This is a genomic window from Buttiauxella agrestis, from assembly GCF_900446255.1.
GTDB lineage: Bacteria > Pseudomonadota > Gammaproteobacteria > Enterobacterales > Enterobacteriaceae > Buttiauxella > Buttiauxella agrestis.
The window spans coordinates 4,079,729-4,137,399 of record NZ_UIGI01000001.1; the positions used below are offsets into that span (position 1 = coordinate 4,079,729).

Consider the following 57,671-nt stretch of genomic DNA (forward strand, 5'->3'; position numbering starts at 1 on the left):
GGGCTATCAAAGGCACGCCGGTGATGTTGAGTAAGCCCGAGCTGGACTGGGAATGCAGAGGATTTCTGGTTAATGAAGGTCCGGCTGTTGTGGTTCACGGCGATAAACTGTTTGTCAGCTATTCAGCCAGCGCCACCGACGAAAATTACTGTATTGGCCTGTTGTGGATAGACCTGAAAGCTGACCCGACTCAGGCTGAAAACTGGCATAAATCACCGCAGCCAGTGTTTGTCACCAGCTACGAAAACAAGCAGTTTGGGCCGGGCCATAACAGCTTTACCCAAACCAAAGACGGGAAAGATGTGCTGGTGTATCACGCCCGGAATTACACCGAGATTGAAGGCGATCCGCTGTATGACCCGAATCGCCATACGCGCCTGAAAACAATCGAATGGGATGAAAACGGTATGCCAGTGTTTGGCATACCGCCTGCTGATAATCGCTAACTTACGCGGCGCTCTGGGCTATACCAGAGTGCCGTAAATAGTCAGCAAGGCCACCACCACCAAAATCACCAATGACGTTTTCTTCGCCATCGAAACTGCGGCTTTCGGCGTTTTGATTTTATCGAGATGCGGTTCGCGGGCGAGTGAATACTGAGCCAGTTGCGTTAATACCTGATACTGCGAGGTATGCCTGTCCGCCAGTGAAGCAAACCATGCGGGTAGCGCTCTTTCACCGTGGCCAAGTAACGCATACGCAACGCCAAACAGGCGTACCGGGATCCAGTCCAGAATATGCAAAATGGCATCAATCCCTGAGTGCAAACGTTCTTGCGGGGAATGGTGGCGAGCAAGCCAGGTTTGCCACGCGCGTAAGAAAGCATAGCCCGCCAGCGTGACCGGCCCCCACACACCGCCGACAATAAACCAAAAAAGCGGAGCCAGATAAAAACGGAAGTTAATCCACAGCAGCGCGTTTTGCAGTTCCTTCAGATATTCACGTTCGTCGCAATCTGGTGGGATCCCGTGAATAAGCGTCAGTTCGCTCGCCATCGCGTCGCGTGCGTGGCTGTCGTCATGACTCGCTGCCTGCAAATAAGCATGGTAATGCAGACGTACCTGGCCTGCGCCAATACACAATACGCCAAGCGCAATCCAGAAAACTAACAACGGGACATTAAAGAACAGGCCCTGAAGCGCACGGATGCACAGGAAAACCACCAGCATACACACAGCGGTCATCAGGATTGTGCGCATCAACGAAAAGTGTTTTACCCGCCGAAAAAGCGCTTCCAGACGGTGATCTAACTGCCAGTGTTCGCCAAGCTTGAACAGCCGCTCCCAAATCATCACCAGCAGCAATGTAAACAGCGTCATTTCATCTCCTTATTTGACGTTACCTCGACCGAATGGCGAAAACGCGCCCAGTCAAATGCAGGACCAGGGTCAGTTTTACGCTCCGGTGCAATATCACAATGTCCCGTCATATGATCAGCAATTGCCGGCCAGGCGTGAACCAGGGTATCAGCAATCGCGGTAAGCTGTTGATATTGTTTATCAGTATAGGGCAGCGTATCGGTGCCCTCCAGCTCAATACCAATGGAAAAATCGTTGCAGCGCTCGCGCCCCTGGTACAAAGAAACACCAGCATGCCAAGCTCGCTTATCGAAAGGAACATACTGCACGATTTCACCATCACGGCGAATAAGACAATGCGCTGAAACTCGCAGATGTGCGATACCCGCGAAGTACGGATGAGCTTCAGCGTCCAGTGTTCCGGTAAACAACGCATCAATCCATGGCCCACCAAATTCACCAGGTGGCAGACTGATGTTATGCACCACCAGCAGCGAAGGTGTTTCATCCTCCGGTCGGCAATCGAAATGTGGGGAAGGAACGTGCTTTACACCCACCAGCCAGCCGTTTTTTAGCTGCATTCGCGGTCTCCTTAGAGTGGTACTTGAGGTCGCATCAATGTAGCATGTTTCGACATTAACTAAGCCATTTCGGAGTTTTATCATGCCACCTCGCCGTTACAACCCTGACCGCCGACGTGACGAGCTTCTCGAGCGTATTAACCTTGATATTCCAGAAGCCGTTTCCCAGGCACTGCGCGAAGATCTTGGTGGTGATGTTGACCCCAATAACGATATAACCGCGCAATTGCTGGATGCTGAACATCGTTCTCATGCCGTGGTAATCACCCGTGAAGATGGCGTTTTCTGCGGTAAGCGCTGGGTTGAAGAGGTCTTTACTCAGTTAGGAGGCGACGTAAAAGTTGTCTGGCACGTGGAAGATGGCCAGACAGTGACTGCCGATCAGCCACTTTTTGAATTGACCGGCCCGTCACGCGTGCTGTTAACCGGCGAGCGTACTGCATTGAATTTCGTGCAAACACTTTCGGGCGTTGCCAGTGAAGTACGCACTTATGTCGACTTGCTGGCAGGAACCCAAACGCAATTACTTGATACCCGAAAAACACTGCCGGGGCTGCGTACTGCATTGAAATACGCCGTATTGTGCGGTGGCGGAAGCAACCACCGCCTCGGGCTATCAGATGCATTCCTGATTAAAGAAAACCACATCATCTCTTCCGGCTCTATACGCCAGGCAGTAGAAAAGGCTTTCTGGTTCCATCCAGATGTTCCTGTGGAAGTCGAAGTTGAATCGCTGGAGGAGCTGGAACAAGCGCTGCACGCCGGGGCTGACATTATCATGCTCGATAACTTCACCGTTCAGGATATGCGCCAGGCTGTTGCTATCACTCAAGGTAAAGCGCAACTGGAAGTTTCCGGTAACGTCACCAAAGAAACTATCCGTAAATTTGCCGAAACTGGCGTCGACTTTATCTCGGTTGGCGCGCTGACCAAGCATATCCGCGCACTCGATCTCTCCATGCGTTTCCGCTAATTCCTGATAGGCAGAGGACGAAAAAAACCTCTGCCTTTTTCTTCTTCTTTCGTCACTGCTCGCATTTTCTTTGTGACTTTCTGCAAACCCATTAAAACCCCTGGAACCCTGCTTCCTGATACCTGAAATCGCCCTCGCCTGAGTGTTTTAAACGGAGCAAAGTGCCGCCATCTCAACCAGGAGCGGCACATGAACAAACAACAAGGATTCACACTTATTGAGCTGATGGTCGTCATCGGCATTATTGCGATTCTTAGCGCCATCGGTATTCCTGCTTATCAGGGTTACTTACGCAAAGCTGCGCTCACCGACATGTTGCAAACCTTTGTCCCTTATCGCACCGCGGTAGAGCTTTGTGCGATTGAACGAGGGGGAATCAGTGAATGCGATGCGGGCAGCAATGGTATTCCCTCGCCGAAAACCACGCGCTACGTGAGCGGTATGAGCATTGAACAAGGCGTTATCACACTTACAGGACAAGAAAGCCTGAACGGGCTAACCGTTTCGCTAACTCCCCGCTGGAGTGATGCGGAAGGTGTGGAGGGTTGGTCACGAACATGTGCTGCAACCAACGGTGGTTCCCTCCAACAATCATGCGAAGAAGTGTTCCGCTTTGATAACAATCAGGCGGTAAATTAAGCCATGATCAATCAACAGATCCTCGCACTCTGTAACCAGTATCAGGCGTTATTGCTTGCAGAAGATCCCGCGCTGCATATCGCTATTGCCCCGAACCCACCGGCTCAGTTCTTTGAGGCTTTACGTTTCATCTGCGATAAACCGGTCAACGTCGAATACTGGCCGACTGAGCAACTCGAAAAAGCCCGACATTCACGACTGCCAACCAGCCCGGATGAACCGCAAGAAAACACGGCTCCAGTGGTACAACTGCTACAGGAAACGCTGCTAAAAGCGATACAACTGAGAGCATCAGATATTCACTTTGAACCCATGGAGCAAGGGTATCAGATTCGTTTTCGTGTCGATGGCGTGTTGCAATTACAGCCCCTGCTGCCCACGCATCTGGCTGCACCGCTAACCGCACGGCTAAAGGTTTTAGGTAATCTTGATATCGCGGAGCGTCGACTTCCGCAGGACGGGCAAATGACGATAGAAATTGAGCAACATAAATGTTCATTTCGCATCGCAACCTTGCCGGTCTATCACGGCGAAAAAGTCGTCTTACGTTTAATGTCGCAGACAGAACAAACTTTCGAGTTAACGCAATTGGGCATGTCGCCTGATGATTGCGCCCGATTTCAGCGCGCACTCGCCAATCCACAAGGAATGATTCTGGTCACTGGTCCCACAGGAAGTGGAAAAACCATCACGCTTTACAGCGCTTTAAAAATCCTCAACCAAATATCGAGCAATGTGTGTAGCGTTGAAGACCCGATAGAAATCCCTATGCATGGGCTTAATCAAACGCAAATTAACAGTAAAGCGGGACTGAGTTTTCAGAGCGTATTACGCGCATTACTGCGCCAGGACCCGGATATCATCATGGTGGGTGAAATCCGGGATGGCGATACAGCAGAGATAGCTATCAAAGCCGCACAAACCGGGCATCTGGTGCTTTCAACGTTGCATACCAATTCCACGGCTGAAACTGTCGTGCGGCTTGAACAAATGGGCGTAGAGCGCTGGATGCTGGCTTCTGCGTTAAACATCGTGGTGGCGCAACGCTTAGTACGTAAACTCTGTCCTCACTGCAAGCAGCAACTCCCTGATGACATCATTCTTCCCTCAACACTTTGGGGAAAAGCTCTGCCCCATTGGCGGGCGGTTGGCTGTAAAAGGTGTTATTGCGGTTTCTACGGTCGAAGCGCTTTGTTTGAAATACTCCTTGTCGACCCTTCTCTACAATCAGCGATCGCTCAGGGCATTTCTGCAACTGAGATTGAGACCCTGGCACGCCAACTTGGTATGAAAACCCTTTTCGAAAGTGGCTGCGAGGCTGTGGAACAAGGGCTCACGACCCTAGAGGAACTGTACCGGGTACTTGGTGTTCCCCATGGCTAAGTTTGTCCTCTGGCGCTGGAAAGCCGTCGATCAGCATGGCCAGATGCAACAAGGCGCTTTGCTGGCTGATGATGCGGTCTCCGTTAGTGATCAATTGCTTAATGCCAATCTTCAACTTTTTCAGTTGCGAAAAATATCCAGTGTTCGCCGCGGTTGCTGGCATATCCAGCAAAAAATCCAGGTTTTTCGCCAACTCGCCACACTGCTTCAGGCGGGAATATCATTATCTGACGGGCTGCTGCTCATAGCCCAGCAACATCCATTCGATGAATGGCGAGCGCTGCTGAAAGACCTGGAACAACGCGTATCCAACGGTATTCCCTTTTCCTCAGCATTACAGCAATGGCCGGGCATTTTCCCCGCACTCTTTATTGCTCTTATTCATATTGGTGAGTTAACAGGGAAGCTGGATGAGTGCTGTAAACGGCTGGTTGACCAGCAAGAAAAGCTCTACCGGCTGCGCAAGAAAGTGATGAAAGCACTGCGATACCCACTGTTTATTATGGTAGTCGCGTTGGTAGTGACGGTCGGAATGATGGGTTTTGTACTGCCTGAGTTTGCCAATATCTACCGCTCATTCAATGCTCCATTACCGGCAATTACACTGGCTGTAATGGCTGTTTCGCATTGGGTAACGACGCAAGGCGTATGGTGGTTGCTGGCAGGTAGTGCTCTCGTTTCTAGTAGTTATTTCATACGAAAGAAAAAGCCACACTGGCAAGAATATGAACAGAAACTGTTGCTGCGTATTCCCCTGGTTGCCCCCCTTTGGCGAGGGCAAATTCTAAGTCAAATCTACACCACATTATCCTTGGCTCAACAGGCAGGGATCCCGCTATTACAAGGCCTCGAAGCGGTTGAAAACACCCTCACGCAATTGATGTGGAAAAAGGTTATCTCGCAGATAAGCGTCAAAGTGACTGAGGGTATCCCGTTTTGGCATGCGCTCTCACAGAGTGGAAGCTTTACATCTTTGTGCTGCCAGCTTGTGCGTATTGGGGAGGAATCAGGTGCTTTAGATTTGATGCTGGAAAAACTCGCAACCTGGCATCATAGCCATACCGAAGAACTGGCAGATAACCTTGCCGCTGCTCTTGAGCCAATAATGATGTTAGTTGTGGGAGTGATCATTGGAACGCTGGTCATCGCGATGTATCTGCCGATTTTCCAGTTAGGAGATGCGATGAGTACAGGATGACGGCGTGGGCAAAGCCACGCCGTATATCGTCAATAGCTTAGAGGCTATTGAAAACGCGGTTTTCCTGCTCATTCACACGAATGAACGTGGTGCGTTTGGTCAGCTCTTTCAAACGAGAGGCACCCACATAAGTACATGCAGAACGCAGGCCGCCCAAAATGTCACGAGCGGTGTTTTCTACAGGGCCACGCAATGGCAGCTTAACGGTTTTGCCTTCAGCAGCACGGTATTTTGCAACACCACCCACGTGGCGAGTCATTGCAGACTCGGAACTCATACCGTAGAACAGCATGAATTTCTCACCGTTTTCTTCGACGATTGTGCCGCCGCTTTCGTCATGACCTGCCAGCATACCGCCCAGCATCACGAAATCTGCGCCGCCACCGAAGGCTTTAGCCACATCGCCTGGCATAGTACAACCGCCGTCGCTAACAATCTGACCGCCAAGGCCATGCGCTGCATCAGCACATTCAATAACAGCGGAAAGTTGTGGATAGCCAACACCAGTTTTGACACGAGTGGTACAAACGGAACCCGGACCGATACCGACTTTGACGATGTCCGCGCCGGAAAGAACCAGCTCTTCGCACATTTCACCCGTCACAACGTTACCTGCACAGATAACTTTATTTGGCCATGCATCACGCGCTTTGGAAACAAACTGAGTGAAGTGCTCAGAATAACCATTTGCCACATCGATGCAGATAAATTGCAGCGCTGGGTTAAGGTTCAGAATTTGTTTGGTTTTCTCGAAATCAGCGTCTGATGTACCCGTTGAAACCATGACAAATTTCAGGATGCTTTCTGGAGTGGATTTCACGAAGTCGCTCCACTCTTCAAAAGAGTAGTGCTTATGAACGGCGGTGAGGATATCAAACGAAGCCAGAGCCTTGGCCATGCCGAATGTACCAACGGTGTCCATGTTAGCAGCAATGATCGGAACACCTGACCATGCAATACCGGAGTGTTTGAAAGTGAACTGGCGCTCAAGCTCTACATCAGAGCGGCTTTTCAGAGTGGAACGTTTTGGACGAATAAGAACGTCTTTAAAACCTAACTTCAAATCTTCTTCAATACGCATGTTGCAGATTCCTGGGTCGAATGGCGAAGGACGCGTGAACGCAATTGGCGATTTGGACACCAATTCCAGTGACGCTATCATACGCACTATTAATACCGCTGCAAGACTGCGAAAACAGTCTTTTTTACGCTACAATCGTTAAAATTTACCTAAGAAATGTGTAATCGCTTTAGGGTCTGGTTTTTATGGTTTATACGGTGGCATTAACGGGTGGGATTGGCAGCGGAAAAAGCACTGTCGCTGATAACTTTTCCCGATTAGGTATTACCGTTGTCGACGCGGATATCATTGCGCGCCAGGTCGTTGAACCAGGACAGCCCGCCCTTAACATTATTTATGAACATTTCGGTCCAGAGATCCTCCTTCCGGATGGCACTCTGAATCGCCGGGTTCTTCGCGAAAGAATCTTTTCTTCTCCAGCGGAAAAGCAGTGGCTTAATGCTTTACTGCACCCGCTTATTCATCAGCGCACCCAAACTGAAATCAGCCAGGCACTTTCTCCTTATGTACTATGGGTTGTTCCGTTATTAGTCGAGAATAATCTGCAACAAAAGGCCGATCGCGTTTTGGTCGTTGATGTGTCGCCAGAAGTACAAATCGCACGTACTATTGCGCGCGATAAAGTCAGTCGTGAACATGCGCAACAAATTATTGCTGCACAAGCGACACGCGAGGCACGTTTGAACGCTGCCGATGATGTAATTAATAATGATGGTGCCCCCGAAAAGGTGGCCGCACATGTTGACCGTCTGCACCGCCAGTACCTGGAACTAGCGTCGCAGGCCGCACAGCAGGAAAATGAATAATGAGCACCCAGATTCTTTTTGAGCACCCATTGAATGAAAAAATGCGTACCTGGCTGCGTATCGAGTTCTTAATTCAACAACTCGAAAGTTCATTACCGGTAGAAAACACTTCCAAAGCACTACACTTCTTCCGCAACGTCGGCGATCTGCTGGATGTCTTTGAACGCGGTGAAATTCGTACCGATATTCTTAAAGAACTTGAGCGCCAGCAGCGCAAATTACTGAGTTGGGCGGAAGTTCCGGGTGTAGATATGCAGCGAATCGACTCACTGCGTAGCCAACTTAAAGAACATGGCAGCCTGTTAATGGCGGCCCCACGTTTAGGGCAGGCTTTGCGCGAAGACCGTCTGATTGCACTGGTTCGTCAGCGTCTTAGCATCCCTGGAGGATGCTGTAGCTTTGATTTACCGACATTGCATATCTGGCTGTATTCTCCGCAAACACAGCGTGACGCGCAGATTAATCAGTGGTTGGCGAGCTTGCAGCCGTTAAAACAATCTCTGGATCTGCTGTTGGATATTATTCGTAATTCTGCACCATTCCGTAAGCAAACTAGCTTGAATGGTTTTTATCAGGATAACGGCGATGACGCCGATTTGTTGCGTTTAAAGCTGGATTTGTCTTGTCAGCTGTACCCGCAGGTATCCGGACATAAAAGCCGTTTTGCGATCCGTTTCTTACCACTTGATAGCGAAAATGGGGTTATCCCTGAACGACTTGATTTCGAACTTGCATGCTGCTGAGGAGCTAACGTGTCTGAATCCATTAGTGTAAATTGCCCTGGCTGCGGTAAAACAGTTATCTGGAATGAAACCAGCCCGTACCGACCATTTTGTAGCAAACGCTGCCAGCTGATTGATTTAGGTGAATGGGCCGCTGAGGAAAAAAGAATTCCGAGCAGCGGCGATTTGTCAGACAGCGACGGCTGGAGTGAAGAAGACCTGCGTTAACGTTGCTGTCGTTCGTCAATGACTAGTTTGGTAATAACCGGTTCATTGGCTGGTGGAAAATCTGCAGCCACCAGCGCATTTTGCGCAATCCATTGACCCGGTTGCCCTTCTTTACCCCACGGCTCGCCTTCCCAACTTTCCACCAGGAAAAACCACAACGAGATATGCCTGTCCGGGAACTGATAGGCTAGTTTCTCAAACAGTGTAAATTCAGTCGCTGTAATACCTGTTTCTTCCTGAAGTTCACGGACTAACGCCTGCTCTGGCGTTTCACCCGCTTCGATTTTCCCACCGGGAAATTCAAGCTTATTCGCCATATGAGCATCAGCGGCTCGCTGGGTAATAAAAATTTCGCTCTTAGGGTTACGAATAATGCCCACGGCGATTTCTAATTGTTTCATTTTTGTGCAGGTGCTCCATATAAAAAAGGCGCAGCAAGCTGCGCCTTCATCGACAATCAAGTGTTTAGCTTAAACGACCATGACACTGTTTGTATTTTTTACCGGAACCACATGGGCATGGGTCGTTACGGCCCACTTTGCGTTCACCCGTTTCTGAAGCCAACTCTTGTGCGGCGATCGTCTCGTCATCCTGGTGGCTCAGCTGTTGCATCTGTGCTAAACGCTCAGCTTCTTCACGACGTTGTTGTTCCATCGCTTCTACTTCTTCAGGCATACGAACCTGTACTTTGCTCAGCGTACTGATCACTTCATATTTCAGTGATTCAAGCATTGCGGCAAACATAGAGAAGGATTCACGTTTGTATTCTTGCTTAGGATCTTTTTGCGCGTAACCACGTAAGTGAATACCCTGACGCAGATAATCCATTGCCGCCAAATGCTCTTTCCAAAGTGAATCAAGAGTTTGCAGCATGACGCCTTTTTCGAAGTGACGCATCATTTCAATGCCAACCACTTCTTCTTTACGCTTATACACTTCGATAGCGTTTTCCAAAATACGCTCGCGCAGTGTTTCTTCGTGCAGTTCAGGCTCTTTATCCAGCCACTCTTTAATTGGCAGTTCAAGATCGAAATCGTTTTTCAGACGCTCTTCCAGACCTTCAACATCCCACATTTCTTCCAGGGATTGTGGCGGAATATGCGCATCAATAGTCACTTTGAACACATCTTCACGAATGCTGTTGATGGTTTCACTTACGTCGCTCACATCCAGTAATTCGTTACGCTGGGTGTAGATGGCACGACGCTGATCGTTCGCCACATCATCGTATTCAAGAAGTTGTTTACGAATATCAAAGTTACGGCTTTCAACTTTACGCTGTGCGTTAGCAATCGCTTTAGTGACCCATGGGTGTTCAATCGCTTCACCCGGTTTCATACCCAGTTTACGCATCATGCCGGAGACACGATCCGATGCGAAAATACGCATCAGTGAATCTTCCATCGACAGATAGAAACGAGATGAACCCGCATCACCCTGACGACCAGAACGGCCACGCAGCTGGTTATCGATACGACGAGATTCGTGACGTTCAGTACCGATGATATGCAGGCCGCCAGATGCCAGAACCGCATCATGACGAATCTGCCAGTCAGCTTTAATTTGTGCAATTTGCTCTGGGGTTGGGTTTTCAAGCTCAGCCACTTCTGACTGCCAGCTGCCGCCCAACACGATATCCGTACCACGACCCGCCATGTTCGTTGCGATAGTTACCGCAGCAGGATAACCCGCCTGAGCAACGATACCGGCTTCGTTGGCGTGGAACTTAGCGTTCAGAACATTGTGTTTAATGCCCGCTTTGGTCAGCTCAGCAGAAACCACTTCGGATTTCTCGATAGAAATCGTACCTACGAGCACGGGCTGGCCGTTAATGGTACGTTCTTTAATGTCTTCGATGATCGCCGCAATTTTATCCATTTCAGTCATGTAGACCAAATCTGGCATGTCTTTACGAATCATTGGGCGGTTAGTTGGCACAACGATGGTATCGAGTTTATAGATAGAGCTGAATTCGAAGGCTTCGGTATCCGCAGTACCGGTCATACCTGCCAGTTTTTCATACAGACGGAAGTAGTTCTGGAAGGTAATAGAGGCCAGAGTCTGGTTTTCGTTCTGGATATCCACACCTTCTTTGGCTTCAACAGCCTGGTGCAGGCCATCAGACCAACGGCGACCTTGCATGGTACGGCCTGTGTGCTCATCAACGATGATGACTTCGCCATCTTTTACGATGTAGTCAACGTCACGGGTGAACAGTACATGTGCGCGCAGAGCTGCAGTCACATGGTGCATCAGCATAATGTTAGTTGGGGAGTACAATGACTCGCCTTCTTCCATGATGCCTTCGCGTACCAGTAGCTCTTCAACCAGTACCAGACCGCGTTCAGTAATGTTTACCTGACGAGATTTTTCGTCAACGGAGAAGTGACCTTCGCCCTGGAAAGTATCGGAGTCTTCTTTTTCCTGACGGATCAGGCTTGGGATGATTTCGTTTACTTTGCGGTACATCTCAGAGCTATCTTCCGCCGGGCCGGAGATGATCAGCGGAGTACGTGCTTCATCGATAAGGATTGAGTCAACCTCATCCACCAACGCATAGTGCAGTTTACGTTGTACGCGTTCTTCAGGGCTGAACGCCATGTTGTCACGCAGGTAGTCAAAACCGTATTCGTTGTTGGTGCCGTAAGTGATGTCAGCTGCATAGGCTTCGCGTTTTGCAGGCGCTGGCATGCCAGGTAAGTTAATGCCGACACTCAGGCCAAGGTACTCGAACAACGGACGGTTGTTTTCGGCATCACGCTGGGCCAGATAGTCGTTCACAGTCACAACGTGAACACCACGACCGCTTAATGCGTTCAGGTATGCAGGCAGAGTTGCCGTCAGGGTTTTACCTTCACCTGTACGCATTTCCGCGATACAGCGATCGTTCAGTACCATACCGCCAAGCAGCTGTACGTCGAAGTGACGCATGCCGAACACACGCTTACTTGCTTCACGGACCACAGCAAAAGCTTCTGGGATCAGGTTTTCCAGCACTTCGCCTTTTTCAAGACGCGCACGGAATTCACCGGTTTTTGCTTTTAATTCGTCATCGGAAAGTTTTTCAATTTCCGGTTCCATGCTGTTGATAAGAGTCACAACTTTACGCATACGACGCAGAGTACGGTCGTTACGGCTACCGAAAACTTTAGTTAATAATTTGATTAGCATAATAAATTCTCAAACGCCTACCGTCAGGGTAGAGCTAAAATAACGTTATAATTAAAGGGAATGGTTTTAGCTGAGGCGTAGTGGACCGGCGCGGATACCGTGAACCTGGCTAATCCAGATGGCAGGACTAAAAGTCTCGACAGCTGGCGGTTGCCAAAGCGCAATGTGGCGCACAATTACGGGCTGTTTGCTTTCCTGGGTGAGTAACGCGGTGAGCGTATCCAGTAAAGCGAGTTTATGTGCCTGAAGTGGCAAGCTCTCTTCTGCGACCGGGAGCGTTTGAGGCACCATAGCAAAAGAAAGGTGGCGTATTACTGTACGAATCGCATGTTGATGCCAGTAATCGACACTAAATGATGGTCGTCGGGTACTTTCCTGTAATAATGCCAGACTATTGAAGCTGACTTTGTTCAGGTAGTCGTGACTGCTGGTAGAGGTTTCTGCCGGGGCTGTAGGCTCGGTATTTTGGCTGAGCGCAGGCATGCCAAAACTCGCCGCGACCATCCCCAATAAGAGATGCGGCCAGAAGTAACGTCTGCCAAACTGTCGCCAACGATTTAGAATACCAATCACTTTTTCCGCCGGAGCATTATGTATGCGTGATAGTCGCCCACAATCTTTAGATCATTTGTTCGATGATGCTGGTGCCGAAAGCGTGCTGCAAAACGTGCAACAACGTGCCACTGCGCTACTTCGGCTCAACAGGGCGGTGAAAGGAATATTACCCGCTCAACTGCATCCCTGGTGCCGGGTCGCAAATTTTCGACAAGGCATTCTCGTACTTGAAACTGCAAATGCTAGCTGGCTGATGCGCTTACGCTATGAACAAGCCACACTATTAAGTGCATTACGTGCGCAAATATTACCATCATTGACATCAATCGACATCAGGATTAATCCATCACTGGCTGCAATTGGGCAAGAATCAGTACAAGAAAACAGCATTCAGACAGTGAAAGGTAAAACTGAAGGGGTTAACAGAGTGTTGAGCCAGCAAAGTGCTGAGGCATTAAGAATGGTGGCTGAAGGTAGCCCTGAGAAATTGAAGGCAATAATAGAACGACTGGCATCATTGGCCGGAGAGAGTACCAATGAAACCAGTCGCAATAAATAATTCTGGTGTTATGCCAGAACCATTTTTGGTGCTTTGAACGCTAACGGAAGTTCGGCATCGTCTTCGAAGGTTGCCCATTCCCAGGCTTCCTGCTTCGCCAGAACCGCCTGAAGCAATTTGTTATTCAGTGCATGACCTGACTTATAGGCGGTAAACGCGCCGATAATGTTATGGCCGCACATGAACAAGTCACCAATCGCATCAAGCATTTTGTGACGAACGAATTCATCTTCAAAACGCAGACCGTCTTCGTTCAGTACGCGATAATCGTCAACAACGATGGCACAATCGAAGCTGCCGCCCAGGCACAAACCACGGGACTGCAGATATTCGATATCACGCATGAAACCGAAAGTACGAGCACGACTAATCTGGCGCATAAATGCATCTGCAGAGAAGTTCATGCTGTAGCGTTGAGTACTGGCATCAATCGCCGGGTGGTTAAAGTCGATGGTGAAATCCAACGAGAAACCATTGTACGGCTTGAATTCAGCCCATTTGTCGCCGTCTTCAACGCGAACCGTTTCTTTGACGCGTACAAATTTCTTCGCACAGTTTAATTCGTCAATCCCGGCATCAAGCAGCAGGTAAACGAATGGCGCTGCACTACCGTCCATAATTGGGATTTCTGGGGCATTGACTTCAATAACGATGTTATCAATACCTAACCCAGCCAGGGCGGCGTTCAGGTGCTCAACGGTAGAAATCCGCACATCGTGCTCGTTCACCAGGCAAGTACAGAGCATGGTATCACGCACAGATTTGGCATCTGCCGGAAAATCTACCGGAGGATTCAAGTCGGTGCGACGATAGATGACCCCGGTATTTGCCGGCGCAGGGCGCAACGTCAGTGTGACTTTCTTGCCGGTATGTAAACCGACGCCAGTCGCCTGAACGATACGTTTTAATGTCCTTTGTTTGATCATCGTATAATCTCGCCAAATTACCTATCCAACCGAAGTGTATATCACAATCGGTGGACCAGTTTAGCACAAAGAGCGGAGATCCCCAACTTCCGGTTTATTCTTAATCAGCTTGCTTGCGCAAAAACGCTGGAATATCCAGATAATCAGGCTCTTTCGTCGTTTGTGGCGTGTTGTCGTTAACTACTTTGGCAACAGGTTTTTGCTCTTGCTGAAGCGGAGCCATCCCGTGCTGCTGGTAGCGATCCATGACAGGTTGCTGAGTTTGTTTGTTGGTCACCAGGGTGATTTCTGGACGCTTGTCCATACCAATACCGGTTGCAACAACAGTAACACGCAGTTCGTCGTTCATCTCTGGGTCCAGAGAAGTACCGATAACCACAGTGGCGTTATCAGATGCGAACGCACGGATGGTGTTACCGACAGTTTCAAACTCGTCCAGACGCAGGTCAAAGCCAGCAGTAATGTTGACCAAAACACCACGTGCGCCAGAAAGATCGATATCTTCCAACAGCGGGCTGGAAATTGCCATTTCAGCAGCTTCTTCTGCACGGTCTTCACCACTTGCAACACCAGAGCCCATCATGGCATAACCCATTTCGGACATTACGGTGCGCACGTCAGCGAAGTCGACGTTCATCAGACCCGGACGGGTAATCAACTCTGCGATACCCTGCACAGCGCCTTTCAGTACATCGTTTGCTGCGCCAAAAGCGTCAAGCAAAGAGATACCGCGACCCAGTACTTTCAGTAATTTGTCGTTAGGAATGGTGATCAAGGAGTCAACATGCTTAGACAGCTCGGCAATACCCTGCTCCGCGAAAGCCATGCGCTTCTTGCCTTCAAAGTTGAAAGGTTTGGTCACAACGGCAACGGTCAGAATGCCTAAGTCTTTAGCGACTTCAGCCACGACAGGTGCTGCACCTGTACCAGTACCGCCACCCATACCTGCGGCGATAAATACCATGTCTGCGCCTTCAAGGGCTGCACGTAACGCATCGCGGTCTTCTTCCGCAGCGGTACGACCCACTTCTGGGTTTGCTCCAGCCCCCAGACCTTTGGTAATTCCATTACCAATCTGGATTGTCTGGCCTACAGCAGTTTTGCGTAACGCCTGAGCGTCGGTATTCACTGCAAAGAATTCAACACCCTCGATGCGCTCACGCACCATGTGTTCAACGGCATTGCCGCCGCCACCACCGACGCCGATGACTTTAATCACCGCGTCGTTGGTCAGTTCCATAGGTTCAAACATAGTTTCTCTCCGTTTTGTGCCTGTCGCCTGAGACCACTAATTTTGTCTGGTCTCTTATAAAAATTAAAACTCTTTTCTCAGCCAGCTGTTGATTCGCTTAATCCATGAGCCGACAGAGGAGCGTTTTTCCACTTCTGCTTCACCACTGAGATGTGTTTCTTTCCCGTAGTGCAGCAAGCCGACTGCTGTGGAGTAATAAGACTCCTGGGCATAATCAGTCAGGCCTGTAATATTTAACGGTTGTCCAATACGAACTTGCGTATGGAACACACGTTGCGCACAGGCTGCCAGCCCTTCAATCTGCGCCGCGCCGCCCGTGAGTACAATCCCCGCCGCCAGGTGGTGCTTCACACCTTGCTGGCGAAGTTGTTCTTGTAATTGCAAAATCTCTTCGTTTACCAGATTCAGAAGTTCGGTATAACGTGGCTCGATAACTTCTGCGAGTGTCTGACGTTGCAGGCTACGCGGCGGACGTCCGCCTACGCTTGGCACTTCAACGTTTTCGTCTTTACCTACAATCGAACCCAGAGCGCAGCCATGGCGCACTTTAATGGCTTCTGCATCACTCGGCGGTGTGCCGAAGGCATAGGCGATATCACTGGTCACCACGTTCCCTGCGTAAGGAATCACTTTGGTGTGACGCAATGCGCCGCCAGTGTAGACCGCAATATCCATTGTACCACCACCGACATCGACTACGCAGACCCCTAATTCACGCTCATCTTCAGTCAAAACTGCATAGCTTGCTGCTAGTCCTGCAAAGATCAGTTGGTCAACTTTCAGGCCACATCGTTCAACAGCTTTGACGATGTTTTTAGCCATGTCGTTATGGCAGGTAATCAAGTGCACTTTAGCCTGCATGCGCACACCAGATAAACCTACAGGATTTTTGATGCCTTCCTGGTAGTCAATTGCATATTCTTGCGGGATTACGTGCAAAACACGATGCTCGTCACGTACGCGTACTGATTTCGCGGTGTGAACAACGTTCTCAACGTCTTCCTGCGTCACTTCTTCTTCAGAAATTGGCACCATGCCAATCTCGTTTTGACAGCTAATATGTTTACCTGACAGCGCAAGGTAGACCGAAGATATCTGGCAATCCGCCATTAATTCGGCCTGATCAATCGCGCGCTGAACGCATTTTACGACTGATTCGAGATCGTTTACGCCACCTTTGTCCATACCACGCGATGGGCAACTACCCACGCCAATAATATTGACCATACCGTCAGGCAGAACTTCCCCTACTAAAGCGGCAACCTTTGCGGTACCGATCTCCAGTCCTACTACCAGTTTTCTGTCCGTCGCCTTGATCATTGTTATTCTGCCTGTGCCTGATTCTGTTGCTGATTAGGAGTAGATTCCTCTACGGGAGCGGGCTGCCAGCCTACCGCCGCGCCGGAGTCATAACGCAGGTCGACATAACTAATCCTTTTATTGTCGGCTTGCTCTTGCTGCTGCAGAACCGGGTAAAGTTCTACAAAACGACTCAGGCGTTTCATTGTTTCGCCCCGACCTAAATTAAGTTTGATGCCATTATTTAGCGTCAATTGCCAGGAGCGCCGAGCGGTCATTGCCGCTTCTTTCAATGTAAATTTATCCTTTGCCAGCACGTCGCCCATTGCGCGATAACCTTGCAATACTTCACCTTCACTGCCTTCTGGCCCGGATAACATAGGTAAAGTCTGCTTTGTTGCACGTTCTGCTGGAACACTGAACGCATTTCCTTGCGCATCAATCATATGTTGATCATTCCAGCGCGCTATAGGCACGTATTCAACCAGATGAATCTTCAATTCGTCCGGCCATTGCTTTCTCACGCTCGCCTGCTTGATCCATGGCAAACGTTCAATTTGCTGCTGGATGATATTCACATCCTGGGTCATAAAGGTGCCCGGTGGCCCCAGAGCCAGAATTGACTGGCGAATATCATCGTTACGGGTGTAATGCCGTTCACCAGTAACCACTAACTTAGACAATGGCAGCCGCTGTGCATCTTCCATCCAGCCAACCACAATCCAGCCGCCGATAAATACCGTAAACAGTACTGCGCTCAGGAAAATAATCCCGGCCAGTCGCCCACCGTTACTGCGACGAGAACTGGTTTCTTCTTCTTCCTGGCGATTACGCGTATTCAGAGCTGCTTGCGACATATCAGTCTGCCAACTCCAGAATCCGCACTACCAGTTGAGAGAATGTCATCCCAGCCTGACGTGCCGCCATTGGCACCAGACTGTGGCTGGTCATGCCCGGAGAAGTGTTCACTTCCAGTAAATAAAACTGGCCGTCACTATCCAGCATGACGTCTACGCGCCCCCAACCGCTGCACCCCAAAACTTGCCAGGCTTGCAGCACTAATGCCTGTAATTCTTGCTCGCGTTGTTCGATTAAACCGCCTGGGCAGAAATATTGTGTCTCATCAGAGAGATACTTCGCCTCATAATCATAGAAAATTCCAGCGGGTTGGATACGAATTGACGGTAATATTTCTTCGCCAACAATCGCAACCGTGTACTCAGGGCCACTGAGCCACTTCTCGATCAGAATTTCTTCGTCATGTTCAAAGGCCAATTCAAGCGCTGCAGGCAGGGCTGAAACATTATCAACCTTAGACATACCCACGCTTGAGCCTTCACGGCTTGGCTTAACGATGACTGGCATCCCTAAGCCTGCAATCTGTTCAACTGTGGTTGCAGAAATACCGGCTTCGACATCACGGCGCGTGAGTGCAACCCACGGAGCGACAGGTAAATCTGCACCTTTCCACAATAATTTGGTGCGCAGTTTATCCATCGTGACGGCTGATGCCATGACGCCACTACCGGTATAAGGCAGTTTCAGAAATTCGAGTAACCCTTGCAGGGTTCCGTCTTCCCCACCGCGACCGTGTAAGGCAATGAATACTTTGTCAAAACCCTGCGCTTTCAGCTCTGTGACGGGTGTGTCTTTCGGGTCAACTTCGTGCGCATCAATTCCAGCTTCACGCAGGCCAGCGAGTACCGCAGCACCTGATTGCAATGACACCTCACGCTCAGCGGAAGTCCCGCCCAGCAGAACAGCGATTTTCTCAGCCATGTTGGTCTCCCTCCTTAGTGTGGGACTGCAATTTGCATTCAGCCAGGTTTCTGGCAACTTTCCCGACATTTCCTGCACCTTGCACCAGGATCAAATCATTTCCCGACAAGATCGGAGACAACATATCAGCGATCTGGTTCGCATCCGGCACCAGAATAGGATCAACTTTTCCGCGACCACGGATAGTACGGCACAATGAACGGCTGTCAGCGCCAGGAATAGCCGCTTCACCCGCAGCATAAACATCCAGCATCAACAATGAATCCACTTGTGACAACACGTTAGCAAAGTCGTCGTACAGATCACGAGTACGCGTGAAACGGTGCGGCTGGAAGATCATCACCAAATTTTTATCCGGCCAACCTGCACGAGCGGCTTTAATCGTGGCATCCACTTCTGTCGGATGGTGACCGTAGTCATCCACCAGCATGGCGCTGCCTTCTTTACCATTTACTGGCGCTAACGGATATTCACCGAGGAAATCAAAGCGACGCCCGGTTCCCTGGAAGCTCTCCAGCGCACGCAGAATGTCCTCGTCATCAATGCCTTCTTCTGTCGCAACAGAGACCGCTGCCGCCGCGTTTAACGCGTTGTGGCGACCCGGCGCATTCAGCGTCACATGCAGAGCAGGTTTATCCTGACGCACAATCGTGAAATACCCTTGCGGCCCTTTCTGTTGGTAGTTTTCAATGCGCACATCCGCATCTTCGCTAAAACCGTAAGTGGTGATCTTGCGGCCGACACGAGGCAGCAATTCACGAATAACTGGATCGTCTACGCACATCACAGCCAGACCATAAAAAGGCAGGTTGTGCAGGAAGTTAATAAACGTCTGCTTTAAATTCTCGAAGTCGCCCTGGTAGGTATCCATGTGGTCAGCTTCGATATTCGTTACCACAGAAACCATCGGTTGCAGATGAAGGAATGACGCATCACTTTCATCTGCTTCAGCAATCAGGTAACGGCTGTGACCCAGGCGAGCATGGGTTCCAGCGGCTTTAACCAGGCCACCGTTCACAAAAGTAGGATCAAGCCCTGCTTCTGCATAAATACTGGAAACCATCGCCGTGGTGGTTGTTTTGCCGTGCGTACCAGCAATAGCGATGCCGTGACGAAAACGCATCAACTCGGCCAGCATTTCAGCACGACGAATAACCGGGATACGCGCTTCATGAGCAGCAACAATTTCCGGGTTATCCATTGAGATTGCGGTGGATACCACCACAACACTCGCATCCAACACATTTTCAGGGCGATGGTTGAAATAAATCGTGGCGCCCAGCGCCGACAACTGCTGAGTGACCGGGTTCGGTGCCAAATCAGACCCACTGATTTGATAACCTTCGTTAGCTAAAACTTCAGCAATACCGCCCATACCGGCGCCGCCGATGCCAACAAAGTGAATGTGCCGGACGCGACGCATCTCGGGCACGATAGAACGCAGTTTCGCCAGTTGTTGTGTATTCATTCTCTAACCTGCAGCGTCAAACGCCATGACTTCAAATATTCATGGGCAACAGTCCGCCCACAATGATTACGCCAGTGCTGCGGCGCTCACTTCTTTTGCTACCCGCTCTGTGGCATCAGGAATGGATGCAGCACGCGCACGCTCGGCCATTGCCAGTAACGTCGCTCTGTCCCACCCGGCGAGAGTTTGGGTAACGGCATCCACGGTAAACTGCGGTTGCTCCAGTATTTTTGCCGCTCCAGCCTTTTCCAACGGCAGCGCATTCCAGTATTGCTGCCGATCTTTGTGCTGGAAGGGAACAAACAATGCAGGTAAACCTGCGGCCGCGACTTCGCTGACGGTTAATGCACCGGAGCGACACACCACGACATCAGCCCACGCATATGCGCCAGCCATATCATCAATAAATTCGGTCACTTTATGCTGAGGCTGCCCGGCTTCGGCATAGCCTTGCTTAACAAACTCTTCGCCACCTTTACCTGACTGGTGCCAGATAGTAATGGCATCGCCCAAACGACCCGCCACTTGCGGCATTGTCTGGTTCAGTACTCGAGCGCCCTGCGAGCCACCTACCACCAAAACTCGCACAGGGCCTTCACGACCAGCAAAACGTTCTTGTGGTAATGGCAGCGCTAATACATCGGTACGCACCGGATTACCCACTACGTCCGCATTCGGAAATGCGCCGGGGAACGCCTGCATGACCTTTTTGGCAATTTTTGACAACCATTTATTGGTTAAACCAGCAATGCCATTTTGCTCATGCAATACCACCGGAATACCGAGTGACCATGCCGCAAGGCCGCCAGGGCCTGAAACATAACCGCCCATTCCGAGTACTACATCCGGGCGATAGGCTTTCATGATGGCCCGCGCCTGACGCCAGGCGTTGAAAATACGCACCGGAGCCAGCAACATGGCCTTCAGGCCTTTACCACGCAAACCTGAAATACGAATAAAGTCGATCTCGATTCCATGCTTCGGAACTAAATCTGCTTCCATACGATCGGCGGTTCCGAGCCAGCGCACTTGCCAGCCCTGAGCCATTAAGTGATGCGCGACAGCAAGACCCGGGAACACATGCCCGCCAGTCCCGCCCGCCATCACCATTAACCGCCGGGTTTGATTACTCATCGCACACCCTTCGTAAACGCCTGAGCTTTAGCCAGACGTGTTTCATAATCAATTCGCAGCAACATCATGATTGCTGTAGACATTATTAACAGGCTCGAACCACCGTAACTGATAAGCGGCAAAGTCAGGCCTTTGGTTGGCAACATACCTGCTGCTGCACCAACGTTTACCAGCGCCTGGAAACTAAACCAAACCCCGATTGAGCAGCCCAAAAAGCCCGCAAAACGCTGGTCCATTTCTAACGCGCGTTTACCAATGGACATCGCACGAAAAGCGACGAAGAATACCATCAATAAAGCCAGCACCACACCGATATATCCGAGCTCTTCTCCGATAATGGAGAAGATGAAGTCGGTATGTGCTTCCGGCAAATATTCGAGTTTTTGAACCGAATTACCTAACCCCTGCCCCCACAATTCCCCGCGACCGAATGCCATCAGAGATTGCGTCAACTGGTAGCCACTACCAAACGGGTCATCCCAAGGATTCCAGAAGGACGTTACGCGGCGGATACGATACGGTTCGGCGAGGATCAGCAGCACGACGGCAGAAATCCCCATGCCGATGATGGCCAGGAACTGCCAAAGTTTTGCCCCTGCCAGGAACAGCATTGCCAGTGTCGTCACAAACAACACAACAACCGTACCTAAGTCAGGCTGCGCCAGAAGCAGTACCGCTAATACCAGGATCACGCCCATCGGTTTGAGGAAGCCGCGTAGGTTATTACGCACTTCATCTACCTTACGAACCAGGTAGTTGGCGAGATAACAGAACAGCGACAACTTCGTGAATTCGGCAGGCTGAATACGTAATGGGCCGAATGCAATCCAACGCGACGCACCGTTAACCGAGCTACCGACAACCAATACAATCAATAACATCGCAATGGATAACAGCAGCATTGCAGTACTGTGGCGCTGCCAGAAATCCATCGGCAAACGCAGTGTGACCATCGCTAATGCAAACGCCAGGATGATGTACAAACCGTCACGTTTGGCAAACAGGAAGGGATCATTCGCCAGACGCTGACCTACAGGCATGGAGGCGGAAGTCACCATAATGAAACCGACTGCCGCCAGTCCGAAAGTCAGCCATAACATCGTGCGGTCATACATTACGATGTTATTTGAGTCGGCTTCTTTGGTGCCCATCACCCAGCCTTTAACTGCCGACGCCAGCCAGCTCAGGATGGCAAATCCTGGCACTCGGGGCATTCGCAGGCGAGGGAGAGATAAGCGCATCAGCCAAGCTCCTTCGCAAGTTGAGTAAACTGGTCGCCACGCTGTTCAAAGTTTTTGAACTGATCGAGGCTGGCGCATGCTGGTGATAACAGAACCATGTCACCCGGTTGAACACGGGCGGCAATCAATTTCATCGCCTCAGCCATAGTTTCAGTTTGCTCGGCAACATCAGGGCGCAGTGCCGCAAGCTCAGTTCCGTCGCGGCCAAAACAATACAGTCGAATTGCAGAGCCTTGCAGATACTGGCTGAGGGACGAGAAATCAGCCGATTTACCATCGCCACCTAACAACAGATGCAATGTACCTTCAACTTTCAAGCCGTTCAGCGCCGCCTCTGTGCTACCGACGTTGGTTGCTTTCGAGTCGTTAATCCAACGCACGCCGTTACGTTCCAATGCAAGCTGGAAGCGGTGCGCAAGGCCTGTAAAGGTGGTCAATGCTTTCAGACTGCTGGAGCGCGGGAGTTTCACCGCATCAGCCAGTGCCAGCGCTGCAAGTGCGTTGGTGTAGTTGTGGCGGCCCACGATTTTCATTTCTTTGGTGTTCAGCACTTTCTCACCCTTCACACGCAGCCAGGTATCGCCTTGCTGATGATTCAGGTGGTAATCGCCGACATCCACACCAAAGCTAATGCAGCGTACATCTGCACCACGTACAGGCATCGTCAGTGCATCATCGGCATTCACAACACAAACAGCGGCGTTTTCGTAAACGCGCAATTTAGCGGCACGATACTGTTGCAGCCCGAAGGGATATCTATCCATATGATCTTCGGTGACGTTAAGAATGGTCGCCGCCGCCGCTTTCAGGCTTGAGGTGGTTTCTAACTGGAAGCTGGATAACTCAAGCACATAAAGCTCGCGAGCAGGATCAAGCAGCATCAACGCAGGCAGGCCGATGTTTCCACCCACGCCCACATTCACGCCAGCCGCTTTCGCCATTTCACCGACTAAAGTCGTGACGGTACTTTTACCGTTGGAACCGGTAATGGCTACAATCGGTGCTTGCGCCTCGCGACAAAACAGTTCGATATCACCCACAATTTCTACGCCAGCGTCTGCCGCACGGCTAAGGGCTGGATGGGCGATAGCAATACCAGGGCTGGCAACAATCAAGTCAGCCGCTAACAACCAGTCTTCATTGAGTGAGCCAGTGTGTCGCTCCACCGCTTCTGGCAATTTATCCAGACCCGGTGGCGAGATGCGGGTGTCCATCACACGCGGTGTCACACCACGAGCGAGGAAATAGTCAACACAGGACAGGCCGGTGAGGCCCAATCCAATAATGACGACTTTTTTACCCTGGTAATCAGTCATAGTTAACGCACCTTCAGGGTAGCCAGGCCGATCAGAACAAGCATCAGCGAAATAATCCAGAAGCGCACAATGACTCGCGGCTCCGGCCAACCTTTCAATTCATAATGGTGATGAATCGGGGCCATACGGAAAATGCGCTGTCCGCGCAATTTGAAGGAACCGACCTGCAAAATCACCGACAGCGTTTCAACCACAAACACGCCGCCCATGATCACTAACAGGAATTCCTGACGCAGCAGTACAGCGATGGTTCCGAGCGCGCCGCCCAGAGCCAGAGAGCCAACATCACCCATGAAGACTTGTGCCGGATAGGTGTTGAACCATAAGAAACCCAGCCCTGCTCCAACAATCGCCGTACAGACGATAACCAGCTCCCCAGCATGTCGCAGATAAGGAATATGCAAATATCCGGCGAACTTAATGTTACCCGTAGCCCAGGCGACCAGCGCAAAGCCCGCAGCCACCAACACAGTTGGCATAATCGCCAGGCCATCAAGGCCATCGGTCAGGTTAACCGCATTCCCGGTGCCAACGATGACAAAGTACGCCAGCAGCACATAGAACAGGCCAAGCTGCGGCATCACGTCTTTAAAGAACGGCACAACCAGCTCGGTGGCTGGCGTTCCTTTTCCTGCGCTGTACATCGTGAAGGCGACAGCCAACGCGATAACGGACATCCAGAAATACTTCCAGCGAGCAATCAAACCTTTGGTGTCTTTACGTACGACTTTGCGATAGTCATCAACAAAGCCAATCGCACCGTAACCGACTAAGACAAACAACACGCACCAGACGTATGGGTTCGAAGGGTAAGCCCACATCAATACGGAGATAACAATCGAGGTCAGGATCATGATCCCGCCCATGGTTGGCGTTCCGCGTTTGCTGAAATGGGATTCAGGACCGTCGTTACGCACAACCTGGCCGAAAGAAAGTTGCTGCAAACGAGCAATCATGCGCGGCCCCATCCATAACGAGATGAACAGAGCAGTCAGCAGGCTGACAATGGCGCGAAACGTCAGATACGAAAAGACGTTAAAGCCGGAATAATATTTGACCAAATGTTCGGCCAGCCAAACTAGCATGTTCCATTCTCCTGTAATGCGCGTACTACCTGCTCCATAGCGGCACTACGTGAACCTTTCACTAAAATAGTTATCATTGAATGCTCGGCGATGAGCGCCTTCAGGCGCACGATTAAAGAAGGCTTATCGGTAAAATGTTCGCCAACTTCAGAGGCTTGACTGATAATTTCACTCAGTGTGCCCACGCTTAATACGCAATCAATGCCTGATGCTTTTGCTGCCTCACCGACCTGGCGATGGCACTCAACAGATTCTTCACCTAATTCAGCCATGTCGCCGACAACCATCACGCGAAAACCGGGCATTTCAGACAGCACCTGTGCGGCGGCAGTCATCGATCCCACATTGGCGTTGTAACTGTCATCAAGCAGAAGTTGGTTTTCAGAAAGTTGTATCGGGAACAGACGACCAGGAACGGCTTTAAGATCGGCAAGGCCAATTTTGACCGCTTCCAGCGTTGCGCCTACAGCCATCGCAAGCGACGTCGCCGCCAGTGCGTTGGCGATGTTATGACGACCCGGAAGCGGTAAAGTCACGTCTACATTGCCGACCGGTGTTTTGATGGTGAACTCAGTGCCATGCACAGTGATATGCACGTTAGTCGCAGTAAAATCACTGCCCGTGGCATTGGGCGAGAAGCGCCAGGTTTTGCGTTCGCCAATCACTTCTTGCCAGTTCAGCCAGTCGTTATTGTCTGCATTGAGAATCGCGATACCGTTATCCGGCAGCCCTGCGAAAATCTCACCCTTTGCTTTCGCAACACCGGCAAGTGAACCAAATCCTTCCAGATGTGCCGCAGCGAGGTTATTGACCAAAGCTGCTTCCGGGCGGGTAAGATTCACCGTCCAGGCAATTTCGCCCTGGTGGTTAGCACCCAGCTCAATAACCGCAAATTCATATTCTGGCGTCAGACGTAACAACGTCATTGGCACGCCGATATCATTATTGAGGTTGCCTGCGGTGTACAGCGTGTTGCCACACTGGCGCAAAATTGCGGCGGTCATCTCTTTAACGGAGGTTTTGCCGGAAGAGCCGGTCAGCGCAACAATACGCGTTGGCACTTGCTGGCGAACCCATGCGGCCAGTTCGCCGAACGCCTGGTGCGTATCAGCAACCACAAGCTGTGGAACATTCACATCCAGCTTGCGGCTAACCAACAACGCCCCTGCCCCGCCGTTCACTGCATCTTGCGCAAAATCGTGAGCATCAAAACGTTCACCTTTCAGTGCAACAAACAGACACCCTGGCGTGAGTTTGCGCGTGTCCGTGGTGACATCAATAATGTCAGCATCTGCACCATGCAACTCTCCATTCAGGACAGTGGCAAGTTGGCTCAAGGAAACGCGAATCATGCCAAAACCCCCAACAAGCGAGCGGCGGTAATGCGGTCGGAGTAATCCAGGCGCTGCGTTCCCACAATCTGATAATCCTCGTGACCTTTGCCTGCCACCAGAACCACATCATTCTCTTTCGCCTGCATAATGGCGTTTGTTACTGCTTCGGCGCGCCCGGAAACCACATGAGCACGACCCGCATCCAGCATGCCAACCAGGATATCGGCAACAATGGCTTTCGGCTCTTCGGTACGCGGGTTGTCATCGGTAACGACCACTACATCCGCATATTGCTCGGCTATGCCACCCATAATTGGGCGCTTGCCTTTATCGCGGTCGCCGCCGCAGCCGAACACACACCACAGCTTGCCGCTGCAATGTAAACGAGCGGCTTGCAGTGCTTTCTCAAGGGCATCCGGCGTGTGGGCATAATCCACCACTACTGTCGGTTTACCCGGAGCACTGAATACTTCCATGCGGCCGCAAACAGGTTGCAGGCTTGGTGCCGTTTTCAGCAATTCGTTGATTGGGTAATCAAGAACCAGCAAAGTCGCGAGCGCCAACAACAGGTTGCTGACGTTAAAAGCCCCCATCAGGCGGCTTTCGATTTCCCCGTCACCCCAGGAGGAGCTGAACTGAACGGTCGCCCCGCCATCGTGATAATGCACATTGGTTGCTTTCAACCAGCGGCCACGACAGCCAGGCTGTAAATTATTTTCCATCGTAACAGCAACGGCATCTGGCAAACGCGCCAGCCATTTGCGTCCGACTTCATCATCAGCATTAATAACGGCATGGCCGTAATCGTGCTCTGAAAACAGCAGCCATTTAGCCGCTTCATATCCCGCCATATCGCCATGGTAATCAAGGTGATCGCGGCTCAGGTTAGTGAACACGCTAGCGGCAAATTTCAGGGCAGCAACCCGGTGCTGAACCAGGCCATGGGAAGAAACTTCCATTGCGGCAAAACTCGCCCCCTGTTCAGCCAGGTTAGCAAGCACTTGCTGTACATCAACGGCAGAGCCAGTGGTATTTTCGGTTGGTTTGACTTGACCCAGCAGGCCATTGCCCACAGTACCCATCACCGCACTGGTTTCGCCTAATAACTGGCTCCACTGCGCCAACAATTGAGCCGTAGTGGTTTTGCCGTTAGTGCCAGTTACGCCAACCAGGCGCAATGCACTCGAGGGCTGGTGGTAAAAACGCCCAGCCAGGGCAGAAAGACGTTGATGCAGTTGGCTCAGATAAATCACGGGCACACCGTGCATTTCACGGATTTCGCCGTCGGTTGCTTCGCCTTCAGCTTCAGCAACAACAGCGGCCACACCTTGCGCTATTGCCTGCGGGATATATCGACGCCCGTCCGCCTGATGACCGACTACAGCCACAAAAAGGTCGCCCGAAGCCGCCACGCGGCTATCGAGTGTCATTTCTCGCAGTACTCTCGAAGGGAACTCTGGCACCCACGGAGCGAGAAGGTCGCGCAAATTACGATCTGCCACCTGATCCCTCATTTTGATTAATTACAAATTCACTTTTTTCACCTGTCGCCAGAGCATCCGGTTCGATATTCATGGTGCGCAGAACGCCGCCCATGATGGCACCGAACACAGGTGCAGAGACGGCACCACCGTAGTATTTCCCTGCTTGTGGGTCGTTGATCACCACAACCAATGCAAATCGAGGGTTACTCGCTGGCGCAACGCCTGCGGTGTAAGCAATGTATTTGTTAACGTATTTTCCATCCGGCCCGACTTTTTTCGCCGTACCGGTTTTAATGGCGATGCGGTATCCCTTGATGGCTGCTTTCACGCCACCACCACCGGGTAATGCCACACTTTCCATCATATGGACGACGGTACGAACCAGCGGTTCCGGGAAAATACGTTCACCAGGAACCGGCGGATCAACCTTCGTAATCGACAGTGGGCGATACACGCCGTAGCTGCCAATCGTTGCGTAGACTCGCGCTAACTGTAACGGTGTTACCATTAGCCCGTAGCCGAAAGAGAAGGTGGCCCTCTCTATGTCAGACCACCGTTGTTTTTGCGGATATAAGCCACTGCGTTCTCCGACCAGCCCCAAGTTGGTCGCTTTTCCCAATCCAAAACGTGAGTAAGTATCTACTAACGCTGAGGAGGGCATCGCTAACGCCAGTTTTGAAACCCCGACGTTACTCGACTTCTGTAGCACCCCGGTAAGGGTCAATTCGCTGTAGCGCGCCACATCTTTGATCTCATGACCATTGATGCGGTACGGCACGGTATTCAGAACGGTATTTTCACGCACTACGCCACGTTGCAGCGCGGTCATGACAACCATCGGTTTAACTGTCGAACCCGGCTCGAAAACATCCGTGATGGTACGGTTACGCATCACATCTTTTGGCGTGCCGCTCAGATTATTAGGGTTGTAGGATGGGCTGTTTGCCATCGCCAGAACTTCACCGGTATTCACATCTACCAGCACCGCACTGCCCGACTCGGCTTTGTTAAAGGCCACGGCGTTGTTTAGCTCGCGGTAAACCAGCGCCTGTAAGCGTTCATCAATGCTTAGCGCAAGGTTGTGAGCGGCCTGACTATCGGTTGAGGAGATGTCTTCAATCACGCGACCAAAGCGGTCTTTACGCACAATGCGCTCGCCCGGTTGCCCGGTTAGCCATTTATCAAAGCTCTTCTCAACGCCCTCAATCCCCTGACTATCGACGTTGGTGAAGCCAATGAGGTGAGCAGTGACTTCGCCTGAAGGGTAATAGCGACGAGATTCCTCACGGAGATGAATCCCTGGAAGTTTGAGTTTTTTGATGTAGTCGCCAATGTCCGGGTTTACCTGGCGTGCCAGATAAATAAAGCGACCTTTCGGGTTGCTGTTAACGCGGGAGGCGAGCTGATCGAGAGGGATTTTCAGGGCATCTGCCAACGCTTTCCAGCGGTTATCCAGCGTAATGCCGCCTGCGTCGTGCAACTCTTTCGGGTCAGCCCAAATCGCCTTAACCGGCACACTGACGGCCAATGGGCGGCCTGCACGGTCGCTAATCATGCCACGGGAAGTTGAGACTTCCTGCACACGCAAGGAACGCATATCGCCCTGGCGTACCAGCATGTCCGGCGCAATGATTTGCAGCCAGGCAACGCGCCCCAACAGGAAAACCAGCGCCAGCAAAATGCAACCGCAAAGCAACGCAAAACGCCAACTTACAAAGTTGGCCTGTTCTTCCTGGCGTTTCGGTTTAAGCGTTTTTGCCGCTGCTCTCATCTGCCACGCGATTCCTTATTGCTGAACTACAATGTTTTCCTGCGATGGGTCAACATGCTGCAATTGCAGCTTTTCCGTTGCGACCCGCTCCACCCGGCTATGATCGCCGAGTGCGTTTTCTTCCAGAATCAGGTTGCGCCATTCAATATCCAGCGCGTCACGCTCAACCACCATTTGCTCACGTTGCGCAGTAAGCAAGCGGGTATGGTGCGCGGTGGTGACGACAAAAATGGCGGTAACGATAATGGCGCTGAACAAAATCAGTGGCATTTTCCCATGACGCAATAAATCACCACCAATCACCGCAGGTAATGCATGGCGTTCGCCACTGCTCAATTGACCAGTAACTTTGCTTAGGGTTTCTGCCACTTTATTAATCATGCGTTCGTCCTTTCAGCGATACGCAGTACCGAACTGCGCGCGCGCGGGTTTTCCGCCACTTCTTCATCACCTGGCATCATTTTGCCAATCGATTTTAAATATCTGCCGCCAAGCTGATTCAACTGAGCTTCAGTCATTGGCAAACCGGCCGGAACCTGTGGTCCACGGGTGTTTTCACGCATAAAACGTTTAACAATTCGGTCTTCCAAAGAGTGGAAACTGATTATCGACAGGCGACCGCCTGGAGACAGAGTGGGAATCGAGCCTTTCAGCGCCTTCTCAATCTCATCAAGCTCGCTGTTGATCCAAATACGGATAGCCTGGAATGTGCGTGTGGCCGGGTGTTTGAACTTGTCTTTCACCGGCATTGCCGCTGCCACAACCGTCGCCAGTTCTTTGGTACGCGTCATGGGTTGTTCGCGGTTGCGCTCAATAATGGCGCGCGCAATACGCTTGCCGAATTTCTCTTCACCATAGGTTTTGATAACCCAGGCGATGTCCGCTTCGTCAGCGCTGAGCAACCATTCTGCTGCAGATTGACCACGAGTCGGGTCCATACGCATGTCCAGCGGGCCGTCACGCATAAACGAGAAACCGCGTTCGGCATCGTCAAGTTGCGGAGAGGAAACGCCGAGATCCAGCAGAATGCCGTCAATTTTGCCCAGCAAATCGCGTTCACTGGCGTACTCGGCTAATTCTGAGAAAGGCCCGTGAATGATAGAGAAGCGCGGGTCATCGATGGCTTGTGCCGCTGCAATAGCTTGCGGATCGCGGTCGATAGCCAGCAAGCGTCCTTCTGGTCCCAATTGGGAAAGAATCAAGCGAGAATGGCCGCCACGACCAAATGTGCCATCAATGTAGATGCCATCCTGACGAATGTTGAGACCATTCACGGCCTCATCAAGCAGCACCGAAGTATGTTTAAAATTTTCCATCATTATTTATAGTGACAAGTCCTGCAGCCTATCCGACAACGTAGTCGTCGTGGCCTGCTCAGCGTCGATGTCTTCCTTGACCTGTTGATGCCAGGTCGTTTCATCCCACAGTTCAAACTTATTGAACTGCCCAACCAGCATCACTTCTTTGGTTAGCCCGGCGTGTTGGCGTAAAACAGATGCCAACAACAATCGCCCGGCGCTATCCATCTGACATTCACTGGCATGCCCAAGTAACAGTCGCTGCACGCGACGCTCTACCGGGTTCATGCTCGACAGACGAGCTAGCTTTTGTTCAATAATTTCCCACTCGGGAAGGGTATAAAGCAGCAGGCATGGGTGATGGATGTCGATGGTACAAACCATCTGACCTTCAGAGGTTTCGACAAGCTTTTCCCGGTAACGGGTAGGTACGGCAAGCCGCCCTTTGCTGTCGAGATTGACTAATGTTGCCCCACGGAACATGCCAGCCTCACCCTTAAATTCCCCTTTCCACCACTTTGACCCACAAAATCCCACCTAAAGGAGTTTACGGAGCGGAGGAAAACCTTGTCAAGCAAGCTACAACGCTAATAGAAATAATTTCCATCTCCTAAGCGATTGATAAATGACTGGCGTGAAAAGGCGCTACATCCACGATGCAAAATTAACGTTATGAATATTTGAAAGAAAAAAGATCAATAAGCATAAATATCGTTAAATCGACTGAAAACCTGACAGGTAAAATATGAAGTGTTCAGTTTGCGACGCGGTCGGCATTTTAAGGTATTTCGCGGAAGGTTAACAGCGCCAGATGCAGGCGAAACGCGGGCTGGCGGGTTAGTTTGATTGGGGATGGTTAGCTATTGTTTAATTATCCGGCATTTTTACACATTGCTGTGTAACAAAATAATTCAAGGCAGAGAAATTATATCGATTCCGTAATAACAGTTCTTCAATTACTAATGAAAAATAATTACCTGAATAACTAAGGGAATTAACACGGGAATAATCTCAATTAAGAATGGCAGCCGGAACTGCCATCACTTGTTAGCGGCGGCTCAAACTACCACGGCGATAAAGATTACGGCGAATACGTGTTAACCCGGCCTTCGGTTTACGAGGCTCATCCAGACTTGCCAGAACCAGTTCAAGCACGCGCTCTGCGACATCGCGGTGGCGCTGCGCGACAGCCAATACGGGGCATTGCAAGAAATCGAGCAGTTCATTATCGCCAAAGGTCGCTATCGCCAGTTCAGATGGCAGTTGCCCTTCACGACGCAATGTAACATCCATCACACCTTGTAATAATGCAAATGAAGTGGTGTACAACGCCTGCGGCATGGGGTGTGTTTCCAGCCATTTATCAAATAGCTGCGCTGCGGCTTCACGTTCGTAACTATTAGCATATAAGAAATGCACTTCCCGCGGGTCGTCTTTCCACGCGGTACGGAAACCTTGTTCACGCAGGTAACTGACTGAAAGCTCCGGCAGCGCGCCGAGGTAAAGTACGGTTTCCGCAGGGAAAGTACGCAGCTCGCTGGCCAGCATTTCCGCATCTTCCTGGTCGGCACCGACGACACTGATGAAGTTTTCACGGTCTAATGCTCTGTCGAGCGCAATAATGGGGAAAGGATCGTTTGCCCAACGTTGATAAAAAGGATGTTCAGGCGGCAATGAGGTAGAAACGATGATCGCATCAACCTGTCGCTGCAAGAGATGCTCAATGCAACGCATTTCATTATCAGGCTGATCTTCAGAACAGGCTATCAGCAGTTGGTAGCCACGCTGGCGAGCCTGACGCTCAAGATAGTTAGCGATGCGGGTATAACTGGTGTTCTCAAGATCTGGAATCACTAATCCGATAGAACGCGTGCGCCCGGCACGTAGTCCTGCGGCCACCGCATTCGGGTGGTAGTTATGTTCGCGTACAACCGCCATGACTTTCTCAACGGTCTTATCGCTAACGCGATACTGCTTTGCCTTACCGTTGATGACGTAGCTCGCCGTGGTGCGCGAAACTCCAGCCAGGCGCGCGATTTCATCCAATTTCACAGTAGCCCCTTATTTAGGATTTCCATAACCATACCCTGGTCATGGTTTCATTTTTATCATCTAAGCGCAGAATAATACCTCGGGCAACCGCTTTTGCTGGCAGTTGTCACGCAAATTGCAAAAAAAACCCGGTTCAGGTTACCGGGTTAGTTTTTAGATGCCTTTCACAGGCTAGCGCATAATCTTATCGCCGCGGGATACGCCGACAATACCAGAGCGCGCCACTTCGACAATTTTTGCCACTTCACGGATAGTACTCAGGAAAGCATCCAGTTTGTCGCTGGTCCCCGCTAATTGAACGGTATAAAGCGTCGGCGTGACATCAATGATTTGCCCACGGAAGATTTCCGCATTGCGCTTCACTTCTTCACGCCCGTAGCCACTGGCCTGCACTTTCACTAGCATGATTTCACGTTCAACATGAGCGCCCTGCACCAGTTCACTAACGCGCAGAACATCCACCAGCTTGTGAAGTTGTTTTTCAATCTGTTCCAACACTTTTGCATCACCAACGGTTTGTATAGTCATGCGCGAAAGTGTGGGATCGTCAGTCGGTGCAACAGTCAAACTTTCTATGTTGTAGCCGCGCTGAGCAAATAAGCCAATAACCCGGGATAGCGCCCCGGACTCATTTTCGAGTAATACAGACAATATCCGGCGCATAATCAGGTTCTCTCCGTTTTGCTTAACCACATCTCATCCATCCCACCGCCACGGATTTGCATTGGGTAAACATGCTCAGTGCCATCAACGGTGACGTCAACAAAGACCAGACGCTGATTACGCACCGCTTCCAGTGCTTCAGTAAGTTTGCTTTCCAGCTCTTGCGGCTCGCTGATACGGATCCCAACATGCCCGTATGCTTCAGCTATACGCACAAAATCAGGTAAAGATTCCATATAGGACTGGGAATGGCGGCCAGAGTAAATCATATCCTGCCACTGCTTCACCATGCCGAGATAGCGGTTATTGAGATTAAGCACCAGCACAGGCAAACCGTATTGCAGCGCGGTAGAAAGCTCCTGGATATTCATCTGAATACTGCCATCGCCTGTCACACAAACCACGGTTTCTTCCGGCAATGCCATTTTTACCCCTAATGCCGCAGGAAGGCCGAACCCCATCGTGCCGAGGCCACCCGAGTTAATCCAACGGCGAGGCTTATCAAAGGTGTAATAGAGTGCGGCGAACATCTGGTGCTGCCCAACGTCAGACGTGACATAAGCCTCGCCGTTTGTCAGGCGATAGATCGTTTCAATGACCGCCTGTGGCTTAATTTTGTCGCTGGTTCTGTCAAACTCGAGGCACTGGCGCGCACGCCACTGATCAATCTGCTGCCACCAGTCACGAATTTCATCACAGCCCTGCTGCGGCTCTTCTTGCGCCAGCAGCTCCAGCATTTGCTGTAGAACCTGCCGGGCATCGCCCACAATCGGAATGTCGGCACCTACTGTTTTGGAAATAGACGTCGGATCAATGTCGATGTGCAGCACGGTGGCATTCGGGCAGTACTTCGCCAGATTGTTAGTCGTACGATCATCGAAACGCACACCCACGCCGAAAATTACATCGGAGTTGTGCATCACCATGTTGGCTTCGTAGGTTCCATGCATCCCTAACATGCCAAGCGCCTGGCGATGTGTGCCGGGGAATGCCCCCAGGCCCATTAAAGAGGAGACAACGGGAATATTGAGTTTCTGAGCAAGCTCGAGCAATTCATCATGGCAGGAAGAGGTAATGGCCCCGCCGCCCACGTACATAACTGGTTTTTTAGCCGCCAACAGCGTTTGCAATGCACGCTTAATTTGCCCTTTATGCCCCTGAGTTGTGGGGTTGTAAGAACGCATGCTGACAGTTTCAGGGTAACTGTAAGGTAGTTTGTTTGCCGGACTCATGATGTCTTTCGGCAAATCGACCACTACCGGGCCGGGGCGACCGCTCGCCGCAAGCCAGAAGGCTTTTTTGATAATGCCGGGAATATCTTCAGCTTGTTTGACTAAGAAACTGTGTTTCACGATCGGGCGCGAAATCCCCACCATGTCGCATTCCTGGAATGCATCATAACCAATCAGCGAAGTCGCGACCTGGCCTGACAGCACGACCATCGGAATTGAGTCCATATACGCGGTGGCAATGCCGGTGATTGCATTTGTGGCTCCAGGGCCAGATGTGACCAGCACAACACCAACTTCCCCCGTCGCACGCGCCAGGCCATCAGCCATATGCACGGCTGCTTGTTCATGGCGTACCAGCACATGATCAATGCCGCCAATAGTATGAAGCGCATCGTAAATATCGAGTACAGCGCCTCCGGGATAGCCGAATACATACTTAACGCCCTGATCAATTAATGACCGGACGACCATCTCGGCTCCTGACAACATCTCCATGGTTTGCCTCCAGGCTTACGTGTTTGACCGACTGCAAAAGTCATTTCTGCGAGTCGTTGAGGCAGGTTGTTGCGCCCTGCATTTAATTTTAATAATCCGACTAACATAACCGTTGAAAATCAGGCAATCAATTGCCAATCTTCAGGCGCAGTAACAGAGTTTGCCTGTGAATACTGCAAAACACTTTCCTGGCGGAGTTAAGCTCTGAGCATAAGCAAAAATTATGATTGAAAATGTTCTGAATGATAGCTTTGTAGGTTAAATCTAATTAACGCAGGATTTATTGAACAGGCAGGGCGGGAAACTCGAAAACAACAACAGCGTAAAAAACTGAAAAAGACAAAAAATAAAGAATAACCGGATAGCTTTCACTACCCGGCGTGAATTGATTTACAGACTGAATCTATTTACTGCATACCGTTGTAAGCAGCTTCTCCATCCACTGATGCCCTTTATCGCGTCCGGCAGCTTCATGCCAGGATAAATAGCAAGTTGAAACGTTATCTTTCAGGGGCAACGGGAATATTTGCAAATGCAATGAATCTGCAAACTCTTCCGCCAGCCAGCGCGGCGCGATAGCAACCAACTGAGTCTGTGAAACCACATTTAACACGCTGGTCATCGCCATTCCTTGATACGAAATGCAGGCTTGCTTCTCTGCGGTGAGATACCAGGGAGCACTAAAGGATGCAAAACGCTCAAGTGACACCACCGCATGCTTTTCGTTATAAATATCTTCTTCTGTAAGCGGTTTAATTAAGCGTGGATGTTTCTTACTGGCGACCAGTACCATTTCATCTTCAAACAAGGGTACACAAGTAAATTCTGGACGACGGAATTCTGTATAGCTAATAACAAACTCCGTTTCCTGATAGCGTAATTGATGCTCGATATCTTTATTTAATGCCGACTTGAAGAGTAATTGAATACCTGGCGCAAAGCGCTTCATATTATTAAAGATGACGGATGTCAGCAAATTGTCTAACGGACTGCTGACGCAGATGTTAAATATTCGTTCACTGCTGCCGGGTTCAAAACCCGCACCAGGGAGTTCGTTCTGGACTAATTGCAATGCCTGGCGTACCGAACCAAACAACTGGAAAGCACGCGCTGTAGGCTGAATGCCACGGCCGTAGCGTACAAACAGTTCATCATTGAACATTATTTTCAAACGAGCGACCGCATTACTCACCGCTGGCTGGGACATTCCCAACGATTGAGCAGCGCGGGTAATATTCTGTACCTGCATAACGGCATCAAATACAGTGAGTAAATTTAAATCCACAGAACGTAGTTGAGGTTTAAACCCATCATGAACTGCCGGTTGTTGTACATAATTATCAGACATGACTGACTCCACTAAGTTGTCGATTCCGTTTTTGCAGATAAGCGCTGCAAGTGATCTTTATTATTACTCGTTATTCAAGCACGTTGAATAATGGAATAAAAAACGTAATTTATATTGTTTAAATATAAATTTATGGAACTCATTTGCTCTGACGTACCGACACGCCACTAGCGTCTATCAGGCCAGCGAAAATGTAAGGTATTATATGATTTATTCGTTATCAGTTGATTCCAGAAGCATGCTAATCAAATCACAAAATGACTTCACACACAATGATTGGCCGAGTGAATAATATATTAAGTATTGATAACATCATCGTTTCAGAAACAAACGTTCTACCTATAATCAAACAATAAGAAAAGATGATAAATTCCTAAAATAGAACCAAAATGATGATTAACCCCCTCAAATCATAACCATGGTGAATACAACGCTTATTAAATATATTATTTTTAATTGTTTCTGAGGGTTTCAATTTTACCCGGTCCAGTAAGAAGTCTTTTTTCATACTTCTTATATATATTATGAAACATGACTTTCTTAGCACAGATAGCTAAGACCCCTTCTAAGCTTTCGCCTCCAAAATGTACGCATAAAGCAATCGAGTGTTGACACAGCAAAGCAGATCAAGTACCAATAAATGCATAACGAAATTCATTTGGGGCTTGAAACATGATTCGCAGCAACCGCCTACTAGGTCTACTACTAAACGCAACTTCATTGCGCGGTAGGCTGGTGGGCGAAATCAAGCGTTGATTCAAGCCATCAGACAGAAAAAACCCGCGCCACTGCGCGGGTTTTTTTATGCTCGTAGCAAGGGCCCCTAAGACGAGAAAGGACCACAACATGAGCCAACAAGTCATTATTTTCGATACTACTTTGCGTGATGGTGAGCAGGCATTACAGGCAAGTCTGAGTGTAAAAGAGAAGCTGCAAATCGCGATGGCGCTGGAACGTATGGGTGTTGACGTGATGGAAGTCGGCTTCCCGGTATCTTCTCCAGGCGATTTCGAATCCGTACAAACCATCGCTCGCAATATCAAAAATAGCCGTGTGTGTGGTCTCGCTCGTTGTGTTGATAAAGATATTGATGTTGCTGCAGAAGCATTGAAAATTGCCGAAGCCTTCCGTATTCATGTGTTCCTGGCCACTTCGACCATGCACATCGAAACCAAATTACGCAGCACTTTCGATGATGTCCTGGCTCGTGCAGTCAATTCCGTCAAACGTGCTCGCAACTATACCGACGACGTAGAATTCTCGTGTGAGGATGCAGGCCGCACACCAATCGACAACCTGTGCCGTATCGTAGAAGCCGCCATCGGCGCTGGTGCGACAACGATTAACATCCCTGACACTGTGGGCTACACCACCCCGGTACAGTTCGGCGGCATTATTCAGACGCTGTACAACCGCGTACCAAACATTGATAAAGCCATTATCTCTGTCCATTGCCACGACGATTTGGGCATGGCAACCGGCAACTCCATTGCCGCGATTCAGGCGGGTGCTCGTCAGGTTGAAGGCACACTGAACGGTATCGGCGAACGTGCCGGTAACACTGCGCTGGAAGAAGTCATCATGGCCATTAAAGTGCGCAGCCAAATGTTGGGCGTGCATACCAATATCAATCACCATGAAATCTACCGCACCAGCCAGATCGTCAGCCAGTTGTGCAACATGCCAATCCCTGCCAACAAAGCGATTGTCGGCTCGAACGCCTTCGCACACTCCTCCGGTATTCATCAGGACGGCGTGCTGAAAAACCGCGAAAACTACGAAATCATGACGCCGGAAACTATCGGTCTGAATCAGGTGCAGTTGAACCTGACCTCCCGCTCTGGTCGCGCGGCTGTGAAACACCGCATGGAAGAGATGGGTTATAAAGAAGACGATTACAACCTGGACTCTTTGTACGACGCCTTCCTTAAACTGGCCGACAAAAAAGGCCAGGTCTTCGATTACGACCTGGAAGCGCTGGCGTTCATCGGTAAACAACAGGAAGAACCTGAACATTTCCGCATGGAATACTTCAACGTGCAGTCTGGCTCAAGCGTGATTTCTACCGCTTCTGTCCAATTGCAGTGTGGCGAAGAAACACAATCTGAAGCAGCAACGGGCAACGGCCCGGTCGATGCGGTTTACCAGGCGATTAACCGCATCACAAATTACGATGTTGAATTAGTGAAATACCAGTTGTCTGCGAAAGGTCAGGGTAAAGATGCATTGGGTCAGGTAGATATCGTTGTGACCCATAAAGGCCGCCGTTTCCACGGTGTCGGTCTGGCGACAGATATTGTTGAATCTTCTGCGAAAGCGATGATAAACGTGCTGAATAACATCTGGCGTGCGGGCATCGTCGAAAAAGAATTGCAACGCAAAGCTCATAATAAAGAAAATAATCAGGAAACCGTGTGACATGTCAAAAACTCATCATATAGCAGTATTGCCGGGTGACGGCATTGGCCCAGAAGTTATGGCTCAGGCGCTGAAAGTGCTGGATGCAGTTCGTACGCGCTTCGATATGCGCATTACTACCAGTCAATATGACGTGGGTGGCATTGCTATCGACCGTCACGGCAATCCCTTGCCGCCGGTTACTGTTGAAGGCTGCGAGCAGGCAGACGCGATTCTGTTCGGCTCCGTCGGTGGCCCGAAGTGGGAGCATCTGCCTCCGGCTCAACAACCTGAGCGTGGGGCATTATTGCCGCTGCGTAAACACTTTAAATTGTTCAGTAACCTGCGCCCTGCTCGCCTGTATCAAGGGCTGGAAGAGTTTTGCCCGCTGCGTGCTGATATTGCCGCGAAAGGTTTCGACATTCTGTGTGTGCGTGAATTAACCGGTGGTATTTACTTCGGCCAACCGAAAGGCCGTGAAGGTTCCGGCATGCATGAGAAAGCCTTTGATACCGAAGTGTATTACCGCTTTGAGATCGAGCGCATTGCGCGCATCGGTTTTGAGTCTGCCCGCAAACGTCGCAGCAAAGTCACCTCGATTGATAAAGCTAACGTGCTGCAATCGTCGGTAATGTGGCGTGAAATCGTCGGCGAAATCGCTAAAGAATACCCGGACGTTGAGCTGTCACACATGTACATCGACAACGCCACCATGCAGCTGATTAAAGACCCGTCCCAGTTTGACGTTCTGCTGTGCTCCAACCTGTTTGGCGACATTCTGTCTGACGAATGCGCGATGATCACCGGTTCCATGGGCATGCTGCCTTCCGCAAGTCTGAACGAGCAAGGTTTCGGCCTGTACGAACCTGCGGGCGGTTCCGCGCCGGACATCGCAGGTAAAAACATTGCTAACCCAATTGCGCAGATCCTGTCTTTGGCTTTGTTACTGCGCTACAGCCTGGATGCTGAAGAGGCCGCTCAGGCCATCGAAAACGCTATCAACCTCGCGCTGGAAGAAGGTTTCCGTACCGGCGATTTGGCTCGCGATGGCAATGCAATCAGCACCGACGAAATGGGCGATACCATTGCTCGCTTCGTGGCAGAGGGGAAATAATCATGGCGAAAACGTTATATCAGAAGTTGTACGATGCCCACGTTGTTTACGAAGCTGTGGATGAAACGCCGCTGCTGTACATCGACCGTCATCTGGTTCATGAAGTGACATCTCCACAGGCGTTTGATGGCCTGCGTGCGCACAAACGCCCGGTGCGCCAGCCTGGCAAAACGTTTGCCACCATGGACCACAACGTTTCAACGCAGACTAAAGACATCAACGCTTCCGGCGAAATGGCCCGCATTCAGATGCAGGAATTGATGAAAAACTGCAAAGAATTTGGCGTTGAACTGTATGACCTGAACCACCCATTCCAGGGTATCGTCCACGTAATGGGCCCTGAGCAAGGCATTACATTGCCTGGCATGACCATTGTTTGCGGCGATTCCCACACCGCGACCCACGGCGCATTTGGCGCGCTGGCGTTCGGGATCGGGACTTCTGAAGTTGAACACGTACTGGCAACGCAAACCCTGAAACAGGGCCGCGCGAAAACCATGAAGATTGAAGTGACCGGCACCGCCGCACCAGGCATCACAGCCAAAGATATTGTGCTGGCGATTATCGGCAAAACCGGCAGCGCTGGCGGCACCGGGCATGTAGTGGAATTCTGCGGGAGCGCAATTCAGGCGCTGTCGATGGAAGGACGCATGACATTGTGCAACATGGCAATCGAAATGGGTGCCAAAGCAGGCATCGTGGCGCCAGATGAAATCACCTTCAACTACGTGAAAGGCCGTCTGCATGCCCCGAAAGCAGCCGACTGGGACGACGCAGTGGCGTACTGGAAAACCTTCAGCACTGACGAAGGCGCGAAATTCGACACCATCGTCACGTTGGACGCGGCAGAAATCGCCCCGCAAGTCACCTGGGGAACCAACCCAGGCCAGGTTATTTCCGTAACTGAAAATATCCCGAATCCAGAATCGTTCGCCGACCCGGTAGAACGCGCCTCTGCCGAGAAAGCGCTGGCGTACATGGGCCTGAAACCAGGCGTTCCATTAACTGAAGTCGCGATCGATAAAGTGTTTATCGGTTCATGCACCAACTCACGCATCGAAGATTTGCGTGCTGCGGCAGAAATCGCCAAAGGCCGTAAAGTCGCCCCAGGCGTGCAGGCGTTAGTGGTTCCTGGTTCTGGCCCGGTAAAAGCACAGGCAGAAGCAGAAGGCCTGGATAAGATTTTCATCGAAGCCGGTTTTGAATGGCGTTTGCCTGGCTGCTCGATGTGCCTGGCAATGAACAACGACCGCCTGGAACCGGGCGAGCGTTGTGCCTCCACCAGCAACCGTAACTTCGAAGGTCGTCAGGGCCGTGGCGGTCGCACGCACCTGGTTAGCCCGGCAATGGCAGCAGCAGCCGCTGTTTCTGGTCATTTTGCTGACATCCGCACGTTGAAATAAGGGAAAACACCATGGCAGAGAAATTTGTACAACACACCGGCCTGGTCGTTCCGCTGGATGCCGCAAACGTTGATACTGACGCAATCATTCCTAAGCAGTTTTTGCAGAAAGTGACGCGCACGGGTTTTGGCGCTCATCTGTTTAATGACTGGCGTTTTCTGGATGATGCTGGCCAACAGCCAAACCCGGAATTCGTGCTGAACTTCCCGGAGTTTAAAGGCGCTTCAATTTTACTGGCGCGTGAAAACTTCGGCTGCGGTTCTTCACGTGAACACGCACCGTGGGCATTAACTGATTACGGTTTTAAAGTGGTTATCGCGCCAAGTTTTGCGGATATCTTCTACGGCAACTCATTCAATAACCAGCTACTGCCGGTGACATTGAGCGAAGCAGAAGTGGATGAGCTGTTTAAGCTGGTTGCGGCAAATCCGGGGATTAAGTTTGTGGTCGACCTGGAAGCGCAAACCGTGATTGCCGGTGAGAAAAGCTATTCGTTTAACATCGATACTTTCCGTCGCCACTGTATGTTAGAGGGGCTGGATAGCATCGGCCTGACGCTACAACACGAAGGTTCAATTTCTGCTTACGAGAAGAAACAACCGGCGTTTATGCGTTAATAAACTGCAAGTCTTATACCCAAGATAATTCGAGCTGCATCGCGGCGGCAAGTGTTCGAGGCCCAGGGAGCTTACATTAGTAAGTGACCTGGGCGAGAACATGCAGCCAACAAAGAGGCAGCTTGAAGTTTGAAGGGTATTACTTCAGCGTTTCGACCAGCCCTTTACGCTGCCCTTCCAACGTCACCACTTTGCTACAAACATCGCGGCCAAACTGCTCGAAATCTTTTTCCTGGTTCTTCCACTCGTTTTGAATCGAAGTCTGTAAGCCACCGAGGCTACCCAGCACGCCTTGCAGCGGATTGCCGCCACCTTTCAAAACGGCTTTCGCACCCATCTCATTGATGCTGTCTTGCAAGATGCCGCCCATCGCCTGATTCACCAGCTGTTGCCCTTCGGAGCGCACTTGATCAATGGCTTTATAATGGAAGGTCAAACCATCCGGACGAGTCTCGATAATTCGGTTCATCTGCTGCTTGAGTTGCGCGTCGAGTTTCGTCAGGCGACCGCGCATATTGCTGCTTTCACCCACTTCTTTAGCGATGATTTTATCCAGCGCAACACGCCCTTTTTCAACCCGAGCCAACGCGCCGTTGTTGATCCAAGGAAGATCGATGCGCAACGCTTTCTGGTAATCCAGTGCCAACTGGCGCTGCGTTGCGTTTAATGTGTGTGGCTTACCGTTAAATTGCAGGCTGCCATCCGGGGCAATAACCAGATTGCCGTTTTCACCCACAACCTGAACGGACTGCGGATTAATAACCACGTCATCGCGAGGCGTGACGCTGCATTTATAGTCGGCCTGCGCCTGCATCGCGGTTAACAGCAGAACGCCCATCAGAGCCTTACGAATCATAGTTACTCCTGAAAAAAAGGGCCGGTTTTCACCAGCCCATTTGTACTATTTCAATCAATCCCACCAGACATCAAACAGATCGCTTGTGCGAACGTCTTCAGCCTTGTGATCTTCAAGCCATTTGCGCACCAGAGCTTGATGCTCTTCGGTGCATTTGCCGATTTCCTGCAGGCAAATTAAGCCTTCCCAGGAAAGGTGGCCGCCGCCATCAAAAGCCAGACCATTTTTATCGATAACTTCATCAATGAATTCATCAACGATTTTATCGATTTGTTCTTCGGAGGTGCCTTCCGGGAAACGCCATGCAACAGAGAACCCCACTTCCTGGAATTCGTCGATGTGCATTTTTTTACGCAAACGACGGCTACGATTAATTGCCATTACTTTACCCTCTCGAACATTAAGTCCCATACGCCGTGACCAAGACGATGGCCACGTTGTTCAAATTTGGTCACCGGACGCGAATCCGGTCGCGGTACGTAGTCGTTACTCTCAGACTGGTTTTGATAACCATCGATAGAGGACATCACTTCGAGCATGTGTTCTGCATAAGGTTCCCAGTCGGTTGCCATATGGAACACACCACCCAGTTTCAGTTTGCTTTTCACGAACTCAGCAAACGGCACCTGAACGATACGGCGCTTATTATGACGTGCTTTGTGCCACGGATCAGGGAAAAAGAGCTGAACCATGGATAAAGAATTGTCAGGAACCATTTTTTGCAGCACTTCAACCGCGTCGTGACACATCACGCGCAGGTTCTCAACGCCCTCTTCATGAGCGGTTGCAAGGCATGCGCCCACACCCGGCGAGTGCACTTCAATGCCTAAAAAGTTCTGCTGTGGATTAGCCTTCGCCATTGCCACCAGCGACGTCCCCATGCCGAAACCAATTTCCAGCGTGACTGGCGCTTCGCGGCCAAACAGCTCGGTAAAATCGACAGGCGCGTCTTGATATTCAACGCCCATCACCGGCCAATAGTTTTCCAGTGCGAACTCCTGGCCCTTAGTCAGGCGGCCCTGGCGGCGCACAAAACTACGAATCCGGCGCATTGCGCGGCCTTCTTCATTAAATTCCGGTGAGATGACGTCATTTTTCATGGTGTTCAGGCTTTAGTTAGTGTTCGGGAAACGGGCATTATCCAAAGTTAATGGTGAGAAGCAAGCACCAGAAAGTTCCGGTTTACAGCACAGAGTCGTCTGTGCTGGAATCAGCCCCCTAATTCACACATTTATCGGATGGCCTGGCAACAATGACACAAGCGCCGCAATTCTCCCACCAGGTTCTCGACTGGTATCAAAAATACGGCCGCAAAACACTGCCATGGCAACTCGAAAAAACGCCTTACAAAGTATGGCTGTCTGAGGTGATGTTGCAACAAACGCAGGTTGCCACCGTCATTCCTTACTTTGAACGCTTTATGGCGCGCTTCCCGACCGTCACCGATCTTGCCAACGCGCCCCTCGACGAAGTTCTGCATCTTTGGACCGGCCTGGGCTATTACGCCCGCGCGCGTAATCTGCATAAAGCTGCACAAATGGTCGCTAATCAGCACAATGGCGTGTTCCCGGAAACTTTTGAAGAAGTCGCCGCACTGCCAGGTGTGGGGCGTTCGACCGCAGGCGCTATTCTTTCGTTGTCTCTGGGCAAACATTTCCCGATTCTGGATGGCAACGTCAAGCGCGTGCTGGCACGTTGTTATGCCGTGTCCGGTTGGCCGGGTAAAAAAGATGTCGAGAAAAAACTCTGGGACATCAGCGAGCAAGTCACTCCAGCCAAAGGTGTGAGCCAGTTTAACCAGGCGATGATGGATCTTGGCGCAATGGTTTGTACCCGCTCGAAGCCAAAATGCGAGCTTTGTCCGGTGAATAATCTCTGCGTAGCCTACGCCAATAATAGTTGGGCGAACTATCCGGGCAAAAAGCCGAAGGTGACGATTCCCGAGCGCACCGGCTATTTCCTGATGATGCAGCATCAGCAAAGTATTTTGCTTTCTCAGCGTCCGGCCGTTGGCCTGTGGGGGGGGTTGTACTGCTTCCCGCAATTCTCAACCGAAAACGAACTGCGCGACTGGCTGGCGCAACGTCAGATTCCCGCCGATAATCTCACGCAATTAACCGCCTTCCGCCATACATTCAGCCACTTCCACCTGGATATCGTGCCAATGTGGCTGCCGGTGCTTTCGTTTAGCGGGTGCATGGATGAAGGAACCGCTCTCTGGTATAACTTAGCGCAGCCACCGTCCGTAGGACTGGCCGCCCCTGTAGAACGTTTGTTACAGCAATTACACGCCGAGCCGGTGGTACTTAAACCCGCCCGAGCTGTTGAAGAGGAATAAAGATGAGCAGAACTATTTTTTGTACTTACCTGCAACGTGACGCAGAAGGCCAGGATTTCCAGTTGTATCCAGGTGAACTTGGCAAACGTATTTATAACGAAATCTCAAAAGAAGCCTGGGCTTTATGGCAGACAAAACAAACCATGCTGATTAACGAACGCAAAATGAGCATGATGAACCCGGAACATCGCAAAGAACTGGAAGCAGAAATGGTCAACTTCCTGTTTGAAGGCAAAGAAGTTCACATCGAAGGCTACACGCCACCAGAAAAATAAAATACAGGGGCCGCTGGCCCTTATGTACATCAAGCCCAACGCATACACGGAACGATGAAAAAATTTCTCGCGCTAGCTCTGGTTGTCCCGTTGCTCATCTCATGTTCGAGCAAAAAAGAAGATTCCTATAACGAGGCGTTTGTTAAGGACACGAATGGTTTTGATATTTTGATGGGGCAGTTTGCCCATAACATCGAAAATATCTGGGGCATAAAGGAAGTGTTGATTGCGGGTCCAAAAGACTACGTAAAATATACCGACCAATATCTGACCCGTAGCCACATCAACTTTGACAACGGTACGATTACCATCGAAACCATTGCTGGCACCGATCCCGCCGCCCATTTGCGCCAGGCGATCGTCTCCACTTTGCTGATGGGTGACGATCCGGGTTCCATCGATCTTTATTCCGATGTTAACGACGTGCAGATCTCCAAAGAGCCGTTCCTGTATGGCCAGGTGGTGGATAACACCGGGCAGCCGATTCGCTGGGAAGGTCGCGCATCCAAATTTGCTGATTACCTGCTGCAAACGCGCCTGAAAAGCCGCAGCACCGGGCTGAAGATCATCTACAGCGTGACGATCAACCTGGTGCCAAACCACCTGGATAAACGTGCGCATAAATATCTCGGCATGGTGCGTAAAGCGTCGAAGAAATACGGTGTGGATGAATCACTGATTCTGGCGATTATGCAAACGGAATCGAGTTTTAACCCGTATGCCGTCAGCCATGCCGATGCCCTCGGTCTGATGCAGGTTGTGCAGCACAGCGCAGGCGTTGATGTCTTCAAATCTCAGGGGAAATGGGGCAAACCAAGCCGCAGCTTCTTGTTTGATCCAGAAAGCAATATCGACACCGGTACGGCTTACCTGGCGATTCTGCAAGACAGTTACCTGAGCGGAATTGATAACCCAACATCGCGCCGCTACGCCGTTATCACAGCTTACAACGGGGGTGCAGGCAGCGTGCTTCGCGTGTTCAATAACGACAAGAACCGCGCGTATAACATCATCAACAGCATGACCCCGGGTGATGTATATCAGACGCTGACCACTCGCCATCCGTCTGCGGAATCACGCCATTATCTGTACAAAGTGAATACCGCGCAGAAGAGCTATCGCCGCCGCTAACTCCTCTGTTTGATATATCTTCTGCCATCCGTTGTGGTGGCAGGAGATACCGCTCCTCCCTGATTTTCCCCACCAGATTTGCAAAAAATGTAACCAACGTCACTATTCTCGAATGTAACCAAAAGATGTTTTCATTTATTTGCTGAATGTACCAAAAATCCGCCCGCAGCACTGCTAATGTTACGATCACAACATATAGCGCCTTATATGTTAAAAAACTAACATCCGCTATTAACCTCTGTGAGGATATTTACATGAACCTTAAGCTGCAGCTTAAAGTACTATCGTTTCTGCAGTTCTGCTTGTGGGGAAGCTGGCTGACGACGCTCGGCTCATACATGTTTGTCACCCTCAAGTTTGATGGTGCAGCCATCGGTGCTGTATACAGTTCATTGGGTATTGCTGCGGTATTTATGCCGACGCTACTCGGTATTATTGCGGACAAATGGATTAGTGCGCGCTGGCTCTACGCGGGTTGTCATGTGGTAGGTGCCATTACATTGTATTTTGCAGCCCAGGTGACTTCACCGAGTGCGATGTTTATCGTAATTCTGCTGAACTCACTGGCTTACATGCCAACGTTAGGGCTGGTGAACACGATTTCTTACTATCGCCTGCAATCGGCGGGAATGGATATCGTCAGTGACTTCCCGCCTATTCGTATCTGGGGAACCATTGGCTTTATCTTCGCGATGTGGGGCGTGAGCTTCTCAGGCTTTGAACTCAGCCACATGCAGCTTTATATCGGCGCAATATTGTCAGTAGTCCTCGCACTGTTCACTTTGACCCTGCCGCATATTCCGGTTGCTAATGCACAGAAAAACCAAAGCTGGAGCTCAATGTTAGGGCTGGATGCGTTCGCGTTGTTCAAAAACAAACGCATGGCTATCTTCTTCATCTTCTCAATGCTGCTGGGTGCCGAACTGCAAATTACCAATATGTTCGGTAATACCTTCCTGCACAGCTTTGACCAGAACCCGCTGTTTGCCAGTAGCTTTATTGTCGAACATGCGTCGGTGCTGATGTCTATTTCGCAGATTTCTGAAACCGTCTTTATCCTGACGATTCCATTCTTCCTGATTCGCTACGGTATCAAGAATGTGATGCTTATCAGTATCGTCGCGTGGATGTTGCGCTTCGGCCTGTTTGCTTTTGGCGACCCAACGCCGATGGGCACCATGCTGCTGGTGCTGTCGATGATCGTCTACGGTTGCGCCTTCGACTTCTTCAACATTTCCGGTTCCGTGTTTGTTGAAAAAGAAGTCAGACCAGAAATCCGTGCCAGCGCACAGGGCATGTTCCTGATGATGACAAACGGCTTTGGTTGCATTCTGGGCGGGATTGTCAGCGGTAAAGTGGTTGAGCATTACACACTGCAAGGTATCACCGACTGGCAAACCGTATGGCTGATTTTCGCCGGTTACTCGCTGGTGCTGGCCTTCGCCTTCGTCGCACTGTTTAAATATAAACATGTCAGAACGCCAGCGGCCATCCAGCCAGCAGTCTGATTGATAACGTCTCCCGTTTCATTCAGAAGCGGGAGACATTGTTATTACGCCTTAATTACATATCCGTACAAACGCTTAATTCCGTCAGCATCCGTTTCGCTATACACGCCCTGCAATTCCGGTGAGAAACCTGGCAGCATATTCACACCCTCTTCAAGAGCCAGGAAGTAACGCAGCGCGGCACTGCCCCACACTTCGCCAGGCACTACGCACAACACGCCCGGTGGATACGGTAACGCGCCCTCAGCTGCGATACGCCCTTCCGACTGGCTCAGACGCGCCAGCTCCACATTGCCACGAATAAACTCGCTATGAGCATCCTGCGGATTCATCGCGACTGCAGGCAGGCTGGCTTTGCGGAACATCGCTTTTTGCAGATCCTTCACTTCAAAGCTGACATAAAGATCATGCATTTCCTGGCAAAGCTGGCGCAGCGTGTAGCCTTTATAACGCTGTGAATATTTCTGATAGATAGTCGGCAGCACATCCGCCAGCGGCGTATCGTCTTCAATATGCTGTTCAAATTGGGCCAGCATCGCCACCAGATGCGCCATCTTTTCAGTGCTTTCGGCAGGCGTCAGTAAGAATAAAATCGAATTCAGATCCGATTTCTCAGGAACAATTCCATTCTCACGCAGGTAATTTGCGAGGATCGCCGCAGGTACGCCAAACTCAGAGTACTGACCGGTTTGCGGATCAATCCCCGGTGTCGTCAGCAGCAGTTTGCAAGGATCGACAAAATACTCATCTTGCGCATACCCTTCAAAGCCATGCCATTTTTCGCCCGGTTCAAAGCTGAAGAAACGACGCTCCTGCGCGATGGTTGCAGTCGGATGATCCTGCCACGGCTTGCCCGCTACCACAGGTGGAATAAACGGTTTGATCATCTTACAGCTGGCGATAATGGCTTTGCGCGCTTCGATGCCCTGCACCACACATTCCGCCCACAGGCGGCGGCCACTCTCCCCTTCATGGATCTTCGCATTCACATCGAGTGCGGCAAATAACGGATAGAACGGGCTGGTTGAGGCATGCAGCATAAAGGCATTGTTCAGCCGCTTATGCGGGCAAAAACGATCCTGGCCGCGCAGATGGTTATCTTTCTTATGGATCTGCGAAGTCTGCGAGAAGCCCGCCTGCTGCTTATGTACCGATTGCGTGACAAAGATCCCCGGATCGTTCTCGTTAAGATCCAGCAAAAGCGGCGAACAGTCAGCCATCATCGGGATAAATTGTTCGTAACCGACCCAGGCAGAATCAAACAGAATGTAATCACAAAGATGGCCGATGTTATCCACCACCTGACGCGCGTTATAAACCGTGCCATCGTAAGTCCCGAGCTGGATTACTGCCAGGCGGAACGGACGTTTTTCCTGCGCACGTTCTGGAGCCACCTCCGCAATAAGCTCACGCAAATATTTCTCATCGAAGCAGTGCGCATCAATACCACCGATAAAACCAAACGGATTGCGAGCCGCCTCGAGATAAACCGGTGTTGCCCCCGCCTGGATCAACGCCCCATGGTGGTTTGATTTATGATTGTTACGGTCAAATAGCACCAGATCGCCACGAGTTAACAGCGCATTGGTGACGACTTTATTCGCCGCCGACGTGCCGTTCAGCACGAAATAGGTTTTATCCGCGTTAAACACTTTGGCCGCGAACTTCTGCGCATGCTTTGCCGATCCTTCATGAATCAGCAAATCACCGAGTTTGACGTCCGCATTGCACATATCGGCGCGGAACAAATTCTCGCCGAAGAATTCATAGAACTGGCGGCCAGCCGGATGTTTTTTGAAAAACTCACCGTGTTGATGGCCAGGACAGGCAAAAGTGCTGTTTTCCATCGCGACATATTTCGTCAGCGTATCGAAGAAAGGCGGTAACAGGCTTTCTTCATAATCAACGGCCGCGGTTTCCAGCTCCAGATAATCCTGCGCATCGCCTTTTATCAGCCCGGTAATGCCTTCTTGCTCGCCTGAGAGATTATCAGCCGCTAAAAAGACAGGAATCGAAAAGCCCGTGCGTTTGAGCAACGCCAGAATACCGCTGCGGCTATCCGCCACGGAAAGCACGACGGCGGCAATATCGGTGAAATCAGTGCTATCAAGCGTGACGATTTCGCGATGTGTAGACAAAGTAGCAACCACATCGTGGCTGGCGGCAATTTTCAAAGATTTCATATGCACAAATCCCAGAGTTCAAGGATGAGTGAGTGCCATGTGGCACGGCAAAGGGAGTTTTCCCCGGCGAATGTGTCTTGATGGTCTGAAGGAGGATACCCACTCCGACCGCCAGACATCAGTAAAACCAGGCATCACCTGATTTTACTGATATCCTGCAGTGAGCGTGCGTTGCCCTCACCGCATGGTGAGCGAGGGTCTTCGGGATACGACAGAAAGGTGAACGAGCGCCATCGAGAGATGCCGGTGAACATTGACTTTAAACATCAATAAGCGCCCCGTTGCAGATGTGTAAAATTTCGCGCAATCATGGCACCTTCTTCCCCGTGGTTCAAGGCGATGCTGCCACACAGAGCACATTATTCGTGCAAACGCACGACTTATTAACACAAAAGCGTTGACGTCAAACGGCCTTTACGGTTTAATGCGCCCCGTTGCCCGGATAGCTCAGTCGGTAGAGCAGGGGATTGAAAATCCCCGTGTCCTTGGTTCGATTCCGAGTCCGGGCACCACATTTAGAAGAACCCGCCTATGGCGGGTTTTTTGCTTTCTGGGATTCGGACTCTCCATCGAACTTCGTTCGATTACTCGTCGCATCCATGCGACTCGCCCTGCGGGCCAGCGCAAGCGCTGTTCAAAAACGTTCCCGACGTTTTTGTCCGAGTCCGGGCACCACTATTTAAAGAAACCAGCCTAATGGCTGGTTTTTTGCTTTCTGGGATTCAGGAATTCAACTTTTCGCCGTATTCACCACTTGCCCGAACCCCTTCCCTTCAAGCTCTGCTTCTGGAGCCGCAAAAAAATCAATATTGAAATAAGTGTCTTCCGTCAATAGCTCGATGCGGTGCCAATATTGCGGCGGGCTGACACCAAAGTGGCCTTCCTCAATAACCATTTCTATCTCAGCAACAGTGTCGTTTTCATTTTTAAAACCGATGTATTTCACCGCTCCAGCCATGACTGACAACCGCCCATAAACATCTTTCCTGGTGTTGTGGTGGGTCAGCAATGCTTTTGGAACCGAGTCTTTATTCCAGAAGGGAGTAGAACGAGTGTGTTTGTAATCTGCCGGGATGCGAGTTGCCATGGTGTTCTCCAGAAATAAAAAGTATCTGGATGATATAGAGCAACATGCATGCCACTTATTTATCACATTGTATTTAAAGGAATTACTAAGAAAAACAGTGATCAATAAAGTCATTATGACAATAAAAACACGGTCGAAATGACTGCATTGAGTCATTTTGACTATCTCAGGTATTAGCGCACGTTACCCGTGGGTGGGCTATATATTTGAAAGATTCAGTTTTGGATTTCTCCTCATGATGCGACTCACCATGATTCTGCTTGGCGTTGATTTTCTGCGTTCTCACTGGCGCGGATTGCGACATTTCGGCTGGATTACCTTGATTGCTGGCATCGTTATCTTCATTGATGCGCTGGATGGTTCACTGTTCTTCCCAATCGAACCTTTCGCCTGTTTACTGCTGTTCGAAGGCGGCGCAACACTGATGGTTGCTCATAGCGGTATGGGTGGACAGCGCATTTTGCGCTACGTCAAAGGCAGTGTCTTTAGTGCTGCGGCATTACTGATTCTGGCCGGTCAGCATGACGGTAATTTTGTGCTGGCGATGATCTTCGGCATGCTTTTTTTATTCGATGGCGCTCTCCAAATTGCTTCTGCCGTCGTGGTGCGTTACCGGCGCTGGCGCCCGGCGTTATGGGGCGGAATTATCGAAATTGCGCTGGCGATATTCTTCTTCCAACCCTGGCCCTCGCACTATTCAGGAACGGTACCCTATTGTCTCGGCCTCGGTCTGGCGTTTGCCGGCTGGAATATGTTTATTCTCGCCAATCGCGTTAAACGCGCCGCTGTAAATCCAGGACTCAAAGGCGCGGTCTATATGGAAGAAGCGGATGTTCCTGAAGTCGTGGAATGGGATGGGCCGCCTGCCGATGACGAAACAGCGCTAACCGTGCATGTATGGACGCCCGCAGGTTCGGCCCCCAGTGAAACCATTCCTCGCCCGGTGATTAGCCGCTATATCGCCGCCGTCGACCGCAACGGTGTTATCTCCACCGGGCACGCCGCTTTAGAATCACCCGGCGGTATTTACATCAGCCTCTACCCTGCGGAATTGATTGACCAGTCACCCGACGAATTTGCCCGCCTGTTGCGTGCCACGCCAGAAAACAATGTTCCGGGGCGCTTCCAGCCTGATTATGCAACCGAATCGGCAAAGTGGTGCCCCTCAACCAGAAAAGTGCGTATCCGCAATTACAGCGAAGAGCGCCTGAAAGCATTTTGGGAAAGTTATCGCCAGAATGAGTCCTACAATCTGACCTATCGGAATTGCTCAAGCAGCGTGGCACGGGCGCTGGAAGCCGCTCTTGAAGGCTCAGTCGGCAGACTTTGGCATAAACGTGGGTTCTGGATGGCAATGGGGAAACTGATGTCGACGCCTGAGCTTTGGGTGGCGCTGCAAATACGCAAACGCGCGCAAACCATGGCCTGGACGCCCGGCTTAGTTCTCGATTACGCCCGCGCACTCAGCATGCTGGCCGATCCGCGCCCTACCGGCTGGTTTAATACTACCAGCCGGGCACTGAAGAAAATGCTTCAGCGCCGTGTGGCCTGGGGAAAAGGTAAAAGCGGAGAGGAAACCGCTGAAGATTAACCTTAACTATCCGCGACAAGTTTCTTTGCAGCCTTGCGGTGGCGAGAAATAAGTTCAGGCACATCCAGCCCAACAATATTGCCATCGGTGACACGCCATTTCCCGCCAATCATCACATGTTCTGCCCTTTCCGCGCCGCATAAAAGTAGTGCTGAAATGGGATCGTGACTGCCGCTAAAACGCAGTTCATCTTGCGCAAACAGCGCCAAATCCGCTTGCTTACCGACGGCGATTTCGCCGATATCACTGCGCCCAATCAGTTTCGCCGAGCCTTGCGTTGCCCAGCCGAGCACGCGCTGAGGCGTTATGGCTTGAGCGCCGTATCGCAAACGTTGCAGATACAAGGCTTGTCGAGCTTCATACATAATATTTGACGCATCGTTCGACGCCGAACCATCAACGCCCAGACCAATTGCTACACCCGCATTTTCCAAGTCCACCGTCGGGCACATTCCTGATGCGAGGCGCATATTGGAAACCGGGCAATGACAAACGCCCACTCCCGCACGCCCCAGGCGCTGAATTTCACTCTCATCAAAATGGATACCGTGCGCAAGCCAGGTTCTGTCATTAAGCCAGCCGACGCTTTCCAGATAATCCACGGTTCGCAGGCCAAAGCGTTGCAGGCAGAAATTTTCTTCATCGAGCGTTTCAGCCAGATGGGTGTGCAAACGCACGTCTTCACGCTGCGCGAGTTGCGCACTGTCACGCATAATTTCGGTGGTCACCGAAAACGGTGAGCAAGGGGCAAGAGCAATTTGCAGCCATGCTCCTTCTCCGCGCTGATGATAACGTTTAATCAGCCGCTCGCTGTCGCGTAAAATCGTCTCGCCTTGCTGCACGGTATGGCGCGGTGGCAACCCCCCTTCATCCTCGCCCAGGCTCATTGAACCCCGCGTTAACACAGCACGCATTCCCAGCTCACCCACCACATCTACCTGCACATCAATCGCCTCTTCCATACCCTGCGGGAAAAGATAGTGATGGTCAGTGGTGGTCGTGCAACCGGAAAGCAGTAACTCCGCCATCGCGACTTTACTGGCAAGCGCCAGCGCTTCCGCGTCAAGACGTGCCCAGACAGGATAAAGTTGCTTTAGCCACGGGAACAACGGCACGTTAACGACCGGAGCCCAGGCGCGGGTCAGCGTCTGGTAAAAATGATGGTGAGTGTTGATAAGGCCGGGTAACAGAACCCGTTCGCTGGCATCAAATACCGCATCACAGGAAAGGGTCGGTTCGCATCCTGCGGGGACTAATTCACGAATGACCGCCCCTTCAACCACCACACCGCCTGCGGCGTCCTGGGAATTTGCGGTAAAAACTGCGCGGGGATTTTTGATCCATAAACGTTGTGCAGACATATCTGGCTCCTGAAAATGAAGATAAAGGGAAGCCAGCTCAGTTATGGCCTGTCTGCTGATCCAGGCATTGCGCGGGGCAATTTTGTCATTCTAACCAGGTAAATGCTACGCCATCATCGCGTTTTGTTATGGCGTATTTCCAATAAAAAAACAGGCTTTGCTGAACGCGCCAGCATAGCCTGTTATTTTTTAAGATTACTTCGAACCCGTTTTTACGGTAGGTTCTTTCGCCGTTTTAAGGGTGATTTCCGGCACTTTGCCAAAATCCACTTTTGCAGTTTTTAGCTTTTGGGTCAGATCGGCAGTCACATCCAGTTCTGGGGCGACTGAAACCGCAGCCTGCATCGGCATAATGACCGCAATTTTTTTCTCGCTACGGTAGGTGTCACTGGCCGTTTTGAGCGCTTTCATCACCACAACACGTGCGGCGTTTTGTTGTGCTTTCCACTGCTGCGCAATGACGTTCTTATCTGCCTGGCGAGCGGCTTCAACTTTATCTGCTGGCAAATTGGCATAGCTCTTTTCCGCCAGTTGCAGGCCTTTATGTAGATTTTCGTTAACGGCTTTAAGATGTGCTTGTTCCTGTTGTACCAGGCCTGATTCAACTAATGCCTTTTCCACATTAATAAACTTCATTTGTGCATCTCCTGCTGGTTTTGCATCGCAACCCACGAGCAAAGCGCCCGCTACAAGTGCGATCATGACTGTACTTGCCACATGGCGAATCAAATTTGGTTTCATTGGATATTTAACCTGCTGAAATATAAAAGTGGGCTAACCTATAATTACGAGCGATATAATATTCTTATTTCATTCATAAAAAATATATACACATGCAAGCTGGTAAATATACTATAAAAAATAGCTAGCGAAGAACAGACACAAAATCTTAATTATGTTTACCCCATGACTTCTAATCGTCGAGCCGTTTCATAATGCGTAACCCAATAACGGTTCGCGAGGGAAGACATTGTTACGCCTTCGCTGCTTGAGGCGTGAATGAATTTATTATCACCCACATAAACGCCCACGTGACGCATACCTGGAGAAGTTTTAAAAAAGACTAAATCACCCGGTTCTAATTGTTCTTTATTGACTTTCTCACCATTTTTAATTTGCTGCGTCGTGGTGCGGGGTAATGATTTATGGAAAGAATCATTAAAAATATGTTGCATCAATGCCGAGCAATCCACGCCTTTATGCGTCGTTCCACCCAGGTGGTAGCGCGTTCCTTTCCAGTTTGAAAATTGCTCTAATATGGCTGTTTTGACTTCCGTGGAACTATTAGAGGATGCAGAGGTGGCATAATCTGTTTTTTCAAAGAGCACTTCTTTTTCAGGCGTGTGGTGTTTTGTTGCAATCGCCCTTGTTCCTAATGATGCAAATTCCTTTGGCATATTAAAAGCAAAGGAATTTGCACTAACAATTAAAGGAGCAATAAATAAGGAAAGAGTAATAAATTTTTTAAAATGAGGCATAGGAAATATCTTTCATCTACAAACACAGGCGAACAGGCCATTACCGATATATTCAATAATGGGATAAGCAACTCCTTTTGGGTGAGCAAATAATAGCCGATGAGCACAATTTAAACAGCGCAAAGTTTGTCCAATTCTAGACTTGTATTTTTTGATTTAAAAAACAGTCTGATAACCCGCTTCGCTTGCCTGAGAATGGCACTTATACGTTCGCGAGACAGACCTCCGGACGCTGATAATGCGGCCACACTAACGCCACCAGAGTGGGATAAGCGTCATGGCTGAACTCATCAAAGCACTGGCGCAAATTCAGCACTTCGATATCTGCAAACGGAACTTTTTCGCCCTCCGCGCAACGTTTACGAAGGTTGTCGTAATATCGGTAAATAGCCGAATTTAAATCACTGCAACGTCTCTGAGCACTGAACAATGTGGGGTCCGCGCTCAGTTCATCCACGCTCATGCGTTTTATCGTGGCATGGGCAAAATCAACATATTCGTGGCTGACCCGCCAGTAATATTCCGGTGTAATTTTCAACATTAACTTTGCAAAGTAATCTTCGCGCTCGTCAGCTTCAGATAAATTTAATTTAGGGGAAGATGGCGTAACAGTTTTTACCTTAGGCTGTATTGCCGAACGCATCAGCACCAATACCGCGCACAATGGCAGTAAGAATAAAATAATAGTGAAAATGACGCTCGACATTCGACGCTCCTGTTTTTTTTATAGTAATTTTGAGGCAAAATATTGTCAACGTAGCGCTTTGTTATTGTGATAAACACCCCGTTGATATATAAGGAAAATGTAATGCTGCCCAACAACCTGGTGCCCGCGATACTTCCGATACCGCCCAGGGAGGAGGCAGCGCTCAAGGAAGCAGAAATCACTTTATCCACTGATATTCATGATGATTTCGCCCTCCTTGAGAAGACAATTCTCAATGCAAATGATTATGCGGGACAGGCGAAGAACTCATTACTTGAAGAAAACAATCGCCATTTAAAAGACCAATTATTCTGTGCGGTAAAGATTGAAGCAATCACAACTTTGCTCAATGAATTAATTGAACAGGAAAAAGTGTGTCCGGCCGATCTCCAGATGCTGATAGAAGATAAAGAATTTCAGATAAGTCAGCATTCGCAGCACATCTGGATCAATCAGTTAACTCAGGAAAAAACCTGGCCGCTGTTTTATTCACTGGAAAATTAAAATAAATGTCACAGACACCAGACCCAATTAATCCCCAACCAACATTATCAGATGAAAGTGAAGCGAAGAAATTTACCTTAAGTGAAAATATTACCGCGCTGGTGCAGATTAAAAATGACAATATCGCTCGTCTTGCGCAGGGGAAAATTAATATCACCTCCGCATTGGTTGAGCAAAAATGGCATAACCGCCATCAAATTTATCCTTTTCGTGTGAAAGAAGAGATTTACGGTGCCGTACTCAGTGAAATTATCGCGAACCACCCAGGGTTAAAAAACCAGATTCTTGGGCGTCTGGAGGCGGTTTATCAGCAGTTGAGAAATGAAGAAGCACAAACACTGTCACGCACGCGTGCGCTGCTGGAAAACAGCTACAAAACACCGCATTTGTGAAATTATGGCGCATGCTCGACTTTGCGCAAAGCATCCGAACATGGCTCACCTTCGGTAATAATTTCAGTCACATCCACCCGCTCGCCGATCCGCACCTCACTGACACGATCAAATTTGCTCTTATCGATCAACAACAGTGACTGGGCAGAACGCTTGAGCAGCGCGGTTTTGTAATCCGCATTCCAGCTCCGCGTGTCCCATAACGTTCCATTGCTATCCACGCCTTCGCAGGAAAAAAGGAACAGATCGATATCCAGTGATTTGAGCTGCGCCGCGAGTGGCGCGTTGATATAGCAAGCATATTTACGCTGGAGCAATCCGCCGGTGCTGATCAGTTGAATGTGCTCACGTTTCGCCAG

At 50.3% G+C, this 57,671-nt stretch carries 56 protein-coding genes and 1 tRNA gene (2 of these 57 running past the window's edge); 21 read left to right on the plus strand and 36 right to left on the minus strand.

Annotation, left to right across the window (positions count from 1 at the left end; all coding sequences use genetic code 11):
* Nucleotides 1-446 carry the end of a glycoside hydrolase family 43 protein gene (locus tag DY231_RS19220; protein ID WP_115630815.1) on the plus strand. Its footprint begins 511 nt before the window's first position, so 446 of the gene's 957 nt are visible here — the last part of the coding sequence; its start codon lies off the left edge, out of view; it ends in the stop codon at nt 444-446.
* A gap of 18 nt (nt 447-464) precedes the next feature.
* On the opposite strand, the gene ampE is transcribed toward DY231_RS19220, so the two are convergent.
* Both ampE and ampD read right to left on the minus strand, forming a co-directional pair.
* A complete protein-coding gene (gene ampE, locus DY231_RS19225; protein ID WP_115630817.1) occupies nt 465-1,319 on the minus strand; it encodes a beta-lactamase regulator AmpE in 855 nt (284 codons plus the stop codon).
* A complete protein-coding gene (ampD, locus tag DY231_RS19230; protein WP_115630819.1) occupies nt 1,316-1,879 on the minus strand; it encodes a 1,6-anhydro-N-acetylmuramyl-L-alanine amidase AmpD in 564 nt (187 codons plus the stop codon). The genes ampE and ampD overlap by 4 nt, the downstream gene beginning before the upstream one ends.
* 82 nt (nt 1,880-1,961) lie before the next feature.
* On the opposite strand from ampD, the gene nadC reads away from it, so the two are divergent.
* The 4 genes from nadC (at nt 1,962) to hofC (ending at nt 6,072) form a co-directional block, all read left to right on the plus strand.
* A complete protein-coding gene (nadC, locus tag DY231_RS19235; protein ID WP_034493395.1) occupies nt 1,962-2,852 on the plus strand; it encodes a carboxylating nicotinate-nucleotide diphosphorylase in 891 nt (296 codons plus the stop codon).
* 189 nt (nt 2,853-3,041) lie between these two features.
* Complete coding sequence (gene ppdD, locus DY231_RS19240) at nt 3,042-3,491, plus strand: prepilin peptidase-dependent pilin (RefSeq protein WP_115630821.1); 450 nt, start codon at nt 3,042-3,044, stop codon at nt 3,489-3,491.
* Between the two features lie 3 nt (nt 3,492-3,494).
* The gene (gene gspE, locus DY231_RS19245; protein WP_115630823.1) at nt 3,495-4,874 is read left to right on the plus strand and encodes a type II secretion system protein GspE; all 1,380 of its coding nucleotides are present in this window, start codon (nt 3,495-3,497) and stop codon (nt 4,872-4,874) included.
* On the plus strand, nt 4,867-6,072 hold the full coding sequence (gene hofC, locus DY231_RS19250; RefSeq protein WP_115630825.1) for a protein transport protein HofC: 1,206 nt from the start codon (nt 4,867-4,869) through the stop codon (nt 6,070-6,072). The genes gspE and hofC overlap by 8 nt, the downstream gene beginning before the upstream one ends.
* 37 nt (nt 6,073-6,109) lie before the next feature.
* Here the strand turns inward: hofC and DY231_RS19255 are convergent, their stop codons facing one another.
* Nucleotides 6,110-7,153, minus strand: coding sequence for a GMP reductase (locus DY231_RS19255; RefSeq protein ID WP_115630827.1), 1,044 nt, complete (start codon nt 7,151-7,153; stop codon nt 6,110-6,112).
* 185 nt (nt 7,154-7,338) lie between these two features.
* Here DY231_RS19255 and coaE point away from each other — a divergent pair, with 185 nt between their 5' ends.
* Genes coaE through yacG form a run of 3 tightly spaced genes read left to right on the plus strand, consistent with a single transcriptional unit; the run spans nt 7,339 to nt 8,909 of the window.
* Complete coding sequence (coaE, locus tag DY231_RS19260) at nt 7,339-7,959, plus strand: dephospho-CoA kinase (RefSeq protein WP_115630829.1); 621 nt, start codon at nt 7,339-7,341, stop codon at nt 7,957-7,959.
* Nucleotides 7,959-8,702 carry a cell division protein ZapD gene (gene zapD, locus DY231_RS19265; RefSeq protein ID WP_115630831.1) on the plus strand — a complete coding sequence of 248 codons (744 nt, stop codon included), beginning with the start codon at nt 7,959-7,961 and terminating at the stop codon, nt 8,700-8,702. The genes coaE and zapD overlap by 1 nt, the downstream gene beginning before the upstream one ends.
* A 9-nt stretch (nt 8,703-8,711) precedes the next feature.
* Nucleotides 8,712-8,909: a DNA gyrase inhibitor YacG gene (yacG, locus tag DY231_RS19270; RefSeq protein ID WP_034493382.1), complete on the plus strand. Its 198-nt coding sequence runs from the start codon at nt 8,712-8,714 to the stop codon at nt 8,907-8,909.
* On the opposite strand, the gene mutT is transcribed toward yacG, so the two are convergent.
* The 3 genes from mutT to secM form a co-directional block, all read right to left on the minus strand.
* Complete coding sequence (mutT, locus tag DY231_RS19275; protein ID WP_115630833.1) at nt 8,906-9,310, minus strand: 8-oxo-dGTP diphosphatase MutT; 405 nt, start codon at nt 9,308-9,310, stop codon at nt 8,906-8,908. The two genes, yacG and mutT, sit on opposite strands and share 4 nt — an antisense overlap.
* A 64-nt stretch (nt 9,311-9,374) precedes the next feature.
* Nucleotides 9,375-12,080, minus strand: a complete 2,706-nt coding sequence (secA, locus tag DY231_RS19280) for a preprotein translocase subunit SecA (protein ID WP_115630835.1) — start codon at nt 12,078-12,080, stop codon at nt 9,375-9,377.
* Between the two features lie 66 nt (nt 12,081-12,146).
* Entirely contained in the window at nt 12,147-12,653 is a 507-nt protein-coding gene (secM, locus tag DY231_RS19285) for a secA translation cis-regulator SecM (RefSeq protein WP_115630837.1), read from the minus strand.
* A gap of 22 nt (nt 12,654-12,675) precedes the next feature.
* Here secM and DY231_RS19290 point away from each other — a divergent pair, with 22 nt between their 5' ends.
* A complete protein-coding gene (locus tag DY231_RS19290; protein ID WP_115630839.1) occupies nt 12,676-13,194 on the plus strand; it encodes a DUF721 domain-containing protein in 519 nt (172 codons plus the stop codon).
* Between the two features lie 8 nt (nt 13,195-13,202).
* Here DY231_RS19290 and lpxC read toward each other — a convergent pair whose 3' ends face one another.
* The 20 genes from lpxC to leuO form a co-directional block, all read right to left on the minus strand.
* Complete coding sequence (gene lpxC, locus DY231_RS19295) at nt 13,203-14,120, minus strand: UDP-3-O-acyl-N-acetylglucosamine deacetylase (protein ID WP_115630841.1); 918 nt, start codon at nt 14,118-14,120, stop codon at nt 13,203-13,205.
* Between the two features lie 100 nt (nt 14,121-14,220).
* Entirely contained in the window at nt 14,221-15,372 is a 1,152-nt protein-coding gene (gene ftsZ, locus DY231_RS19300; protein WP_064539921.1) for a cell division protein FtsZ, read from the minus strand.
* 63 nt (nt 15,373-15,435) lie between these two features.
* The gene (ftsA, locus tag DY231_RS19305; RefSeq protein ID WP_034493371.1) at nt 15,436-16,692 is read right to left on the minus strand and encodes a cell division protein FtsA; all 1,257 of its coding nucleotides are present in this window, start codon (nt 16,690-16,692) and stop codon (nt 15,436-15,438) included.
* Nucleotides 16,693-16,694: 2 nt separating this feature from the next.
* Complete coding sequence (gene ftsQ / locus DY231_RS19310; RefSeq protein WP_115630843.1) at nt 16,695-17,528, minus strand: cell division protein FtsQ; 834 nt, start codon at nt 17,526-17,528, stop codon at nt 16,695-16,697.
* Between the two features lies 1 nt (nt 17,529).
* On the minus strand, nt 17,530-18,450 hold the full coding sequence (locus DY231_RS19315; protein WP_115630845.1) for a D-alanine--D-alanine ligase: 921 nt from the start codon (nt 18,448-18,450) through the stop codon (nt 17,530-17,532).
* Nucleotides 18,443-19,918 carry a UDP-N-acetylmuramate--L-alanine ligase gene (murC, locus tag DY231_RS19320; protein WP_115630847.1) on the minus strand — a complete coding sequence of 492 codons (1,476 nt, stop codon included), beginning with the start codon at nt 19,916-19,918 and terminating at the stop codon, nt 18,443-18,445. The genes DY231_RS19315 and murC overlap by 8 nt, the downstream gene beginning before the upstream one ends.
* Nucleotides 19,919-19,984: 66 nt before the next feature.
* Nucleotides 19,985-21,052 (minus strand): undecaprenyldiphospho-muramoylpentapeptide beta-N-acetylglucosaminyltransferase, encoded by a 1,068-nt coding sequence (gene murG / locus DY231_RS19325; RefSeq protein WP_115630849.1) that lies wholly within the window; start codon nt 21,050-21,052, stop codon nt 19,985-19,987.
* On the minus strand, nt 21,049-22,293 hold the full coding sequence (ftsW, locus tag DY231_RS19330) for a cell division protein FtsW (RefSeq protein ID WP_034493362.1): 1,245 nt from the start codon (nt 22,291-22,293) through the stop codon (nt 21,049-21,051). The genes murG and ftsW overlap by 4 nt, the downstream gene beginning before the upstream one ends.
* Nucleotides 22,293-23,609, minus strand: coding sequence for a UDP-N-acetylmuramoyl-L-alanine--D-glutamate ligase (gene murD, locus DY231_RS19335; RefSeq protein WP_115630851.1), 1,317 nt, complete (start codon nt 23,607-23,609; stop codon nt 22,293-22,295). Before murD ends, ftsW begins: the two co-directional genes overlap by 1 nt.
* 2 nt (nt 23,610-23,611) lie before the next feature.
* Nucleotides 23,612-24,694 carry a phospho-N-acetylmuramoyl-pentapeptide-transferase gene (gene mraY, locus DY231_RS19340; RefSeq protein ID WP_034493359.1) on the minus strand — a complete coding sequence of 361 codons (1,083 nt, stop codon included), beginning with the start codon at nt 24,692-24,694 and terminating at the stop codon, nt 23,612-23,614.
* Complete coding sequence (gene murF, locus DY231_RS19345) at nt 24,688-26,046, minus strand: UDP-N-acetylmuramoyl-tripeptide--D-alanyl-D-alanine ligase (protein ID WP_115630853.1); 1,359 nt, start codon at nt 26,044-26,046, stop codon at nt 24,688-24,690. Before murF ends, mraY begins: the two co-directional genes overlap by 7 nt.
* The gene (gene murE / locus DY231_RS19350) at nt 26,043-27,530 is read right to left on the minus strand and encodes a UDP-N-acetylmuramoyl-L-alanyl-D-glutamate--2,6-diaminopimelate ligase (RefSeq protein ID WP_115630855.1); all 1,488 of its coding nucleotides are present in this window, start codon (nt 27,528-27,530) and stop codon (nt 26,043-26,045) included. Before murE ends, murF begins: the two co-directional genes overlap by 4 nt.
* Complete coding sequence (locus DY231_RS19355; protein WP_034493354.1) at nt 27,517-29,283, minus strand: peptidoglycan DD-transpeptidase PBP3; 1,767 nt, start codon at nt 29,281-29,283, stop codon at nt 27,517-27,519. Before DY231_RS19355 ends, murE begins: the two co-directional genes overlap by 14 nt.
* 15 nt (nt 29,284-29,298) lie before the next feature.
* Entirely contained in the window at nt 29,299-29,664 is a 366-nt protein-coding gene (gene ftsL, locus DY231_RS19360; protein ID WP_115630857.1) for a cell division protein FtsL, read from the minus strand.
* A complete protein-coding gene (rsmH, locus tag DY231_RS19365) occupies nt 29,661-30,602 on the minus strand; it encodes a 16S rRNA (cytosine(1402)-N(4))-methyltransferase RsmH (protein WP_115630859.1) in 942 nt (313 codons plus the stop codon). Before rsmH ends, ftsL begins: the two co-directional genes overlap by 4 nt.
* Before the next feature lie 3 nt (nt 30,603-30,605).
* Nucleotides 30,606-31,064, minus strand: a complete 459-nt coding sequence (gene mraZ, locus DY231_RS19370) for a division/cell wall cluster transcriptional repressor MraZ (RefSeq protein ID WP_115630861.1) — start codon at nt 31,062-31,064, stop codon at nt 30,606-30,608.
* A 564-nt stretch (nt 31,065-31,628) separates the two neighbouring features.
* On the minus strand, nt 31,629-32,633 hold the full coding sequence (gene cra, locus DY231_RS19375; RefSeq protein WP_034493346.1) for a catabolite repressor/activator: 1,005 nt from the start codon (nt 32,631-32,633) through the stop codon (nt 31,629-31,631).
* A gap of 171 nt (nt 32,634-32,804) precedes the next feature.
* Complete coding sequence (gene ilvN / locus DY231_RS19380) at nt 32,805-33,296, minus strand: acetolactate synthase small subunit (RefSeq protein WP_115630863.1); 492 nt, start codon at nt 33,294-33,296, stop codon at nt 32,805-32,807.
* Nucleotides 33,297-33,298: 2 nt separating this feature from the next.
* Nucleotides 33,299-35,023 (minus strand): acetolactate synthase 3 large subunit, encoded by a 1,725-nt coding sequence (ilvI, locus tag DY231_RS19385; RefSeq protein WP_115630865.1) that lies wholly within the window; start codon nt 35,021-35,023, stop codon nt 33,299-33,301.
* Nucleotides 35,024-35,426: 403 nt separating this feature from the next.
* The gene (gene leuO / locus DY231_RS19390) at nt 35,427-36,371 is read right to left on the minus strand and encodes a transcriptional regulator LeuO (protein WP_115630867.1); all 945 of its coding nucleotides are present in this window, start codon (nt 36,369-36,371) and stop codon (nt 35,427-35,429) included.
* A gap of 846 nt (nt 36,372-37,217) precedes the next feature.
* On the opposite strand from leuO, the gene leuA reads away from it, so the two are divergent.
* The 4 genes from leuA to leuD are packed head-to-tail and all read left to right on the plus strand — an operon-like array spanning nt 37,218 to nt 41,902.
* Entirely contained in the window at nt 37,218-38,789 is a 1,572-nt protein-coding gene (gene leuA / locus DY231_RS19400; protein WP_115630871.1) for a 2-isopropylmalate synthase, read from the plus strand.
* Between the two features lies 1 nt (nt 38,790).
* Nucleotides 38,791-39,882: a 3-isopropylmalate dehydrogenase gene (gene leuB, locus DY231_RS19405; protein WP_115630873.1), complete on the plus strand. Its 1,092-nt coding sequence runs from the start codon at nt 38,791-38,793 to the stop codon at nt 39,880-39,882.
* Between the two features lie 2 nt (nt 39,883-39,884).
* Nucleotides 39,885-41,285, plus strand: coding sequence for a 3-isopropylmalate dehydratase large subunit (gene leuC, locus DY231_RS19410; protein WP_115630875.1), 1,401 nt, complete (start codon nt 39,885-39,887; stop codon nt 41,283-41,285).
* 11 nt (nt 41,286-41,296) lie between these two features.
* Complete coding sequence (gene leuD / locus DY231_RS19415) at nt 41,297-41,902, plus strand: 3-isopropylmalate dehydratase small subunit (protein WP_115630877.1); 606 nt, start codon at nt 41,297-41,299, stop codon at nt 41,900-41,902.
* A 139-nt stretch (nt 41,903-42,041) separates the two neighbouring features.
* Here the strand turns inward: leuD and DY231_RS19425 are convergent, their stop codons facing one another.
* From DY231_RS19425 to trmB, 3 genes are read right to left on the minus strand one after another with little or no spacing between them, the layout of a single operon-like run.
* The gene (locus DY231_RS19425; protein WP_115630879.1) at nt 42,042-42,758 is read right to left on the minus strand and encodes a YggN family protein; all 717 of its coding nucleotides are present in this window, start codon (nt 42,756-42,758) and stop codon (nt 42,042-42,044) included.
* 54 nt (nt 42,759-42,812) lie between these two features.
* The gene (locus DY231_RS19430) at nt 42,813-43,139 is read right to left on the minus strand and encodes a YggL family protein (protein ID WP_064516156.1); all 327 of its coding nucleotides are present in this window, start codon (nt 43,137-43,139) and stop codon (nt 42,813-42,815) included.
* Nucleotides 43,139-43,858, minus strand: a complete 720-nt coding sequence (gene trmB / locus DY231_RS19435; RefSeq protein WP_034493331.1) for a tRNA (guanosine(46)-N7)-methyltransferase TrmB — start codon at nt 43,856-43,858, stop codon at nt 43,139-43,141. The genes DY231_RS19430 and trmB overlap by 1 nt, the downstream gene beginning before the upstream one ends.
* A gap of 152 nt (nt 43,859-44,010) precedes the next feature.
* On the opposite strand from trmB, the gene mutY reads away from it, so the two are divergent.
* From mutY to DY231_RS19455, 4 genes are all read left to right on the plus strand, one after another.
* On the plus strand, nt 44,011-45,096 hold the full coding sequence (gene mutY, locus DY231_RS19440; RefSeq protein WP_115630881.1) for an A/G-specific adenine glycosylase: 1,086 nt from the start codon (nt 44,011-44,013) through the stop codon (nt 45,094-45,096).
* 2 nt (nt 45,097-45,098) lie between these two features.
* Nucleotides 45,099-45,371, plus strand: a complete 273-nt coding sequence (locus DY231_RS19445; protein ID WP_034493327.1) for an oxidative damage protection protein — start codon at nt 45,099-45,101, stop codon at nt 45,369-45,371.
* A 54-nt stretch (nt 45,372-45,425) separates the two neighbouring features.
* Nucleotides 45,426-46,502, plus strand: coding sequence for a membrane-bound lytic murein transglycosylase MltC (gene mltC, locus DY231_RS19450; protein ID WP_115630883.1), 1,077 nt, complete (start codon nt 45,426-45,428; stop codon nt 46,500-46,502).
* A 254-nt stretch (nt 46,503-46,756) separates the two neighbouring features.
* Nucleotides 46,757-48,010, plus strand: coding sequence for a nucleoside permease (locus DY231_RS19455; RefSeq protein WP_115630885.1), 1,254 nt, complete (start codon nt 46,757-46,759; stop codon nt 48,008-48,010).
* 44 nt (nt 48,011-48,054) lie between these two features.
* Here DY231_RS19455 and DY231_RS19460 read toward each other — a convergent pair whose 3' ends face one another.
* On the minus strand, nt 48,055-50,193 hold the full coding sequence (locus tag DY231_RS19460) for an ornithine decarboxylase (protein WP_115630887.1): 2,139 nt from the start codon (nt 50,191-50,193) through the stop codon (nt 48,055-48,057).
* Between the two features lie 436 nt (nt 50,194-50,629).
* Between DY231_RS19460 and DY231_RS19465 the strand changes: the two genes are divergently transcribed.
* A tRNA-Phe gene (locus tag DY231_RS19465) sits at nt 50,630-50,705 on the plus strand.
* Between the two features lie 218 nt (nt 50,706-50,923).
* Here DY231_RS19465 and DY231_RS19470 read toward each other — a convergent pair.
* A complete protein-coding gene (locus tag DY231_RS19470; RefSeq protein ID WP_115630889.1) occupies nt 50,924-51,280 on the minus strand; it encodes a TehB family protein in 357 nt (118 codons plus the stop codon).
* Nucleotides 51,281-51,515: 235 nt separating this feature from the next.
* Between DY231_RS19470 and DY231_RS19475 the strand changes: the two genes are divergently transcribed.
* Nucleotides 51,516-52,871 (plus strand): HdeD family acid-resistance protein, encoded by a 1,356-nt coding sequence (locus tag DY231_RS19475; protein ID WP_256682679.1) that lies wholly within the window; start codon nt 51,516-51,518, stop codon nt 52,869-52,871.
* Between the two features lie 2 nt (nt 52,872-52,873).
* On the opposite strand, the gene DY231_RS19480 is transcribed toward DY231_RS19475, so the two are convergent.
* The 4 genes from DY231_RS19480 to DY231_RS19495 all read right to left on the minus strand — a co-directional run bounded on the left by DY231_RS19480 (nt 52,874) and on the right by DY231_RS19495 (nt 56,416).
* Entirely contained in the window at nt 52,874-54,232 is a 1,359-nt protein-coding gene (locus tag DY231_RS19480; protein WP_115630891.1) for an 8-oxoguanine deaminase, read from the minus strand.
* A 195-nt stretch (nt 54,233-54,427) separates the two neighbouring features.
* Nucleotides 54,428-54,868 (minus strand): OmpH family outer membrane protein, encoded by a 441-nt coding sequence (locus DY231_RS19485; protein WP_147295658.1) that lies wholly within the window; start codon nt 54,866-54,868, stop codon nt 54,428-54,430.
* A gap of 263 nt (nt 54,869-55,131) precedes the next feature.
* Nucleotides 55,132-55,710: an NlpC/P60 family protein gene (locus tag DY231_RS19490; protein ID WP_115630895.1), complete on the minus strand. Its 579-nt coding sequence runs from the start codon at nt 55,708-55,710 to the stop codon at nt 55,132-55,134.
* Between the two features lie 202 nt (nt 55,711-55,912).
* Nucleotides 55,913-56,416: an ESA_00282 family adhesion-associated protein gene (locus DY231_RS19495; protein ID WP_115630897.1), complete on the minus strand. Its 504-nt coding sequence runs from the start codon at nt 56,414-56,416 to the stop codon at nt 55,913-55,915.
* Nucleotides 56,417-56,518: 102 nt separating this feature from the next.
* On the opposite strand from DY231_RS19495, the gene DY231_RS19500 reads away from it, so the two are divergent.
* Both DY231_RS19500 and DY231_RS19505 read left to right on the plus strand, forming a co-directional pair.
* Complete coding sequence (locus DY231_RS19500; RefSeq protein ID WP_115630899.1) at nt 56,519-56,920, plus strand: hypothetical protein; 402 nt, start codon at nt 56,519-56,521, stop codon at nt 56,918-56,920.
* A gap of 5 nt (nt 56,921-56,925) precedes the next feature.
* Nucleotides 56,926-57,312: a cytoplasmic protein gene (locus tag DY231_RS19505; protein ID WP_115630900.1), complete on the plus strand. Its 387-nt coding sequence runs from the start codon at nt 56,926-56,928 to the stop codon at nt 57,310-57,312.
* Nucleotides 57,313-57,314: 2 nt separating this feature from the next.
* Here DY231_RS19505 and fucR read toward each other — a convergent pair whose 3' ends face one another.
* Nucleotides 57,315-57,671 carry the 3' portion of an L-fucose operon activator gene (fucR, locus tag DY231_RS19510; protein WP_115630901.1) on the minus strand. It continues 387 nt past the right edge of the window, so the window shows 357 of its 744 coding nt (coding positions 388-744); its start codon lies beyond the right edge, outside the window — the gene reads right to left on this strand; it ends in the stop codon at nt 57,315-57,317.

Bases quoted from the DNA above. Each gene is read 5' to 3' on its own strand.
- rsmH (WP_115630859.1), bottom strand. From the start codon at position 30,602: ATGATGGAAAATTTTAAACATACTTCGGTGCTGCTTGATGAGGCCGTG.
- hofC (WP_115630825.1), top strand. From the start codon at position 4,867: ATGGCTAAGTTTGTCCTCTGGCGCTGGAAAGCCGTCGATCAGCATGGC.
- DY231_RS19495 (WP_115630897.1), bottom strand. From the start codon at position 56,416: ATGTCGAGCGTCATTTTCACTATTATTTTATTCTTACTGCCATTGTGC.
- murG (WP_115630849.1), bottom strand. From the start codon at position 21,052: ATGAGTAATCAAACCCGGCGGTTAATGGTGATGGCGGGCGGGACTGGC.
- DY231_RS19445 (WP_034493327.1), top strand. From the start codon at position 45,099: ATGAGCAGAACTATTTTTTGTACTTACCTGCAACGTGACGCAGAAGGC.
- DY231_RS19490 (WP_115630895.1), bottom strand. From the start codon at position 55,710: ATGCCTCATTTTAAAAAATTTATTACTCTTTCCTTATTTATTGCTCCT.
- coaE (WP_115630829.1), top strand. From the start codon at position 7,339: ATGGTTTATACGGTGGCATTAACGGGTGGGATTGGCAGCGGAAAAAGC.
- DY231_RS19460 (WP_115630887.1), bottom strand. From the start codon at position 50,193: ATGAAATCTTTGAAAATTGCCGCCAGCCACGATGTGGTTGCTACTTTG.
- leuD (WP_115630877.1), top strand. From the start codon at position 41,297: ATGGCAGAGAAATTTGTACAACACACCGGCCTGGTCGTTCCGCTGGAT.
- lpxC (WP_115630841.1), bottom strand. From the start codon at position 14,120: ATGATCAAACAAAGGACATTAAAACGTATCGTTCAGGCGACTGGCGTC.
- DY231_RS19425 (WP_115630879.1), bottom strand. From the start codon at position 42,758: ATGATTCGTAAGGCTCTGATGGGCGTTCTGCTGTTAACCGCGATGCAG.
- ftsZ (WP_064539921.1), bottom strand. From the start codon at position 15,372: ATGTTTGAACCTATGGAACTGACCAACGACGCGGTGATTAAAGTCATC.
- leuA (WP_115630871.1), top strand. From the start codon at position 37,218: ATGAGCCAACAAGTCATTATTTTCGATACTACTTTGCGTGATGGTGAG.
- murC (WP_115630847.1), bottom strand. From the start codon at position 19,918: ATGAATACACAACAACTGGCGAAACTGCGTTCTATCGTGCCCGAGATG.
- DY231_RS19485 (WP_147295658.1), bottom strand. From the start codon at position 54,868: ATGAAGTTTATTAATGTGGAAAAGGCATTAGTTGAATCAGGCCTGGTA.
- DY231_RS19315 (WP_115630845.1), bottom strand. From the start codon at position 18,450: ATGGCTGAGAAAATCGCTGTTCTGCTGGGCGGGACTTCCGCTGAGCGT.
- ftsL (WP_115630857.1), bottom strand. From the start codon at position 29,664: ATGATTAATAAAGTGGCAGAAACCCTAAGCAAAGTTACTGGTCAATTG.
- zapD (WP_115630831.1), top strand. From the start codon at position 7,959: ATGAGCACCCAGATTCTTTTTGAGCACCCATTGAATGAAAAAATGCGT.
- ftsA (WP_034493371.1), bottom strand. From the start codon at position 16,692: ATGATCAAGGCGACGGACAGAAAACTGGTAGTAGGACTGGAGATCGGT.
- mraZ (WP_115630861.1), bottom strand. From the start codon at position 31,064: ATGTTCCGTGGGGCAACATTAGTCAATCTCGACAGCAAAGGGCGGCTT.
- DY231_RS19255 (WP_115630827.1), bottom strand. From the start codon at position 7,153: ATGCGTATTGAAGAAGATTTGAAGTTAGGTTTTAAAGACGTTCTTATT.
- ilvN (WP_115630863.1), bottom strand. From the start codon at position 33,296: ATGCGCCGGATATTGTCTGTATTACTCGAAAATGAGTCCGGGGCGCTA.
- mutY (WP_115630881.1), top strand. From the start codon at position 44,011: ATGACACAAGCGCCGCAATTCTCCCACCAGGTTCTCGACTGGTATCAA.
- leuB (WP_115630873.1), top strand. From the start codon at position 38,791: ATGTCAAAAACTCATCATATAGCAGTATTGCCGGGTGACGGCATTGGC.
- ftsW (WP_034493362.1), bottom strand. From the start codon at position 22,293: ATGCGCTTATCTCTCCCTCGCCTGCGAATGCCCCGAGTGCCAGGATTT.
- DY231_RS19500 (WP_115630899.1), top strand. From the start codon at position 56,519: ATGCTGCCCAACAACCTGGTGCCCGCGATACTTCCGATACCGCCCAGG.
- DY231_RS19430 (WP_064516156.1), bottom strand. From the start codon at position 43,139: ATGGCAATTAATCGTAGCCGTCGTTTGCGTAAAAAAATGCACATCGAC.
- mutT (WP_115630833.1), bottom strand. From the start codon at position 9,310: ATGAAACAATTAGAAATCGCCGTGGGCATTATTCGTAACCCTAAGAGC.
- secA (WP_115630835.1), bottom strand. From the start codon at position 12,080: ATGCTAATCAAATTATTAACTAAAGTTTTCGGTAGCCGTAACGACCGT.
- leuC (WP_115630875.1), top strand. From the start codon at position 39,885: ATGGCGAAAACGTTATATCAGAAGTTGTACGATGCCCACGTTGTTTAC.
- DY231_RS19355 (WP_034493354.1), bottom strand. From the start codon at position 29,283: ATGAGAGCAGCGGCAAAAACGCTTAAACCGAAACGCCAGGAAGAACAG.
- trmB (WP_034493331.1), bottom strand. From the start codon at position 43,858: ATGAAAAATGACGTCATCTCACCGGAATTTAATGAAGAAGGCCGCGCA.
- ampE (WP_115630817.1), bottom strand. From the start codon at position 1,319: ATGACGCTGTTTACATTGCTGCTGGTGATGATTTGGGAGCGGCTGTTC.
- murD (WP_115630851.1), bottom strand. From the start codon at position 23,609: ATGACTGATTACCAGGGTAAAAAAGTCGTCATTATTGGATTGGGCCTC.
- ftsQ (WP_115630843.1), bottom strand. From the start codon at position 17,528: ATGTCGCAAGCAGCTCTGAATACGCGTAATCGCCAGGAAGAAGAAGAA.
- DY231_RS19470 (WP_115630889.1), bottom strand. From the start codon at position 51,280: ATGGCAACTCGCATCCCGGCAGATTACAAACACACTCGTTCTACTCCC.
- ilvI (WP_115630865.1), bottom strand. From the start codon at position 35,023: ATGGAGATGTTGTCAGGAGCCGAGATGGTCGTCCGGTCATTAATTGAT.
- leuO (WP_115630867.1), bottom strand. From the start codon at position 36,371: ATGTCTGATAATTATGTACAACAACCGGCAGTTCATGATGGGTTTAAA.
- DY231_RS19505 (WP_115630900.1), top strand. From the start codon at position 56,926: ATGTCACAGACACCAGACCCAATTAATCCCCAACCAACATTATCAGAT.
- mraY (WP_034493359.1), bottom strand. From the start codon at position 24,694: ATGCTAGTTTGGCTGGCCGAACATTTGGTCAAATATTATTCCGGCTTT.
- DY231_RS19480 (WP_115630891.1), bottom strand. From the start codon at position 54,232: ATGTCTGCACAACGTTTATGGATCAAAAATCCCCGCGCAGTTTTTACC.
- DY231_RS19455 (WP_115630885.1), top strand. From the start codon at position 46,757: ATGAACCTTAAGCTGCAGCTTAAAGTACTATCGTTTCTGCAGTTCTGC.
- murF (WP_115630853.1), bottom strand. From the start codon at position 26,046: ATGATTCGCGTTTCCTTGAGCCAACTTGCCACTGTCCTGAATGGAGAG.
- ampD (WP_115630819.1), bottom strand. From the start codon at position 1,879: ATGCAGCTAAAAAACGGCTGGCTGGTGGGTGTAAAGCACGTTCCTTCC.
- nadC (WP_034493395.1), top strand. From the start codon at position 1,962: ATGCCACCTCGCCGTTACAACCCTGACCGCCGACGTGACGAGCTTCTC.
- gspE (WP_115630823.1), top strand. From the start codon at position 3,495: ATGATCAATCAACAGATCCTCGCACTCTGTAACCAGTATCAGGCGTTA.
- ppdD (WP_115630821.1), top strand. From the start codon at position 3,042: ATGAACAAACAACAAGGATTCACACTTATTGAGCTGATGGTCGTCATC.
- mltC (WP_115630883.1), top strand. From the start codon at position 45,426: ATGAAAAAATTTCTCGCGCTAGCTCTGGTTGTCCCGTTGCTCATCTCA.
- DY231_RS19290 (WP_115630839.1), top strand. From the start codon at position 12,676: ATGCGTGATAGTCGCCCACAATCTTTAGATCATTTGTTCGATGATGCT.
- DY231_RS19475 (WP_256682679.1), top strand. From the start codon at position 51,516: ATGATGCGACTCACCATGATTCTGCTTGGCGTTGATTTTCTGCGTTCT.